Origin of the sequence: uncultured Veillonella sp. (assembly GCF_937981445.1) — a bacterium.
GTDB lineage: Bacteria > Bacillota > Negativicutes > Veillonellales > Veillonellaceae > Veillonella_A.
This window is the reverse complement of record NZ_CALJON010000047.1, coordinates 1-41,972: the sequence shown is the minus strand read 5'-3', so window position 1 is coordinate 41,972 and position 41,972 is coordinate 1. Positions and strand designations below refer to the sequence as shown.

34 protein-coding genes are annotated in these 41,972 nt (G+C 38.9%); 7 read left to right on the top strand and 27 right to left on the bottom strand.

The annotated features are described in order from the left end of the window. The 7 genes from Q0376_RS07690 to Q0376_RS07660 form a co-directional block, all read right to left on the bottom strand. The coding region (locus Q0376_RS07690; RefSeq protein ID WP_298706163.1) for a hypothetical protein at positions 1-221 on the bottom strand (221 nt) is incomplete at its 3' end. Positions 222-326: 105 nt separating this feature from the next. Then, a complete protein-coding gene (locus Q0376_RS07685) occupies positions 327-1,499 on the bottom strand; it encodes an O-antigen ligase (protein WP_298706160.1) in 1,173 nt (390 codons plus the stop codon). Between the two features lie 201 nt (positions 1,500-1,700). After that, the gene (locus Q0376_RS07680; protein WP_298706157.1) at positions 1,701-2,831 is read right to left on the bottom strand and encodes a glycosyltransferase family 1 protein; all 1,131 of its coding nucleotides are present in this window, start codon (positions 2,829-2,831) and stop codon (positions 1,701-1,703) included. A gap of 196 nt (positions 2,832-3,027) precedes the next feature. Next, the gene (locus Q0376_RS07675) at positions 3,028-3,786 is read right to left on the bottom strand and encodes a glycosyltransferase family 2 protein (protein ID WP_298706154.1); all 759 of its coding nucleotides are present in this window, start codon (positions 3,784-3,786) and stop codon (positions 3,028-3,030) included. A gap of 519 nt (positions 3,787-4,305) precedes the next feature. Further along, the gene (locus Q0376_RS07670) at positions 4,306-4,926 is read right to left on the bottom strand and encodes a cyclodeaminase/cyclohydrolase family protein (protein ID WP_298706150.1); all 621 of its coding nucleotides are present in this window, start codon (positions 4,924-4,926) and stop codon (positions 4,306-4,308) included. A 222-nt stretch (positions 4,927-5,148) separates the two neighbouring features. Continuing rightward, positions 5,149-6,819, bottom strand: coding sequence for a formate--tetrahydrofolate ligase (locus Q0376_RS07665; protein ID WP_298706147.1), 1,671 nt, complete (start codon positions 6,817-6,819; stop codon positions 5,149-5,151). Positions 6,820-7,228: 409 nt separating this feature from the next. Then, positions 7,229-8,494 (bottom strand): dicarboxylate/amino acid:cation symporter, encoded by a 1,266-nt coding sequence (locus tag Q0376_RS07660; protein WP_298706144.1) that lies wholly within the window; start codon positions 8,492-8,494, stop codon positions 7,229-7,231. Positions 8,495-9,080: 586 nt separating this feature from the next. Here Q0376_RS07660 and Q0376_RS07655 point away from each other — a divergent pair. Next, complete coding sequence (locus Q0376_RS07655) at positions 9,081-9,818, top strand: formate dehydrogenase accessory sulfurtransferase FdhD (RefSeq protein ID WP_298706141.1); 738 nt, start codon at positions 9,081-9,083, stop codon at positions 9,816-9,818. Between the two features lie 236 nt (positions 9,819-10,054). Here Q0376_RS07655 and Q0376_RS07650 read toward each other — a convergent pair whose 3' ends face one another. The 6 genes from Q0376_RS07650 to thiT all read right to left on the bottom strand — a co-directional run bounded on the left by Q0376_RS07650 (position 10,055) and on the right by thiT (position 16,849). Next, positions 10,055-11,293, bottom strand: a complete 1,239-nt coding sequence (locus Q0376_RS07650) for a molybdopterin molybdotransferase MoeA (RefSeq protein ID WP_298706136.1) — start codon at positions 11,291-11,293, stop codon at positions 10,055-10,057. Between the two features lie 216 nt (positions 11,294-11,509). Next, positions 11,510-12,001, bottom strand: a complete 492-nt coding sequence (locus tag Q0376_RS07645) for a 4Fe-4S dicluster domain-containing protein (RefSeq protein ID WP_298706133.1) — start codon at positions 11,999-12,001, stop codon at positions 11,510-11,512. Next, positions 11,998-12,528 carry a 4Fe-4S dicluster domain-containing protein gene (locus Q0376_RS07640; protein WP_298706130.1) on the bottom strand — a complete coding sequence of 177 codons (531 nt, stop codon included), beginning with the start codon at positions 12,526-12,528 and terminating at the stop codon, positions 11,998-12,000. The genes Q0376_RS07645 and Q0376_RS07640 overlap by 4 nt, the downstream gene beginning before the upstream one ends. Further along, entirely contained in the window at positions 12,525-14,717 is a 2,193-nt protein-coding gene (fdhF, locus tag Q0376_RS07635) for a formate dehydrogenase subunit alpha (RefSeq protein ID WP_298706127.1), read from the bottom strand. The genes Q0376_RS07640 and fdhF overlap by 4 nt, the downstream gene beginning before the upstream one ends. A 102-nt stretch (positions 14,718-14,819) precedes the next feature. Next, complete coding sequence (locus Q0376_RS07630) at positions 14,820-16,115, bottom strand: molybdopterin-guanine dinucleotide biosynthesis protein MobB (protein ID WP_298706125.1); 1,296 nt, start codon at positions 16,113-16,115, stop codon at positions 14,820-14,822. Between the two features lie 197 nt (positions 16,116-16,312). Beyond that, entirely contained in the window at positions 16,313-16,849 is a 537-nt protein-coding gene (gene thiT, locus Q0376_RS07625; RefSeq protein ID WP_298706122.1) for an energy-coupled thiamine transporter ThiT, read from the bottom strand. Positions 16,850-17,164: 315 nt separating this feature from the next. On the opposite strand from thiT, the gene guaC reads away from it, so the two are divergent. After that, positions 17,165-18,151, top strand: a complete 987-nt coding sequence (guaC, locus tag Q0376_RS07620) for a GMP reductase (RefSeq protein WP_298706119.1) — start codon at positions 17,165-17,167, stop codon at positions 18,149-18,151. A 90-nt stretch (positions 18,152-18,241) separates the two neighbouring features. Here guaC and Q0376_RS07615 read toward each other — a convergent pair whose 3' ends face one another. From Q0376_RS07615 to Q0376_RS07605, 3 genes are all read right to left on the bottom strand, one after another. Beyond that, on the bottom strand, positions 18,242-19,126 hold the full coding sequence (locus tag Q0376_RS07615; protein ID WP_298706116.1) for an aldo/keto reductase: 885 nt from the start codon (positions 19,124-19,126) through the stop codon (positions 18,242-18,244). 367 nt (positions 19,127-19,493) lie between these two features. After that, complete coding sequence (locus Q0376_RS07610) at positions 19,494-20,285, bottom strand: enoyl-CoA hydratase (RefSeq protein WP_298706113.1); 792 nt, start codon at positions 20,283-20,285, stop codon at positions 19,494-19,496. Between the two features lie 286 nt (positions 20,286-20,571). After that, positions 20,572-21,459, bottom strand: coding sequence for a formate/nitrite transporter family protein (locus Q0376_RS07605; protein ID WP_298706110.1), 888 nt, complete (start codon positions 21,457-21,459; stop codon positions 20,572-20,574). A 621-nt stretch (positions 21,460-22,080) separates the two neighbouring features. Between Q0376_RS07605 and Q0376_RS07600 the strand changes: the two genes are divergently transcribed. The 4 genes from Q0376_RS07600 to Q0376_RS07585 are packed head-to-tail and all read left to right on the top strand — an operon-like array spanning position 22,081 to position 26,363. Beyond that, complete coding sequence (locus tag Q0376_RS07600; RefSeq protein ID WP_298706107.1) at positions 22,081-23,952, top strand: alkaline phosphatase; 1,872 nt, start codon at positions 22,081-22,083, stop codon at positions 23,950-23,952. Continuing rightward, positions 23,949-24,395 (top strand): hypothetical protein, encoded by a 447-nt coding sequence (locus Q0376_RS07595; RefSeq protein ID WP_298706104.1) that lies wholly within the window; start codon positions 23,949-23,951, stop codon positions 24,393-24,395. Before Q0376_RS07600 ends, Q0376_RS07595 begins: the two co-directional genes overlap by 4 nt. A gap of 43 nt (positions 24,396-24,438) precedes the next feature. Beyond that, positions 24,439-25,164 (top strand): ABC transporter ATP-binding protein, encoded by a 726-nt coding sequence (locus Q0376_RS07590; RefSeq protein ID WP_298706101.1) that lies wholly within the window; start codon positions 24,439-24,441, stop codon positions 25,162-25,164. Next, positions 25,161-26,363 carry an ABC transporter permease gene (locus tag Q0376_RS07585; RefSeq protein ID WP_298706099.1) on the top strand — a complete coding sequence of 401 codons (1,203 nt, stop codon included), beginning with the start codon at positions 25,161-25,163 and terminating at the stop codon, positions 26,361-26,363. The genes Q0376_RS07590 and Q0376_RS07585 overlap by 4 nt, the downstream gene beginning before the upstream one ends. Positions 26,364-26,709: 346 nt before the next feature. On the opposite strand, the gene Q0376_RS07580 is transcribed toward Q0376_RS07585, so the two are convergent. The 10 genes from Q0376_RS07580 to mfd all read right to left on the bottom strand — a co-directional run bounded on the left by Q0376_RS07580 (position 26,710) and on the right by mfd (position 38,868). Then, positions 26,710-27,219, bottom strand: coding sequence for a DnaA ATPase domain-containing protein (locus tag Q0376_RS07580; RefSeq protein ID WP_298706096.1), 510 nt, complete (start codon positions 27,217-27,219; stop codon positions 26,710-26,712). Between the two features lie 173 nt (positions 27,220-27,392). Beyond that, complete coding sequence (locus Q0376_RS07575) at positions 27,393-27,575, bottom strand: hypothetical protein (RefSeq protein WP_298706093.1); 183 nt, start codon at positions 27,573-27,575, stop codon at positions 27,393-27,395. Positions 27,576-27,986: 411 nt separating this feature from the next. Next, entirely contained in the window at positions 27,987-30,005 is a 2,019-nt protein-coding gene (locus Q0376_RS07570; RefSeq protein WP_298706090.1) for an ABC-F family ATP-binding cassette domain-containing protein, read from the bottom strand. 3 nt (positions 30,006-30,008) lie between these two features. Continuing rightward, the gene (locus Q0376_RS07565) at positions 30,009-30,584 is read right to left on the bottom strand and encodes a DsbA family protein (protein WP_298706087.1); all 576 of its coding nucleotides are present in this window, start codon (positions 30,582-30,584) and stop codon (positions 30,009-30,011) included. A gap of 196 nt (positions 30,585-30,780) precedes the next feature. Then, positions 30,781-31,110, bottom strand: coding sequence for a hypothetical protein (locus tag Q0376_RS07560; RefSeq protein WP_298706084.1), 330 nt, complete (start codon positions 31,108-31,110; stop codon positions 30,781-30,783). Positions 31,111-31,210: 100 nt separating this feature from the next. Next, complete coding sequence (locus Q0376_RS07555) at positions 31,211-32,344, bottom strand: MGDG synthase family glycosyltransferase (RefSeq protein ID WP_298706081.1); 1,134 nt, start codon at positions 32,342-32,344, stop codon at positions 31,211-31,213. A gap of 269 nt (positions 32,345-32,613) precedes the next feature. Next, positions 32,614-32,925: an HU family DNA-binding protein gene (locus tag Q0376_RS07550; protein WP_298706078.1), complete on the bottom strand. Its 312-nt coding sequence runs from the start codon at positions 32,923-32,925 to the stop codon at positions 32,614-32,616. A gap of 62 nt (positions 32,926-32,987) precedes the next feature. Next, entirely contained in the window at positions 32,988-33,848 is an 861-nt protein-coding gene (gene mazG, locus Q0376_RS07545; RefSeq protein ID WP_298706075.1) for a nucleoside triphosphate pyrophosphohydrolase, read from the bottom strand. A gap of 12 nt (positions 33,849-33,860) precedes the next feature. Further along, positions 33,861-35,450 (bottom strand): polysaccharide biosynthesis protein, encoded by a 1,590-nt coding sequence (locus tag Q0376_RS07540; protein ID WP_298706072.1) that lies wholly within the window; start codon positions 35,448-35,450, stop codon positions 33,861-33,863. Positions 35,451-35,460: 10 nt separating this feature from the next. Beyond that, positions 35,461-38,868 carry a transcription-repair coupling factor gene (gene mfd / locus Q0376_RS07535; protein WP_298706069.1) on the bottom strand — a complete coding sequence of 1,136 codons (3,408 nt, stop codon included), beginning with the start codon at positions 38,866-38,868 and terminating at the stop codon, positions 35,461-35,463. A 296-nt stretch (positions 38,869-39,164) separates the two neighbouring features. Between mfd and Q0376_RS07530 the strand changes: the two genes are divergently transcribed. Further along, a complete protein-coding gene (locus tag Q0376_RS07530) occupies positions 39,165-39,407 on the top strand; it encodes a hypothetical protein (RefSeq protein ID WP_298706064.1) in 243 nt (80 codons plus the stop codon). Between the two features lie 396 nt (positions 39,408-39,803). Here the strand turns inward: Q0376_RS07530 and Q0376_RS07525 are convergent. After that, the coding region (locus tag Q0376_RS07525; RefSeq protein WP_298706061.1) for an S-layer homology domain-containing protein at positions 39,804-41,972 on the bottom strand (2,169 nt) is incomplete at its 5' end.

Here is a 41,972-nt window from a genome sequence, read left to right as displayed (position 1 = left end):
GCGCCATCAATATGGTTGTGTATAAATCTCCAGGCACAGCCAATTTCTGGTTTACCTAGAATTATATTCTGATTCACTATAGTTCGTAATTCTGATTCAGAAAGTGAATCCCCCATAATAGCATCATAAAAAACGGGAGTTACACCAATTCGCTCACATTCAATTGATACATTTTTTCTACGCTCTATATTGTTTTTATTAGATATAAAGTAATAGTACATGTTTTTCCCTGTTTTAATATTAATCCACTATAAGGCACTTTACACTTTCTCAATTAGTATTTCTTTACCTATTGTATAACGATTCACATATAATTACCACTCTTATTATTCTATATTTTCTTCATACACCATGGCCAAGGTTCCCCCTAAAAGCAAGAAGAATAAGCGACTAACGGGTTTTAATGTAAGCCCTGCATCTACTAAACCTTGTCCATATAATACAAAGAACGCAGCAAACATAGCAATAATATATAAATTCTTTGGTTGTTGCCACACAGTTTTACATAAAAAACTGATTAGTCCTATAGTAAAAGCTAAAAACCCTACAGCCCCTACAGTTCCAGTAGTTGATAAAAACCACATAAACATACTATGCGCATGAGGTACGTTTTGCTCATGAGCAACCGGCAAAATATATTGGCTATAATATAAAGAAGACCAATTCTTAAGACCAATGCCAAACCAAGGTGAGTCTTGCCACATATGTAAGCTAGAGATCCAAAAGTATACGCGCTCCATATCATAATTCCGTGACATATCATCTACATAGGCCGGTGCCTCATAGGCCACGAAACCTAATACAGCCAAAATTATGATTAAAGGAATGATCTTATGTTGTTTCACGGCCAAGCGTAACGATAAAATAAGCGCAGTCATAACAAGGCCTAGGGCAACGCCTAACATAGCGCCACGTGATGCGGTCAGATAAAGAGATATAGATGCCAGACCTATTGTAGCAAGTGTTAGTAGCGCTCCTATATATAAATGTTTTTTACAATATATTACAAAGAAGCTCACTAAAAAAGGAAGTACTAATGCAAACATAGTGCCTAAAGTATTGGGGGAGCCATAAAATCCTTCTATGCGTCCTACTTCCCCCATTTTATAATACTCTAATAAAGAATTAACACCTAAAAAAATGGTCGAAGTAATAAGTCCAAACTCTATGGCCTTACCGCTTTTTATTTTTCTCCCCATATATAAAACCACTGCGCCTGGAAGCACCCATGACAGATAATTCAACGCCGAGTTAAGACTACTATAATCTTGTATCCCTAGGGACGCAACAATAATAAGGCCATAAAATAATCCCATACTAACATATACTAAAGGTGATATCTTAAATAGGGAAAAATCTCGATCTTTAAACAAGCAAAATGCTGTAAACAAACATCCTAGTGCCACTGCATTGCTAATAGCAGCATTATATGCTGAATTCCCTACAGCCCATACAACTAAAAATAAAATAAGACTACCAATTATATACCGATTAATCATTATAAACTCCAACACATAATTTTATTAAAACTACAACTATTACAAGCTATAGTCAACTATATTAATTATCGTAACCAATATTAGCTACAGTAACTAATATGTATCGTAGCAACCAATATGAATTGTAACAAACACTATTAATTACTTAACCATTTACTAATTAAAAGTATTTCTTTATTGAAATATCACTTACAAAAAACACTAGCTTCCTACAATATGCTGAATTAACTGTTTTTGACTATATACAGCATTCGCATCACATAATCCTTTTTCATATAAAGGTAATCGTTCTTTAAAACTATTTACAAATAACTCTAGCTGCTTAGCAAATATCTCTTCACTAGTAAGATCCACTACTTCACCAATGGCATAAGTAGAAATTACTTCAGGATTAATTTCTGGCGATTGTAATATAGGTTTAAAATAACCAATAGCATTAAATAGCATGGCACTCCAATGATATCGGTACCGTTCAGCCCCATAAGGTGCCAAGATGGCATCTACACTTAAAAGTGCCTGTTCCCATTCAGGGCCAATGAGATTTTTATGCCAAAACTCTATGTTCGGCGTATTTTCATACTCTTTTATAATCGCCTCAAATTCATTAGCATCTTCCTGCATTGCGGTAGCACCTTGAACAATTAACTTTACTGGGACTGTAAAATTAGCTTTTTTAAAGGCATTTAAGAAAAATCGTACATTCTTTTCTCGTCTATATTGACCAAAAAAACCTAAAGTAATAGGCTCTTTATACGTAAGTGACGTACTAGCCTCACCATAAACAGGCTTAAACACAGGTGGCTCTATTAAATCTATATTACGTAACTGCTCCTCTTCAAAATCATTGCGCAATGTAATAATTTTTATATGAATATTCTTATATGCTTCACAACGTTTAGCCTGCTTTACAAAGCGTGCTTTTTCACGGGGATTGATACCATGTACAATAAAATACACTGGCACAGGGGAATCCTTTAATTTTGTTTGTAATAAAGCCTTCAAATATCTAAAGGTAGAGGTAGGAATAATTACACAATCACATTCACCTTTTTGAATTTTCTCAAAAGCTGAATTAAACCAACGTCTTCGCCGTACTTCACGTTTAATAGACAAGAATAATTTTTGAAAACGACTAGCTCCTGCATAAGTCACAACTTCTCCACCATCCAAATATTCAACAGGAGCTTGGTAATCAACCTTAAAGGGAAATTTTTCAGGCACCCAAAATACAGGCTCATGACCTTGGTTCTTCAATTCATTTACTAAAATGCGATCAAATTCTACCTCATGCCCTGCGGGCATGATAATACTTTCTAAAATAGCAACTTTCATCCTATACTCCTAGCAAATTGATAAGTTAATCTCGTAATTAGCTAAACTATTTATAAGTATATTTTTATATACAGCTATAGGTCCAGATATCTGAATACGTCAAAATCAATATTAGTTCATAAATACACTTATTAATTTACAATACTCTATTAGACTATTAGACTTTTCCGCTACAAAGCCCCATCAGATGTTTCTGTTACAGTTCCCCATCAGACTTATTTAGATAATATAATTTAACGTATTTGTTCATAGTATAAAAATAATGATTCGTCGCTAAAATCCAGCCCATTTTCCCATCTAAAAATCCCTTGTTTAAAATATATACTTTGATAAAAGCCCATAGAGGTCTAAATAAAATATCTTTAAAAAAGCTACAAGACTTCCCCTTAGCATTATATTGTCTAGCGGCCAAAGTTGTATACTTGTTAAATTTATTAAAATATTGTTCCCAATTTTGATATGTATAATGATATAAGGCACCGCTAAGCTGCTCAACAGGGTAAGGGGTTATTACCTTTTCATGAACTAAGCCCTCCACATAGGTTCCGGCTTTAGGCATAAGTCGGCACACATAATCAGGCCGCAATACACCATGTGTAGCCTTATTATATTTGAACTGATTATGTCGTTGAATCTCATAGGCCACTTGCTTATTGACGACTACGGCTTTTTCAATATGCAAACTTAATTCTGCACTGCAATGCTCATCCGCATCAATTAAAAAAATCCAATCATAACTAGCTTGCTCTATGGCAAAGGTCTTTTGAGCCCCCCAGTCCCCATTCATGGAGCGGCTAATGACCCTAGCCCCTAAGGATTCAGCTAGCGTTTTAGTATTGTCCGTACTACCATCATCAACAACTATGACTTCCTTGGCAAAAGAACAACTTTTGATACAAGTTTCAATATTCTTTTCTTCGTTTCTCGTTAAAATTACAACACTAACATCTACCATAATTCTATCCTTTGCTAAGTTCACAGCTGATTTACATAATATATTTACATATTATATTTACATATTATATTTAAATATTATATTTACATTTAGTATTTACACTTAATATGTATCTGCATATTATTCTCTACACATTATAGCATAAAAGCATCTTCTATGGGCTTCCAATCCCTAAGTATAGAAAATAAAAGAGCAGCCAATTTTTAATTTAGAGTTATAAATTAAAATTCCTCATGATACATGAAAAAAGTGGTCCCTTAAGGGGCCACTTTTCTCACTACTTCTATTTATTTTGACCTATAAATGCTGTATTTAAACATTCATATATAACACTAAATATAACACTATATATAAATCTGAACTAATACGTACAGCTGCATTTACACCCTACGCTCCATCAATAGGGAGGTCAGATTTGCCTTGATTGTATCCAAGGCCTGTATTGATAGCTCTTTTCTTATAGCTTTCTTATAGCTTTATTATAGCTTTGTTATAGTTTTCTTATAACTTTATTAGATTTTATAAACTAATCTTACCCATCAATTCTTTTTCACGAGTATCAGCTAATTCTTCCATTTCTGCCATTCGCTTTTGTAAACCAGATACAAAATCCCCGTCTTTAATGGCACCTAAATTAATTTTTACATTAAGAAATGCTGATTTTACTGCAGCACGCGTATTAAGCACCGCAACAGCACCATCCGTTACGAGCATCGGATTACCTCGCTCAATAACTGCTGCTGCCAAATCAAATAAGCTCATAGCCACTTCACCAATTTTAAATGGTGCTAATGCGGCATTCTTACTTGCTTCTTGAATGGCAAGGCTACGGGCTGCTTTTTCTTCGTCTGATGTTTTTGGTAGCTTATACGCCGCCATAATTTCATTAAAGGCAGCGCAATCTTCATCAATCATGGTCAAAAATCGTTGTTTTAACTCTCCAGTAGTGGCCTGCACTTGCTTCATTTCCACTTCTACGGCTTGAAACTTTTCCTTGCCAATGGTTAAATTCGCCACCATCTCAATCAAGGCTGCCGCACTAGACGCCGTAAGTGCAGCCACACTGCCACCACCAGGCGTTGGTGCACTTGAGCCTATATCTTCTATAAACTGTCGTACTGTAACATCCTGTATTGCCATTCCCATATCCTTTCAAATCACCCATCAATAAAGATTTACTATAAATCAAAGTTCCGCTAAAAGCGGAACTCTGACTATCTTTACTCAAAACTATTATTATAGGCTTTTTTCTAACACCTTATGTCCTTTAGGCTAATATATTATATGCTTTGCTCTATCGTATTATATACTTTGCTCTATCGTATTATAGGTTTTACTCCAAAGTAATATAATCTTTGCGCACTAGAATAAACCTGTGATTTTGCCATCTGGATCAATATCCATCTTAAGAGCTGCCGGTGCTTTAGGAAGGCCTGGCATAACCATAATATTACTTGTGCGGCATACAATAAAGCCTGCCCCATTGGCAACGCGTACATCTTGTACATTAATTGTGAAATTAGATGGTGCCCCTAATAAATCAGGATTATCACTTAAAGAATATTGCGTCTTAGCAATACATACAGGCAATTTATCAAGGCCCCAAGCTTCTAGTTGAGCAATTTGTTTTTTTGCATTAGCCGTAAACTCTACGCCGTCACCACCGTAAATTTTTTGTACAATATGAGTGATTTTTTCTGGAATCGTTTCATTTACATCGTACATCATTTTAGCAGGTACTTCAGATTGTTCCACAATGGCTGCCACTTGTTTAGCCATATCAATACCGCCATCGCCGCCTTTTTCCCAACATTCGTTAAGGCTTACATCAACGCCGTATTCTTTACATTTCTTAAGAAGTAATTCCACTTCCGCATCAGTATCAGAGGAGAATTTATTAATTGCCACAAGCACAGGCAAACCATAACCACGAATATTTTCTACTTGTTTAGCAAGATTAACAAAGCCAGCATCTACAGCTGCCACATTTTCTGTATTCAAATCTTGTTTCTTTACGCCACCATGCATTTTAAGCGCACGAATCGTAGCGACTACTACAACAGCATTAGGGAAAATATCGCCATAATGACATTTAATATCGAGGAATTTTTCAGCCCCAAGGTCAGCACCGAAACCAGCTTCAGTAACTACAATATCGCCAAGTTTTAAAGCCATTTTAGTTGCTAAAATGGAGTTACAACCATGGGCAATATTAGCAAATGGACCACCATGTACAAGGGCTGGCGTATGTTCTAACGTCTGTACAAGATTTGGCTTAATCGCATCCTTCATAAGAAGTGCCATGGCACCTTCACAACCAAGTTGATGCACATACACCGGATTGCCACTTAAATCAGAGCCAATAACAATGCGTCCAAAGCGTTCTTTTAAATCTTCAAGGCTTGTAGCTAGGCAAAGAGCGGCCATAATTTCGGACGCAACCGTAATCATAAAGCCGTCTTCACGTGGGAAGCCGCACACCTTACCGCCAAGACCTACTACGACTTGACGAAGAGCGCGATCATTCATATCCATAACACGGCGCCAAGAAATTTGACGAATATCAATATTCAATTCATTACCCTGATGTACATGATTATCAATCATCGCAGACAATAAATTGTTAGCTGCTGTGATAGCATGCATATCACCAGTAAAATGTAAGTTAATATCATCCATTGGTACAACTTGCGCATAACCACCACCAGCAGCGCCGCCTTTAATACCAAATACAGGTCCTAAGGATGGTTCGCGGAGTGCTACTACTGTATTCTTGCCAATTTTGTTAAGCGCTTGTGCAAGACCAATAGACGTTGTTGATTTACCTTCTCCTGCTGGTGTAGGCGTAATAGCCGTTACTAAAACAAGCTTACCATTAGGCTTGTCCTTTAAGCGTTTTAAAATATCAAGTGATACTTTAGCTTTGTAATGACCATATTGTTCTAATTCTTCTGGTAAAACACCACATTTATCAGCAATCTTCGTAATTGGTTCCATCTGATTGGCTTGTGCAATTTCAATATCACTGTACATGAATATACCTCCTATAGGACCTTCAATAATACAACTGTATAGTAACTAATGTACACCACTTAAGAGTAAATATCAATGACAATTTTAACTTTTTCTTATTAAATATGCATTATAAATTACCCATACTTATTATGTAGTAGTTTACGGTAATTACTCTCTATATGCACAAAAGTCTATATATTTATCATACTACATTATTCTATATTCCTCTACTACACATTTGTTTTTATTCACTTTAAAACTATACTAAACACATTAATGCGCATCAAACATTATGACTTACAACAAAAAAGACTGTAGGCCTAGCAACGCTAACTAAGTGCTTAGTATTAAATTAGTATTAAATATATTATCTAATACTAAACGCCACTCAAAACCTACAGTCTTTATTTACTTACATACTATTAAATTATAAGGAACTTAATTCAGCATTTTCTTCTCGAATATGCTCTTTCAAGTCTTCAGGTGTCACATCATTCTCCCAACGAGCTACCACTACAGCAGCGATGCAATTACCTGTTACATTACACATAGTTCGTGCCATATCGAGCACGCGGTCTACACCAAGTAAAATGGCAATCCCTTCTACAGGAAGGCCAAAAGCTGCGGCAGTACCAGCAATGACAATCAAAGCTGCACCAGGCACACCAGCAATCCCTTTAGTAGATACCATCAAAGTCAATAGCATAACAATTTGTAATTCAATAGGAAAATGTATGCCATACACTTGAGATAAAAATACTACGGCAATGGCACTATACAAAGTGGAACCATCTAGATTAAAAGTATAGCCTAAAGGCAATACAAAGCTAACTACATGACTTGGAATACGGGCTTTTTCAAGTCGTTCCATGGCAATTGGCAAAGCTGCTTCACTGGCTGCTGTTGAAAAGGCCAACACCATAGGCTCTTTTAAGGTCTTTAAAAGCGGGAATAAATTGGTCTTTGTTACTGCTGATGCAAGCGCAACAGTAAGAACTAAGAACACCGCCACCGCTATATATAAACATACAACCAACTTAATAAGGGGCATTAACATTTCAAGACCATATTCACCAATCGTATACGCAATGGCCCCAAAAATCCCAATAGGTGACACATACATTACATAATGCGTCACTTTAAACATAATGTGGGCAACACTCTTTGATAAGTCAATAATATGATGCCCTTCCTTCCCCGTAGCAGCCGCCGCAATGGCAAATAAACAGCTAAAGAAAATAATTTGTAACATATCACCACGTGCCATAGCATCAATGATATTAGTAGGCACGATGTTAACTAACATTTGTACATGATCTAGACCATGGCTTGATGCTGCTTTAGTAACGGCTTCATTAGAGCCCACATGAGTCATAGTTACACCAACACCTGGCTCCATTAGATTAACTGCTACCAGGCCTACAATCAAGGCCAAGGTGGTCGCTACTTCAAACCAAATAATTGATTTGCCACCTAAACGGCCTAATTTTTTAAAATCACCTGTGCCAGCAATACCCATGACTAAGGAGCTAAAAATCAATGGCACTACGATCATTTTAATCATGCGAATAAAAACGTCCCCTAATGGCTTAAGTTGAACCGCTATATCCGGCGCCACTGCCCCCACAATTACACCTAAGACCAATCCAATACCGATCCAGGCGGCTAAACTAACTTTTTTTAAGATTGCCAACTTACTCACTTCCTTCTCATACTACACCTTGGCCAATACTTCTTTTCCAAAAGGAAGTAACTATTGTTTTAAGAATGTATATGTATTTAAATTGTATTTAATAAGCATATATATAGTATTTAACTTATAGTATAATATTTAACTTATAACACAGTATTTAATAAGATTATATATTTTATTTATAAATAATATGATACCTTCTATTCTAAAAACGACTTTACAATCCCTTGTAAAAGCAAGCATTACTCAAACTATAAAAATTTTTACGCTTTATTTTATCAAAAAATTAATTCCCTGGCAAATAATCTATAGAAAATTACAACGCAATTAAAAATTAAATCCACCTTTTTTCACAATCTATTAATATAGCAAAAGAAGTACTTAAATCATAGCTACAAGCTGCATTATTAAGCATGACTAATTAACAATTGTCTCTATGGACGAAACATGCTATGATGAATATACATTATATATCCTATGTTTTTAGTAGATTTATGCGATTTGTTAAACATGAGTATCCTACCATTGTCTCTAGGCTAGTTTTGACACCCCCCATGTTCCTATCAAAACCTAAGGAGGTTTTCCTATGTACGCTTTATCAGATATTAACCACTATACTTGTACATCCTATTCCAAACAAGATGGTCCTAAACAAGAGGAATTACACATTTCTCAAGAAGTGGCTTACAAGCTATATATAGAAGGCAAATCAATTACAACCCTCATTGCCTCCCCTCATGACTTCAAAGATTTAATCATTGGCTATTGTATTGTGGAAGGTCATGTAGAAGGTCCTGAGGATATTGCTCATATCTCCATGGATTCAGAAACACATCGCATCGACGTAAGCTTAACCCATGATGTAAGTTATTACCAAGATGCAGCACCCAAACCTAGGGCTCCAAAGAATATGGATTTTAGAGTCAGTGCTGACGAAATTTGTAGTTACGGCGGACTCTTAGACTCCATCACCAAAGCGCATCACACCTCCCATGGCGTCCACGAGGGAGCTATTGTAAAAGACGGTAAAGTCATTGCCTACGCAGAAGATGTAGGCCGTCATAATGTACTTGATCGATTACTTGGTATCATTGTGACACAAAAAATAGACACTTCAGATAAAATTCTAATCTTTAGTGGTCGTGTTCCTCAATCAGTTATTTATAAAGTAAATCGCATTGGGGTCCCTATTATGTGCTCCCGTGCCATGCCTACGGCTTTAGGCATCAGTTTAGCGGAGAAATACAATATTACCTTAGTCAACGTACTTCGTCCTGATTCCTTTAAATGTATGACCCATAAAGAGCGTATTACAGGCTTATAATAAAAAAACGAGGCATAGAACCTAAAGTCCTATGCCTCTACCAGCAATCAGTTCTCGGTTTTCTAAATTACTTAACTCATATCTAACTAATTTAATACCACTTTAATACAAAAAAGCGAAGACTTATGTCATCTCCCCCAAAGAGATTCTTTTATCATAAGACCTTCGCTTTTTATATGTTAATATACGGTTTCTAAGAGATATACAGTTTTTAAGAGCACTATTCCTCAAGAGCTTTACTTTTTTAACATCATTACAGGCACCATAGTGCCTGCTTCATAGCTATGTACGCCCTGCTCTAGTTTGGCTAATCCATTAGTATGACCTAAGCCTAATAACGCACTGGAGGTAAATACTCGATTAGGCACGAATACGGCCCCTGCATCATCGTATTGTATAACACCTTGCACATATCGATCAAAAGGATTTTTCTTATGAATTGCTGTGCCCAATCGCATAGGCACAGTGAGGGCTTTCGTAGCTGCATAACCTTGACACAATTTTAAAATAGGCAAGGCTACAAGATGAAAGGCATTGTAAGCAGCTGTAGGATTTCCAGATAGGCCAAAACAAAGGGTATAGCGTCTATTACTAGAATCACCAGAAGTAATGAGACCACCAAAAGACGCCGCCCCTGGACGCATCAAAAGACGCGTATACAATTCCTCACCCCCTAAGGCCTTATAAATAGCTGGCATGGAGTCGAATAAACCAACAGATACACCACCTGTACTAATAATAATATCCATGTCTTGACTCAGCAGTTTCACTCTTTCAATCTCTTCATGTAAACAATCTGGTGCATCGCTGACATGATAGGTTTTAACTAAATCAAAGCCATGAGTTTTTAGCAAATTAGTTAGCATAAACAAATTGGAATTATATATTTTACCTGCACCGAGGGGCTCATCTAAGGATACAATTTCTCGTCCCGAAGTAAGGACAAGCACGCGCAATGTTTTATACACCGGAATTTGACTATACCCCAAGCCCGCTGCCACAGCGATAGCACCGGCATCTAAATAAGTACCCGCACGCAAAATGATGTCATGGGCGGCACATTCTTCGCCTTTCGGGATAATATTATCGCCTTTCGTAATGGCCCCACGAACTGTAATATAGTCGTTTTCTACTAGGCAACGCTCCTGCATAATCATCGTATCGCAGCTTTCTGGGATGGGGGCCCCCGTCATAATGCGAACAGCTTCATCCTTTTGTACAACGCCATCAAAAGTCTCGCCAGCACCAATTAATCCCACTACTTTAAATCGACTTTGACCTTCACTATATGAAATAACATAACCATCATAAGGGGATTTGCGAAAAGGCGGCATATCTGTTTTTGCAGCTAAATCAGCCCCTAATACACGGCCTAATGCTTGTGATATGGGAATGTGTTCCACTGCTGGTATATGCCTTTCACTTATTTTATTCTGCCAAATCGCCTGGCATTCATCTACTGTTATGGCCTTCATATAATCTCCCATCCTTATAAATTGGTAAGGCGTAGCACTATCGCACTACGCCACCCAATACAATTGATGTACAATTTACCAAGTATATTCTTTGTCCAATATACTATACTTTTTTCTTTGCATCTGTTGCCATTGTAACGGATACATTTTAAATTACAATCAAACGCAATCGACCTAATTACAATCAAAAGCAGCCGACCTTTAGAGTCACGCTCTTTAAGCAAAGGTTTCACGCTTATGCCGAATTAATTCTTTAATCGTTTCGCTGGTTACCAAAGTTAGCGCTTTTTTAGGGCAACCCTTTACACAGGCAGGTGTGCCAGCTTCAGTATCTATGCACAAATCACATTTTGTTGCCACTACGCGACCTTCTTCAACAGGTGCCATACGCACAGCCCCAAATGGACAAGCAAGCACACATTCGCGACAGCCAATGCAAGTATCTTCATCTACATAAATCATATTGTCATTGCGCTTAGAAATTGCCTTCACTGGACAAGCCTTCATACAAGGAGCATTTTCACAGTGACGACAATGTACAGCTACCTTCATTTCCGGTAAACGATAAGACTTACAGCGAGCCCGTTGTAGCGGATTATCTAACTGCACTTCAGTCATTTTCAAGCCATGATGAGCCATAATACACTGCCGTTCGCACATGCCACAGCCAATGCATAGGTCTACGTCACAAAAAACAAATTGGTTCATACTTGTCCCTCCTTTGCAGCCCAAGCTTTACGAGCCGTTTGAAGGTTCTTTTGACTTACAATCGTTTGAATCGCATCATCTACATAGTAAGTCAATGCTTCTGTTGGACAATGAGATACGCAAGCTGGTGTACCCTCTTCGGTATGTGCACAAAGATCACATTTATTAGCAATGGTACGCACCCCTTGTTCATCATCAAGGGTCTTCATTTGAATCGCCCCAAATGGACAGGCCATAGTACATTGCTGACAACCAATACAACGTTCTTCATGAAGTAAAATGCTATCAACACCCTTTTCTAAGGCCCCTACAGGACAAACAGTAACGCAAGGTGCATTTTCACAATGATGACATTGTACCGTCATCGTTTTTGTCTTCGTCTTAATGACATGAATACGAGGATAAAAATCTTCACTATCTGGGTCAGTCGTAAAAATACCATTGCCTCTATGAGCAACTACACATGCTACCATACATGTACGGCAACCTATACAAAGTAAGGGATTTCCTTTTACAAATCGATTCATGCACCGGCACCTGCCTTTACTATACCATTTTTAGCTCTAATTAAAGCATATTGTGACTTCACATATTCTTCTGCTTCTGCTTGATCATCTAATTTTTCAACACGACATGCACAGTATTTATACTCAGGGGTCTTACTCTTTGGATCAAGTTCTCCTAAGGTAAGCTCATTACATGCACCAATCCACCATTGATACGTCATGTATGTAGCCCCTTCTTTAGCCCGTTCTGTTGGAAGACAACGGGTAATCAAGCTACCTCGACGAGAACGTACGCGAACAAGGTCGCCTTGTTCCACACCTAAGGCTTCACAATCTTTAGGATTCATCGCAATCCAGCCTGGTTCATCTTCTAATTGACGAAGCATACGACAATTGCCAGTCATAGTACGCGCTGAATAGTGACCTACTTCACGAACTGTACAGAAAGATAATGGATATTCTTCATCTACTTCCTCTTTTACTGGTTGATAATCAGTAAATACTAAATTACCGCGTCCGTCTTTAGTTGCAAAATGACCACCTTCATGAAGGAACATAGTCCCTTTATCATCCATACTTTCATCGTAACAAGGCCATTGAACACCACCTAGGGCTTCAATTTTTGCATAAGTGGCACCGGTGAATTTAGGCGCTAATTTACGCATTTCATCCCAAATTTCTTCCGTATTATTGTAATGCATTGGATAGCCCATGGCCGTAGCAATTTCACAGAGAATCGCCCAATCAGTTTTAACACCTTCTGGAGGCTCAATTACCTTGCGCACTCGTTGGAAGCCACGGTCGCAGCTAGTATAGATAGCATCATGTTCGCCCCAAGCAGTGGCAGGCAATAATACATCGGCATACTCAGCCGTACGATTCATAAAGATATCCTGGACAATAACGAAATCAATCTTTCGTAAGGACTCTCTCAGTTCTTCTAGATTTGGGTCTGATTGTGCTGGATCTTCCCCAATAATATAGTAGGCATGAATTTGTTTTTTAGGGTCTTTTTCTTCTAATACATATTCAGGCACTTGTGTTAATTTAATACCCACATTAGGCGACAATTTAACGCCCCAAGCGTCTTCAAATTTTTCACGTACCGCCGCATCAGTAACCGATTGATACCCTGGATATACATCAGGTAAAATCCCTATGTCACAAGTCCCTTGTACATTATTTTGTCCACGTACAGGACCTACGCCAGTCGCATAATGACCATAGTTCCCAGTTAACATGGCTAAATTAGAACAAGCAGCTACACTATCTACACCTTGGGAGAATTGGGTAATCCCCATGCCCCAAAGAATTACGGAATGTTTAGAGGATGCATACATACGTGCTGCGTCACGAATTTGCTGTGCTGAAACACCAATTAAATGAGCTACCGCTTCAGGTGCATAACCTGTTAGTTTTGGTACAAAATCTTCAAAACCATTTACATGGTCTTTAATAAATTGCTCATCATATAATTTTTCTTCAATAATTGTATACGCAAGAGCATTGAGTAATAGTAAATTTGTTCCGCCTTTTTGTTGTAAATGAATATCGGCAATACGAGCTGTTTCAGAAATCTGCGGATCTGCGCAAATAATCTTCGCCCCTTTTGCCTTAGCTTTTACTATACGGCGTGCCACGATAGGATGCGAAGTAGCCCCATTATAGCCTATATTAAAGATAACTTCTGCATCTTCAATTTCAGGCACACTCACTGACATAGCGCCTTCACCAATAGTTTGCTTTAAGCCAGCAACGGAAGCAGCATGACAAATACGCGCACAATGGTCCACATTATTTGTACCTATGACAGCACGCATAAATTTTTGAGTAATATAGCCCGCTTCATTCCCTGGTCCACGGGCTGAACCAGCGCCCATAACCGCATCAGGACCATATTCTTTAATAATCGCCTTTAAGCGATCCGCTGTGTATTGTATGGCTTCCTCCCAACTTACAGCTTCTAACTCACTGCCCTTACCGCCCTTGCGAATCATAGGCTGTGTAATACGACGCGTTAAAATTTTAGGATCATTTAAGTAATCCCAACCATAAAAACCTTTTAAGCATAAGCGGCCTTCATTTGTTCGTCCAGGAGCCCCTTTCGCCTCAATGATACGATTGGCTTTTTTGTCTACAGTAAACTCAATTTGACAACCTGAACCACAATACGAACAAACAGACACAATTTTTTCATAGTTAGTTTGCATATGGCATCCTCTCATTCACTTGAATCGCTTCTACTTTATACCTAATCCTATTATTGTTGTTTCTAATCTGGGTTACTCATATGATGTTTTCTATAACGCAACTTATATAGCTTCTTCACAAAGCCAATCCGCCAAGGCCTCTATTTGGGACTTTGTAAAATAACACCTTGTACATAAGCCGTCTTGCTGTGGTATCGCTTCTTCTGTCATGGACACAATGGCTACTACATCTGTGTCTTTTATAGGCACATCCGTAGAGTCTACACTTGTAACTACATCAGTAAAACTAGGAACAACCTGAATAATAGGTAATACACCTCGACTGCGTGTTTCTAATACAACAAGGTCTACTGATAAATTCTCCGCCAAACTTGCAATATCCTTCTTTTTATTATGCGAAACAATCATAGCATAGCTCGTAGGCCCACTAATGGCCACTGCTGTGGCACCGGCCTCGGTTGCTTGCCAAGTATCACTCCCCTCCTGGTCCATGGTAAAGCCATGGCCATCACTTTTTACAAAACCTACGTCAAATCCTTTTTTTGTTAAGGCCTTAATCAGCGCCGTAGCAATCGTTGTTTTGCCAGTTTTAGACTGGGCGGCACAAACGGAAATAAGCGGTACCTTACGTTTAGTATTCTCTGCCTTAGCTCTAGCTAATTTAAACTCTAATGGCGTATTTACATTTTTATACTCCAATGCCTTATCATCGACAACAATATACTCCGTTTTTACAAGGTCAAACAAAGCCCGTACATGGTACTCCTCTTGTTGTAACAACTGCTTTATAGCCTCAATACAGCGTTTACTATACAAAGCTCCCATAGGTTCTATGCGACTATGCAATGTAGGCACAACGCAATCAATAGGTGCTTCACCCAAGCGATCTAACATATGGCAAGTAGTACCAAAATCAAAATTTTCAAAAAACGGCATATCGATGGACACAGTCATATATACTTCGCTTCGTCCCTCTTGCAAGCCACTTAGTATACCACTTAAGGGGCCATGACTCCCGCCTACATCAGCAACTACATATATAGTTATAGGTGTAGATTCGCCTACCTTCCATTGAAGGCAATGCGTTTCATGAGGATCAATAGCCCTCAACTCTTCGTTACAAAGCTTTTTATGTCCCTTGCAATCACTTAAAGGATGTGATTCATACAAATCGCCGGAAAGCAAACGCAAATCAATGGGGGTATTAGTGGAAATCACAATATCATTAGGATCGCTCAATCTAGCCCTGTCCAACATATGCGTCAGCAAAGTGCCCCCTTGCCAAGGCAAATCAGCCTTACTCTGCCCCATACGAGAGCTCTTTCCACCACTTAAAATAAGCACGCCTCTTTTATATGCATGATGACCGTCTGTTCGTTCGAGAACAAGTCGTTTCACCCTATCACCTTCTTCAATTCCATTTCATTCCTTTTAATACTCAACATACTGTACTAAAACAATTACAGTTCCAGCTCAGCTATTCCCCCTAACAGGTAAGCAGAATGTGCCCAGGCGCTAAGAAATAAACCAACTCCACCTAGAGCTACCAGAAAGCAAATGCCTCCTAGGCACCACCAGAACGCAAACGCCTCCTATTAACGAGTGCTCATTGTAATACCCCGCATAATGCGATTATAAAATAGTAAAATTACGAGGGCATTAATAATAAATTCAGGAATCATATAAGTGGCATTATATGCCATGGAATAAATCCATGGATTTTGCCCCACCGGTGCATATGCAGCAAATACGACAGCCCCCGATACTACGGAAGCAAACCACCGAAGTAAAGAGCTAATCCCAAAGCCCATGAGCACACCTAAATGACTCGTTCTAAAAAATCCTGTAATCCCCATAACACCATAAGCTACTAAATAATCTAGTAAAATGCTCAAATAATGCAAGGAGAATTTAGCCCCCAATAAAAAGGCAATCACACCATACATAGTGCAAGCCAAGATACCCTGTTTTCCACCCCAACGCATGGAGAAAATAACCAGTGGCACCAAATTGGCCGCATTTACTGAGCCGCCTTGGGGCATTTGAAATAACACAATAAAATGAAGTACATAAGCAATAGCGATACATAAACCCGCTTCAACAATCATGCGAGTTCGCTGTCTTTGAACCATAATGAAAGCCTCCTCAAAAATGCTAACCCATTATTACATCCTTATGCACTATTTACCCAATACCATCTATAGTAATACATACTATTAATAATAACTTTATTATAGCACATTCACAGTACAATCGTTGAGTATAAGTAGACAAAAAGAGTAGAAATAAGTAAATCTTGTCTCTTGTCATATACTATAGAGCAAATACACCTTACAATATATTGTAGTTGTAATATTTATTTCATCTACATCTTGCTTATTTTTAAATTTTTCTATATAATATCTAATGGATTATTATGTGATAACCATGAGAATAGGAGGATTTCCATGATTAATACAACAAATATTTTTGACTATGAAGATATCCAATTAATTCCTAATAAATGTATTGTAAACAGCCGTAGTGAATGTGACACAACTGTAACATTAGGTTCCCATACATTCCGCTTACCAGTGGTTCCTGCTAATATGCAAACAATTATCGATGAAGAATTAGCTGAAAAATTAGCCCGTGAAAATTATTTCTACATTATGCACCGCTTTGCACCACATACTCGTTTAGACTTCATTAAACGCATGAAAGAACAAGGTCTTTACGCATCCATTAGTATTGGTGTTAAAGACGAAGAATTTGCTTTTGTAGATGAAATCAAAGCCGCTGGTCTTTCCCCTGAATTTATTACCATTGACATTGCTCATGGCCATTCTAATTCTGTAATTCAAATGATTCAACATATTAAGAAACAATTACCAGACAGCTTCGTTATTGCTGGTAATGTGGGTACTCCTGAAGCAGTACGTGAGCTTGAAAATGCTGGCGCCGATGCCACTAAAGTAGGCATTGGACCTGGTAAAGTATGCATTACTAAATTAAAAACTGGTTTTGGTACTGGTGGTTGGCAGTTATCTGCTGTTCGTTGGTGCAGCAAGGCTGCTACTAAACCTGTAATTGCTGATGGTGGCATTCGTGACCATGGCGATATTGCTAAATCCATTCGCTTTGGTGCTACTATGGTTATGATCGGTTCCTTATTTGCAGGTCATGTAGAATCCCCAGGCAAAACTGTAGAAATCGAAGGCAAACCATATAAAGAATACTTCGGCAGTGCCTCTGAATCCCAAAAAGGGGAAAAGAAAAATGTAGAAGGTAAAAAAATGTACATTCCTTCCAAAGGTAGCTTGTTTGACACATTAACTGAAATGGAACAAGACCTTCAATCTTCCATCTCCTATGCAGGTGGCAACAATCTAAATGCCATTCGAAAAGTTGACTATGTAATCGTTAAAAACTCCATTTTTAACGGTGATCGTTAATTCTAAATAAACAATTCACACTATAATATAAAGAACACAGGTAGCATTTCCTTTTATTAGGAAACACTACCTGTGTTTTTTTCTTTCTTCTTATAAATCTAAATCTTCACGGTCCTTTACCAAGCCAATGAAGAAATCCACTGTTTTTGGATCTTGATGACTAAAGAATAAACTTTCTTTACGGTCTAACGATTGAATGCGATTCATCTCTTCTTTGCTTAATTCAAAGTCAAATACATCAAAATTCTCGGCCATTCGTTCAGGTCGTACAGTCTTAGTCAAACAAACAATGCCCCTTTGTACTTGCCAACGAATCATTACTTGTGCTGCTGTTTTACCATGAGCCTTACCAATTTCATTTAAAATAGGATTATTAAAAATATCGCCGCGCCCTTCAGCAAATGTAGCCCAAGACTCAATTTGAACATTATTTTTTTCCATGTTTTCCTGAGCCTCAATTTGTTGATTAAAAGGATGCGTTTCCACTTGATTCACTTGTGGCACCATACGGTTAAAGGCGGCTACATCACTTAAACGATCTGGATAAAAATTGCTTCCCCCAATAGCTCTCGTTTTACCTTCATCATAAGCTTCTTCTAGGGCGCGATAGGCACCATAATAATCACTGAATGGTTGGTGTAAAAGGAATAAATCTACATAGTCCAACCCCATGCGTTGTAATGAACGATCTATAGATGATTTTGCTGCTTCATAACCAAAATTGCTAATCCAAATTTTTGTCGTAATAAAGAGCTCTTCTCTCGGAATCCCCGACTCTTTAATGGCCTCGCCCACTTCTTTTTCATTGCCATAAGCTTGCGCCGTATCAATATGACGATAGCCTGCTTTTAAAGCCTCTAGCACAGCTTGCTTCGTTTCTTCAGGTGGTACTTGATAAACACCAAAGCCCAAAATTGGCATTGTAACACCATTATTTAACTCTACTGTATCTTTATTATAATTATACATACTCATGAAACTTTCTCCTTCATTATAAATTCAAGACAATATTTACCTTTCCCATACATTACATACAAGGGCAGGTAATAATCACTTCACAAGTATTAGTATAAAGAGCATTAAATAAAGTGTACAATACCACTTATCCATAGCAGTATAACCTTCTCACATACTGAGCTGTATAAACTTCTCATACCGATGACGGTCTCATTCTTTGTAAGTACATTATCTATTTCTACAAATCTGTTTCTACCAAAAAAGATGTCACATATACGAAGCGAACATTTAGTTTGACTAACCTGAGAGCGCGTATATATGACATCTTTTATATTTTTCCTAAAAATGATATTTATTTTTCAAAGACGAGACCTAGTCTATTTAACTACTTCCCTTGGAACTTAGGTCTTCTTCGTTCTGCATAGGCCCGAACGCCTTCTTTGAAGTCTTCAGAGAAACCTAAGTATGTTTGTAACTCCACTTCTAATTTAGCATATTCATCCCAATTGCTAAAGAAGGCGGCCCACATTTGTTCTTTCATCGCTTTGAAGGAAAGTTCAGGACCTTTTGCTAAGCGTGTACAAAGACGATCTGTTGTTTTTACTAATAATTCTGGCTCACATACTTTATATACAAAGCCGTATTCTTTTGCCTTTTCAGCTATAACAGCTTCCCCTGTCATAGCTAAATGCATAGCTCGATTCATGCCAATGGCACGAGTCAACAAGAACATACCGCCAGCATCAGGTGCAAGACCTACATTTACGAAAGCCTGAATAAAACGGCTATTTGTCGATGCCACACAAAGATCCGCTGCCAATACCATGTTAAAAGCTGCGCCTGCTACAGCACCATCAGTACTCATAACAACAGGTTTACTCATCTTCTTCATAGCAAATGAAATTTGCATAACCAATTCAGCAATAGCCACTAAGGCTTGTTGATCATCTTCTTCAACAGCACGCTTCATTTCTGCCAAGTCGCCCCCTACCGAGAAGACCTTACCATTGGCTTTGAATAATAATACGCGCGCTTCTGGATCAGCCTCTGTGCGCTCAATAGCATCTAATATTTCCTTACACATAGGCACATTAAAACCATTTTGTACTTCTGGACGATTAAAGGTAATCGTAGCTACATGATTCTCTACTGAATATAAAATACCGGTATATTCCATCTGTTACTCCATTTCTACTGCTATGAGCTATAAAAAATAAGCTCACCAGGTCAAATATTTTGTAATCTTCATTTACTACTTTTCAATTATTAGTATAGCGAATTTTTTCGATATTGAAAAGGGTCAATGCTAAGGCCCCATAATTAAGTATAAAATCTAGCTCCATATAAAATCTAATTCCATATAAAAAATCTAGCTAAGTATAAAAAACTAAGTATAAAGAAAATCTAGCCCTATAGTATAAGGTCAACTACAGGGCCAGATCCGTAATGAGAGTCCTCATTATTTATTTAAAAATTCCTTTTTCTACAGATTCAAGCATTTCTTTGCTAGGTTTACCATGTCCATAGAAATACGCCATGGCAATGAATAAAATGCCTCCAATCATATTACCCAAAGTAACTGGAATTAAATTCTTAAGAATAAAATTACTCCATGTAAGCGAAGCAATCCCTTCAGGACTTACCCCTATAGCCAAGGCCTTAGCCGCAATGGCAGGGTCTTGAGCTGCCATAATACCTGCTGGAATATAGTACATATTAGCTACACTATGTTCAAAGCCCGACAATACGAACATGAAAATCGGTAAGAAAATCCCCATAATCTTGGCTGGCATAGACATGGTAGAAAAACTGAGCCACACAGCCAGACAAACGAGCCAATTACAAAGAATCCCTAAAATTAGGGCCGAACCGAAGGATAAACTAATTTTTCCTAAAGCAATCTTCAAGGTCATAGCGCCTAAAAGATGTCCACTACTCCCCCACAAGCCGGACTGGCAAAGACTCCAAGCGATAAAGAGAGAACCTAAAAAATTACCTAAATATACCCAAAACCAATTACGAAGCATTCGAGCGGCTGTCACTTCATTGGCGGCCATACTCGCTGTAATAAGCACATTTCCAGTAAATAATTCACACCCTGTAAGAACTACAAACACGAGCCCACTGCCAAAAATGAGACCTGCCACAGTACGACCTAAACCAAAAGTTTCTGGCATGGCGAGCAAATTATAAGCCCCCATGTTAGACGCTTGTGCTGCAAACGCTATGTAAGCACCCGCTAAAAAGCTAAGAATCAGCATTCGCCCAATAGGTAAATTTGACTTTCGCTGCCCGATTAAAACCGCTGCCGCTGTTGTTTCAATGGGTTTCAATAACATTGGTACTTGCATATACATATCCCCCTTTAAGCGCCTTACTTAACATTTACAATTCATCTTACTTAAGATAATCACACATAGTGTACCTAGCTATAACAACGGCATCGTTTAGGTCTTATTTGGTCGATATGGAGTCGGCTACGTATATTCGAATTAATTACCCCTCTGTACCTTGTTGTTACAACAACATAAACTAATACGGACCCTAGAAGTCCATTTACATAAAAACTATGTATAAAATCCGCCAAAACGTAAATTCTATAGTATAGTTTATAATTTCATTATAGCAGATAAAAAGGCACTTACAAGCTTGTATTACAATTTTGTATATTGATTATTAATTTTGAGCATAAGTCATAATAGATTTATTTTTTTCGATGTAATCCTATCATCGTTTTCAATGCGCTGTCTTAGCATGATTCTATTCCCCATAGTAATTTCTTATTAATACATATAAGCCTCCTTATACTGACTATACATAAACCATCCATGACAACGGCCTTATTACGCAATATATTACCTATAATTACAAAATCGTTACAAATACTTTACAGTATTTTTTCTGTATCTTTTCAAGGTTCTTTGTTAGGATTAGGGCAAGAAGAGTATCTTTATTTATAGGAGGATTTCATTATGAATCAGAAACAGCGTCTTCGTCTAACCATTATGTTAAGTTTAGCCAGCACCTTGGCATTTTCTCCCATCATTGGCCAAGCTGCTAGCAATGCAGACGCACAAGCCGCACCAGCTAAAGTCGTAGCGGCTCAAGAACTCAGTGCTAATCAATTACCACAAATTAGCAATGATATTAAAATTTTACCTATTAATCGGGCCAAACTTTGGCGCGGTCAACAATTTGACTTTGAAGTAGAACTACCATCAAGCACCAAGGAAGTGGCGGTAACAATCAATGGTACAGATGCAGCAAAAGTGTTACAAGAAAAGCCTGAAATTATCAATCAAGGCACGCATCTTTCCTACCGCATCAACGATGTGCACTTCTCAAACACTGGCTCCCAAGTTGTAAAAGTAGTGGCATCTAATGGTAACTCGAGTATTACGCGTACAGCCAACTACGAAGTCGTAAATGAACAAGCTCAGAAAAAAGCGAAAAATGTAATCCTCTTCGTCGGCGATGGCATGAGCCTTCAAGCAAAAGAAATGGCCCGTATTTTATCTAAAGGCTTATCCGAAGGCAAGTACAATGACGTGCTCAACATGGAAAAAATGCCAAACCTCGCTTTAATCACCACATCAGGCTATGACTCCATCGTAACAGACTCGGCTAATAGCGCTTCTGCTTACAATACAGGTAACAAGTCAGTAGTTAATGCTATGGGCGTATATGAAAATAGTACGCCAGATTCACTTGATGCTCCTAAAGTGGAAACCATTGCTGAAATCGTCTCACGGTCTAAAGGCATGTCCTATGGCATGGTAACAACCGCTGCTGTAACAGATGCTACACCAGCAGCTGTTACAGCTCATACAAGACGACGTGGGGAACAAAACTTCATTGCCAATGATTTTATTAATCGCCAAAATCCTCCAGCCGTAGTTCTTGGTGGTGGTTCTCAGTTCTTCCTACCACTATCCACACCAGGCTCCAAACGTAAAGATAATATCAATGTTATTCAAGAATTTAAGGATAAGGGCTATCAGTTCGCCGGTACTAAAACAGAGCTTAATAAGCTCACTGGGGATCAACCAATCCTTGGTCTATTCACCTTAAATACAATGAATGTATACATGGACCGCGCCTTCTTAACACCAAATGAAAAAGTATTAAAAGGCTTCACGGACCAACCAGGTCTTGTAGATATGACTAAAAAAGCAATTGAAGTATTAGAAAAGAATCCAAATGGCTTCTTCCTCATGTCCGAAGCTGGCTCCATCGATAAACAACTTCACACTATGGATTGGCAACGTGCCACCTATGACACCATCGAATTTGACCAAGCCATTAAATACGCACAAGACTATTCCAAAGCACATGGCGATAATACCCTTATCATCGTAGTGGCCGACCATGCTCATGGCGTAAGTATTACTGGTACTTATAGTGAAGCAGACGGCAAAGTAGGTCGTGAAGGGGTACGTGTATATGCTGATGCTAAATGGCCAACCTTCATCGATGCTAATCGCGATGGCTTCCCAGACAATCCTGATGCCGATGTGACGCTTGCTGTACAATACGCCAACTCCCCAGATCATTATGAAAACTATCGTTTCCAACCTACTCCAAATGACCCAGCTAGAGCTGGCAAAGACGGTCTAGTTATTGCCAACCCAAATCGTGCGCCACAGGGAGCACGTCTAGTGCAAGGTACATTGCCAACAACTACAGGTGAAACAAGCGAAGTACATTCCGCCGATGATGTAGTGCTTATGGCTCAAGGTCCAGGCTCTGAATACTTCCATGGCGTTATGGATAACACAGAAGTCTTCTTTGGTATCATGCGTGCATTAGGCGTTGATGCAACCAAGGATGTGGCTAAAAAATGAGAGTTCTTAAGTTAGTTTGTCGTTACCTTCTTCTTTTAGTCGTATTGCAAGGAGCAGCACTAGCTGCTCCTTCAGTACAAGCACAATGGCTATCCTTTGATGAAATGTATGCCGGTGCCACCTCACAGGGGCTTATATTATCTGACACACTTCAATCGTTAAATGGGAGCACCGTTACTATGCAAGGCTATATGGCACCACCATTGAAACCAAGCATTAACTTCTTCGTACTTACCCAAGTTCCCATGTCAATTTGCCCTTTCTGTTCGACTGATGCTGATTGGCCAAGCAATATTGTAGTCGTCTACTTAGATGATTCAGTAACGGCTTTGCCATATGACCAGGACATTACTGTAACAGGACAATTAGAACTAGGCAGCTATATTGATTCAGAAACGGGCTTTGTAAGCCTCGTTCGAATCAGAAATGCCACCGTTGAATAATCCTGCTCTGCAGCAAATCTCCTACTCAAAATGGAGTGATTTTATGATTGAAATTAAGAATTTAATTCATCGGTACAAAGATGGGGAGCAGTATATTGATGCTCTCCATGTACCACATTTTAAAGCTGACACAGCTAGCCAATGGTGTCTCACTGGTGTTAGCGGAAGCGGTAAATCTACACTGTTACATTGTTTAGCCGGTTTACTGCGCCCTACCGAAGGAGAGATTATCATTGATGATATGAACTTGACGGCTAGTAGCCCTAAAGACATTACAAATTGGCGACGGGAGCATGTGGGATATATCTTCCAAGATTTTAATCTCCTTCCCTTCCTCTCCGCTAAGGAGAACATCACTACAGGTGCCTACTTTAGTCATCTGTCTGATAAACTGTTATACGAAAATGATTTAGAGCAATTAATGGTATCTATGGATATTGTAGGCTTTGCTCACAAAAAGCCCGCCCAGCTTAGCAAAGGGGAACAACAACGAGTGGCTATTGCACGAGCATTAATAAAAAATCCTACCCTTTTATTAGCTGATGAACCTACAGCTAACTTAGATGCCCACAATAGTGAAATTGTACTGAATCTGCTCACCTCCTATTGCCAAAATCAAGGTGCTACCTTAATAATCGCCACTCATGATACAACAATTATGGAGGCTTTTACTAACCAATTGCATTTAGAAAAACAAGCTTTACACTCTGTTGTAACAAGCACGCCTCCTACCAATGGGGCCGATGTAAGAAAGTCAGGTGCTCTATGATTTATCGCATAGCATGGAAACAATTGTGGTCTAAGCCCTTGACTACCTTCTTACTACTCTTAGTTATGGCCACCTCCATAGGACTAAGCGTCCTCGTAGGTGCTTTAGGCTTAGGCTTTCAACAAGGGTTAACAACGGCAACTGAACCCTTTACCCTATTAGTCGGTGCTAATGGGAGCAGTCAACAAATGGTTATGAATACGGTATTCTTGCAAGATCGACCATTAAGTAATATTCCTTACGCTGAAGTTGAAGCCCTCCGCAATCAACCTAAATTAGTGCTCTCTGCGGTGCCAATCGCCATGGGTGATAGTGTGCAAGGTTTTAAACTCATTGGCACGGAAGCTGAAATTTTCAATATCCGGCCAAAACCTAAAGCGCCTGAATGGTTGCGCATTGACAAAGGGAATGTGTTTAAAAAGCCTTTCGAAGCTGTTATAGGTTCTGCTGTAGCAGAAAAAACAGGCCTTAAAGTTGGCGATACCTTCTACTCCACCCATGGTCAACTAGCTAAGGGGAAAGCCCATGAAGAGCATCAATTTACTGTGGTAGGTATTTTAGATACCACCAAGGGGCCTTATGATCAAGCAGTCTTAACTGATATCCAAAGTATTTGGGACTTACATTCTGCCCTTAGTACTGCTAATACTAAGGCCAAAGGTGCTGTTACAACTATTTTAATCGAACCAATGGGATATAGTCAGGCCTACCAATTAGCTAGTACGTATACCAATCGCAAGGATGTACAAATCGTATTCCCAGCACAAACTATTGTACAACTATTTAACCTTATGGGCCGGGGTGAACAAATTTGGCAACCAATCGGTTATTTAATCATTGCCCTCTCTGTATTGGTTATGATTGTAACCATTTACTTATCCACCATGAGTCGTTTACGAGATTACGCGATTTTAAAAACTTTAGGTGCCTCATCTAAACAACTCTATGCTATTCTTTGTTGTCAATCTACAACCATCTTATTGCTAGGCGTTATTCTCGGCTCTATAGGGGGCTTTAGTGTATATGCTACCATCGCCAATTATGTAACGAGCACCTCTGCTATTCATGTACCTAATAGTATTACTTTACTCCCTTATCCTCTATTAGGACTCATCATTATCATAGGGCTCTTAGCTAGTTTAATCCCTCTTTATGTATTACAGCGCCGCATCAACGGCTTGTTAAACAATATGTATTAAAAACGTATTAATGAATGTATCATTTTATTGCATACTATTCTCCTTTAGTGTTATCCCTACACTAGACCTATTGTACACTTTAAACCTATACGCAATACTACACAAAAGAGCAACGCCACGGTTTAAGACCGTGGCGTTGCTCTTTATACTAACTCTTTATACTAACTCTTTATACTAACTCTTTGTAAGATTACATTTATAAGCCCAAAATATGTTACTAACTAATTTCATAACTATATATTGTATTTCTAATCAATTTGATAGCTATGTATTCCATTACTAACTAATTTGATGTCTACTACTCTCATGTATAGCTTATTTGATGTCTACCACTCTCATGTATAGCTTATTTAATGCCTACTTCAGTGGCATTATTAAGCAAATCAATCATATCTTGAATCGCATTCGCTTCATAGGCCAATACATCATCTTCAATAGTAAGAATAATTTGGCGCATATTTTGACGTAAGGCCGTAATAATACGTACAATAGCGCGTTGCTCTAACTCATCTGCCTGTTCTAAGACATAATCAAAATTCGTCACAATTAAGCGATCTATTTTGACAAAGCGTTCCATGAAATCTGCCACATGACCATAAGTTACACTGTCTGTATACTCTTTTGCCAAGATGTCTCCGGTAATCTCCATAATATTCCAATTAGCGATTGTATCTGCTTCATAAACTTTTAATTGCTCTAAGAATTGCCCTGTTCGATCCGCTTTACCGTGTAAAATCATAGGATTATAATCTAGTTCTCTTAAACGGCTTGATACATCAGCTACTGCATCCTTCATATTATCTTCTAGGGCCACCTTCGATACCATAGTAGATTCTGTATTTTTATTTGTATTCATTATAGTCTCTCCTCAAATCACAAATCACATTCTTACTAAAAATACGCCCCACACTAGTAATAATTACTAACATGAAACCTGTAAGAATACTATATAACGGCAAAAAGTCGATAGCCAAAAGGCTATCGACTTCATTGTACCACAAGTTAATCTTTTTTACGAAAAATTAACAATTACTTACCTTTTTCCTTGGCTGCTAACGCAGTAGCTTCGGTTCTCTTACGAATTGCATCGATAAGAGGCTTTACTTCTAAGAATTCTGCATCAGTCAAACGAAAGGTCCGGACTTTTCTATCAAATAATGATTTTTTGCGGCCAGCTCCGACACGTTTTCCTCCCCATTTGTTATTCTTCATAACATCCCTCCATCTTGGGAAAATGAGTACCTCTGTCTTGCTAAAACAAAATCACTTACTTAGGTCTAACTACAGTATATACTATATAAATAGGAAAATTCAACTTTTTATTTCTAGAAACACCAATAAAATTATAACTTTTTTGTATAATTACTTTATTTTTCAAATTTTTGCGTTATTTATCTTGTTATTAAACATAATTTATCAAGTTAAAGAGCAAAAAATCATTACTGAAATTGCAACAAAAAATTAGCAGTAGTTAAAAAGTCAAATGACCAAGTAACTACTGCTATGAAAATTTACTAATTTCATCATAATTTGCCATTTACTAATTAAATCCCCATAATATAGCAATTTATACATGAAAAAATAAACCCTATCTATGTTAAAATAAAATACTGTATATAGAACTTATAAACGATCTGACAACTCCATCCAACGCTCTGTTTTAGCTTCCCATTTTGCTTCTACTTGCGCCCGTTCCTTCATAGTAGTTTGCAACGCTTCAAAATCCCCTGAATTTTGATTTATCATAGCGTCATATGCCTTTAATAGGCCTTCTAATTCGGCAATATCATCTTCTAAGGCACAAAGTTTTTCCTGTTCCGCTAAATTTAAAGGCTTTACCGCTGCTGGCTCAACTACTTTAGAAGGAATTTGAGCATTAGCACTACCAAGAGAAGCCGCCTCAATGCTAGAACTAAACACAGTTTCAGGTTCGGAAGTATTCATAGATTCAGCCTTAGAAATGACCGCCGCCTCAGATTCAGACGTCATAGCCATTCCATTTTCAGAACGCCCCTCCCGTTTAGAATGCTTTGTCTCACTAGCGCCACCATAAAGCTCTATTCTCCCAGCTTCTAGAGCATCTTTATACTCGGAATAAGCGCCATGAATAATCTCAATTTGGCCCTCACCAGTAAAGACAAATAATTTATCCACTACGCGGTCTAAGAAATAGCGGTCATGGCATACGGTAATTACAACGCCACTAAAAGTATCTAAAAAGTCTTCTAAAACCTCTAACGTGGGAATGTCTAAATCATTAGTCGGTTCATCTAGGAGCAACACATTCGGTGCACTCATAAGCAATTTAAGGAGGCATAAGCGACGTTTTTCGCCCCCTGACAATTTACGGATAGGCACACCATGAAGTTCTGGGGTAAACAAAAAGCGCTCCAGCGCCTGACCGGCACTTAAAGTACTGCCATCAGCCAATACAATATAGCGATAGTCTTCCCGAATATAATCAAGGACACGCTGATCTTCATCAAAAGCTGGCAATTCTTGCTTAAAATGAGCGATGCGCACAGTTTCACCACGCCCTACAGTACCATGTAAAGGCTCGTAGGTACCATCTAATAGGCGCATAAAGGAGGATTTACCAATCCCATTAGGTCCCACTATACCAATGCGATCATGACGTCCCATATGGTACGTAAAATCATCAACTATAGGACGGTCATCAAATGCAAAGTGTAAATTCTCTATATCAAATACAGTTTTACCTAAACGGCTTTTTAAGGCAATCGGGTCCATCGTATCAGCGCGACGTACCACCTCTTGTTTCTTGAGATTTTCATAACGCTGTAACCGAGCTTTTTGCTTAGTTGACCGCGCTTGCGCTCCACGGCGTACCCAGGCGAGCTCGCGCTTTAAAAATTGGCGACGCTTTTCAGCACTCGCCGCTTCGCGCTCTTCTCGATCCGCTTTTAAGGCTAAAAATTTCTCATAGTTACCCTCATAGGTATAAAAATGATGATTAGACAATTCTAAAATTTCATCGCTCAAAGCATCTAAGAAGTAACGGTCATGAGTACTAATCAATAAGCCACCTTTACGGGCCAATAAATATTTTTCGAGCCAGTCAATACTTGCCTCATCCAAGTGATTGGTAGGTTCATCTAAAAGAAGTAGATCTGAAGGATATAGTAAGGCTTGCCCTAATGCCAAACGGCGGCGTTGCCCACCAGACAAAATTTTTACCGGACGACTTAAATCAGCAAAACCTAATTTAGATAAAATCGTACGGCCCTGTTGTTCCACATCCCAGCCCCCATCAGTATCCATGCGCTGCAATAAACGCAAATGCTCTGGACTACCTGGTGCTTCTTGGGCAACTTTTTCATACTGCCGCACCAAACCTAATACAGGATGATGAGCTAAGAAAATGTTCTCCAAAATCGATGACTCTTCCTCAAACTCTGGGGCCTGTGGCAAATAATAAATTGACGCCTTGCCATTTCGTAAAATACTACCTTTTTCAGGCTCTTGTAATCCTGCTAATAATTTTAAAAAACTAGACTTCCCCGTCCCATTAACCCCAATTAAACCAATTCGTTTGTTATCTGTAAAGGTCATATTGGCCCCTTCAAAAAGGCGCCGCGTCCCATAGGAATGTCCTACATTTTGTAATGTTAAAATATTCATAGATTACTTTAAAAATTCCTTTTTCATATCATCAAAGGTAAGCGCGCCAGATAAAATAATCTTACCATCTTCTTCAATGGTTGGCACATATTCAAGGCCTATTTTCATGCAATGATCATCATGAGCTAAAATCGTATCTAAATAACGCCCATCGGCCAATACCTTTTGAGCCTCTTTTACACCTGCTTTTTCGGCAAGTTTTAAAATAACCGCATCATCAGCAATATTTACTTGTTCCACAAAATACGCTTGGAATACAAGATCTACATACTCTTCTTGTACGCCCTGTTTAATCGCTTCTTCAAGAATTTGAAGAGCTTTTTTCGTATTGTAAATCTTAAACATATCCCCTGGTGTAGCCCCTACCGGCTTACCTAGTTCATTGAGCTTCTTTTGATGCTCATAGGGATCGCTTAAATTGAAATCGATACCTTCTAATGCAGTATCAGGATGAATTTCCCAGCTAAAATATTCTACTTCAATAGGTTCTTTAGTTTCTTTCTTGATGACCTTTAAAAATTCATGCTCATTGTAGCAATAAGGGCAGCAAAAATCAAAATATACGCGAATATGTCTCATTGTGTGTCATCCTTTCTATGAAATAAAATTAATAAACTATACTAAAGGCTCACCTTCGATAATAGCCTACCGTCAGTCATCGCCTACTTCCAATAATACTATTCTACCTTCAATAAGGTATATCCTGCCTTCAATATACAACAAAAAGTCCGCCTTAGAAAAGGTGGACTTTTTTCTTAACCTGTGTTCGAGCCCCTTACATTTCTTCGTCGTAACGAGCAATATTTTCTTGTCGAATGCCTTGTAAATGGGATAATAATTCCTCTGTATCTTCTACACGAGTAAATAATTCGCCAAAATAATGTGAGTCTTCAATAGTTACACTCCACTGAAATGAATCATTTTCATCATAAAGGGTAAAAATAATTGGTTCATCTAAACCCGCTGGTACATTTCCATTATCATCGGTAATAGTAGCATACTCGCCGCTATCACTGATTTGATAAAACAAAGTATCTCGATCATCAATTTCAACTAACTCAAACCCTAAATTTTCATAAAATGACTCTAACGTGTCACTGTCCATATGAATCCTCCTCTAAAACTACAGCTAACTATATAAATTACATTTATTTTACAAAATATTTTGCCCTATTGCAAATACTTACTTTATTAGCAAACAGGTATTACTTTATCTCCTTAGGAGCTTCGCTTTTTAATAATTGTTTCGCAGCCACTACAATATTGCTGGCCCCATCAATTTTCCATTGCCCTTCCAGTTCGGCCATTTTATGAAGACGTTCTGGATTATTTAATAAGGCGGTTACCACATCTTCAAGATTGTGAATGTCCCGGGCCCAACGAGCATAGCCCTGTTTCTCTAAGAAAGAAGCATTGCTCTCTTCCTGTCCTGGAATGGCGCTAAAAAACACCATAGGAAGCCCTACAGTGATGGCCTCCATACAGGTTAAGCCTCCAGGCTTAGTAACTAGCAATGTAGCGTCCTGCATCAATTTAGCGATATCTAAGGTATAACCATATATGGTCGTTGGCTTATGCATATGCTTTTGCATAGCTACAAGACCTTCATATAGGTCCGAATTGCGTCCTGTTACTACGATGAGCTGATCAATCCCTTTTACCTCATCGAGACGTCGTAATGCCGTTTCTAAACAGCCTAGGCCTAAACCACCACCCATGATAAGAACTGTAACTTGTCCACTCGTATCATAAGGTGTTTCACGGGGTGCAAAAAAACTCCGCCGCACCGGTATGCCTGTAACTGTGATTTTATGAGCAGAAATGCCAGCTTCGCAGAGCTCTTGAACCATCCGTTCATTACCTACAAAGTACGCATCTACTTGTTTATATACCCAAAACTGATGCACTTCAAAATCAGTAATAACAGCTACTAGTGGTACATCAATTAAGTTTTGTCGTTTTAATATACAGGCTGCGCCACAAGGGAATGGATGCGTAAAGATTACTACATCTGGTTGTTCCCGTTTTATGAGCTTTAGCATACGACGTTTCAACATCCATGCCAATGCAGTTTGAACAGCACTGCCCTTCCGATCTCCTTGCGACAGACGATAAATTACATCATATAGCATAGGAAATACGTCAATCATCTTTATGTAAGTTTCTTTTAATAAATTATCAAAAGAAAATGTATCTGTATCTAAAAAATCAACATGAGTAATATGAGCTGCTGGATTCTTTTCAGCCCAATACTCTTCGATAGCGCGCGCTGCTTGCGTATGGCCTGTGCCAATTGAAGCCGATACAATCAGTATGCGTTCTTGCTTTTGATCGTCCATTCACAGTCTCCTTCCCTATGAAGTATTATAACATACTTTTTCTTTCATAAAGAAGAAAGTATGCCCCTTATAATTGCAAGTATGGCTTGATAAAAACGCACGCTTCAAAAGGGCAACTAGGTAAGTTCAATACTAAGTCGTCTAGCTTCAATAGGAAATCATCTACTACGTTCTCTTCAAGGCAATAAAAAAGAGACCCCTGGTGTAGACCTGATAAAGTCAAGTCTACATTGTACCAAAAGGGTCTCTTCTTCAATGCCACATCGTAATTATTTTTTACGAGGCTTAACTTTTGCTTCTTTTTTTGCTGCGTTAACTAATTCTTTTAATTGTTTACCAGCTTTGAAAGCAGGGGATTTGGAAGCTGCAATCTTAATTGGTGCATTTGTTAAAGGATTGCGGCCTTCACGTGCAGCACGGTCACGAACTTCGAAAGTACCAAAGCCGATAACTTGTACTTTTTCACCTTTTGCTAATTCATCAGCAACGGTTTCAAATACAGCTTTTACTGCTTTTTCAGCATCTTTCTTACTAAGTTCAGTTTTTTGTGCAACAACTGTGATTAATTCTGTTTTGTTCATGACAGAACCTCCTTAAAAAATAGAATGTATTTCATTCAGATACAATGTGACACAATGCCCCATTACAACGAATGCTTGTTTTCTAACACCTTCGCCGCGTCCCAAAACGCATCGAGTTCATCTAGTGAAAATTCCTCCCAAGACTTTCCACTTTCTTTTACACATTTTTCAACGTATAAAAAGCGACGTCTAAACTTGTTATTAGTGCGGTTTAGTGCATTTTCACCGCCTATTTTATACCATCTGAAAAGATTAATCAAGGAAAAAAGTACATCTCCTGCCTCTAATTCCATATTTTCTTCGTCTTTTTCTCCTATAGCTTCCTTAAATTCGGCCATTTCTTCTTCGAATTTGGCCCACACAGGCGGCTCTGTATCCCAGTCAAATCCAACCTTTGCAGCTTTCTCTTGAAGCTTCTGAGCCCCTAGCAACGCCGGTAAACCAACTGATACAGAATCGAGCACACTGCTCTGTTGATGCCCTTTTTCCTGGCTTTTTAATTCATCCCATGACAAATTAGTAGCCGTCGCTCCATCGCCAAACACATGAGGGTGGCGACGAATCATTTTTTCAGACACATCATTAATCACATCTTGTATTGTAAATAATCCATTTTCTTCAGCAAGTTGCGCATGAAAAATAATTTGCAATAACACATCGCCTAATTCTTCTCGTAAATTATTAGTATCGCGATTATCAATGGCATCTAATACTTCATACACTTCTTCAAGTAAATAACGCCGCAAACTACTATGAGTTTGCTTTAAATCCCAAGGACAGCCCCCCTCAGGATCTCGTAAAGCGGCTACCACTTTGCGAAGAGGAGCCAGTGAAGCCCCATCAAGGCCTTTTAAATCCCTAGTATCAGCATCTGTACTAGCATTAGGATTAACATTCGTCTCATCTATTTCATTTTTATTCATACAATCACCTTCTTATTGTAATTCTTTTTTAGCCCTAAAAGCCGCTATTCGTTTTCCTATAAAAGGCATAGCAGCCCACTCATCGGCTTTAATAGCTTTGGTAATAAGCAAGCCCGCACTATAAACGATAAGAGCTACTATAATAGCACCTAATACCCCCACTACATTGCCTGTTAAAGAGCTTAAGAAGTAATATACTACTACTGTAGCACCACCCATAGCTAAGGCGGAGAAAAATATTTTTATTGTTTCTACCCAAGGAATGGAGTATTTAATATAGCGCTTTACAAAAATCATATTTAACAAGGCCGCCAAGCCAAAATCTATATTAGTAGACCAAGCAGCACCATTGATGCCCCATTCAGGTAGCCCTGTTAAATACCAACTAAGTGGAATTTTAATAATCGTACTCACCAATAAATTGAGCATCGGAATTGATGTATGTCCTAAGCCCTGTAAAATTCCCGTAGTCACTTGTTGCATGCCTAAGAGGAAAATACTTAAACTCATAACCGCAATGGGGCCCCCTGCATTAGGCGTAGCATACAGCATGTCTGAAATAGGCGTTGCCAATACGCAAAGTCCTACAAACGCCGGTACTGTAATAAGACTTGTAATTTTTAAGGCCACATGGCTGCGATTTTGAATCTCCTTCATGTCCTGTTTGGCATAGGCCTCAGAAATAGCTGGTACTAGACTCGCTGCTAAAGAGGTAGTCAAAATGACAGGCAAGTTCACTAAAGACGTGGCCATGCCCGTTAAATAGCCAAATAAGGTGGTGGCCTCTCGCATCGTATACCCCACTTCAAGAAGCCGCCCTGGCACAACTTTGAGATCAATACCTGACACAATAGGCATCATAATATTAGCCATGGAAACAGGAATAGCCAATACAAATAAACGCTTCATAATTTGCCAAGCCGATTCGCTAGCTTGTGCTTCATCTTGAACCGCAATTAAAGAGGCTCTCAGATGCCGTTGGCGATAATAAAAATACAATAACACCAACAGCCCCCCTGCTACCCCTGGAAAGGTCGCTAATGTGGCGCCTGCAGCAGCCATAGGAAGGCCATGAGGTAGTAAGAATAAAGCAAATCCTACCATACAAGTAACGCGCAAGGTTTGTTCTACTACTTGTGATACACCGGTTGGTAACATATCTTGAAAGCCTTGAAAATACCCTCTAAATGCCCCCAGTAAGGTAACCACAATAATTGCTGGCGTTAAGGTCATAAGAGCATAACTACTTCGTGGGTCAGCCAGCCATCCTGCTTCAATGAGCCAGGGCGTGCTCAGAAAGAGTGCTAAGCTAAAAAATGAACCGAGTAAAAATAAAACAACACCAGATACTTTGAAAATTTTATGAGCACCGCGCATATCTTTATGGGCTAATTTATCTGCCACCATAATTGATATGGCAACGGGTAATCCAGCTGTTGCTAAGCTCACTATGATTTGATACAGCAAGTAGGCCATTTGATAGAGGCCAATGCCCTCACCACCTAAAATACGGGCGATAAGAACTTTACTAAAGGCGCCAATAATTTTAACGATAATGCCAGCTAAGGTTAAAATCATAGCCCCTTTTAAAAATCGATTCATCGGTCCCTCCTTAATGACGTACTGGGCGATTCGCCCCTCTGTTAGACTCCGCCGCCTGTCCTGTAGCCGCCTTCATATGAGCATCTTTACTTAATTCAACACCACTGGCTTCCACCGTGGATTCACGCTTACTTAATTCATTTAATACATTGTCACAGACCACCTGAATGGGTGCTGTTAACCCCGCTAGCTGATAGGTAAGGCTAGCCGGTTTTGTATCAAGTACCTTCATGCGATCCCATTCTTTAGCAGGCACAGCACCCATATCCCATTCGCTCATCTTTGAATCATCAGCCCAGACAAATGTGAGTAATTGATTGCGTTTAACAATACTTTTTATGCCAATAACCCGGGCCTTTTCCTTAAGCATAGCTAATTGCAACAAGCGGTTTACTGGATCTGTAGGGGTGCCAAAACGATCGATTAATTCATCAGTAAAATCTCGTAATTCACTAAGACTATGAATTTGTAATAGTCGTTGATAAATTTGAATTTTTCGCGCACTATCTTTAATGTACGCATCATCTATAAAAGCATCTACTTCCAGATTAATACTTGGCGCTGCCAATTCTTTTGGTTTTACCTCTCTATGTTGTGCTTTAGCAATGGCTTCTTCGAGCATAGAACAATATAAGGCAAAGCCTACGGAAGCAATATTGCCATGTTGCTGAGAGCCCAATAAATTACCGGCCCCACGAATTTCTAAGTCTCGCATAGCTAGCTTAAAGCCAGCCCCTAACTCAGTAAACTCTTCAATCGCTTTTAAGCGCTTTTCCGCCGTTTCACTGAGCATTTTATCAGGTCTATACATAAAATAAGCATAAGCTCGACGACGAGAACGCCCCACACGACCGCGCATTTGATACAGTTGCGACAAACCTAAATGATCTGCATCATATACAATAATGGTGTTCGCATTCGGTATATCAAGCCCTGTTTCAATAATGCTAGTACAGAGCAATAAGTCATACTGCCCTTCATAAAAGTCCACCATAATACTTTCCATCTGAGCCCCTGTCATCTGACCATGGGCAATGGCAAAGCGCAAATCTGGCATAGCCTGTTCTAGTAATTCCGCCATATGTCCAATAGAAGCGACCCGATTGTACACAAAATAAACCTGTCCACCGCGCTGTATTTCTCTTCGAATGGCATCAACAATAAGCTTCATATCGTATTCAACAACATAGGTTTGTACTGGCAATCGTTCTTCTGGAGGTGTATTGATAACGCTCATTTCTCGAACCCCCACTAAACTCATATGCAAGGTGCGCGGAATCGGTGTAGCACTTAAAGTCAATACATCAATAGACTGTGCCCAACTCTTCCATTTTTCTTTCTGAGCCACGCCAAATCGCTGCTCCTCATCAACTACCAGTAAACCTAGATTTCTAAATGTTACTTTTTTATTTAATAAGGCATGCGTCCCAATAAGTACATCTAATTCGCCTTCACTGGCCCTTTTAATAATATCTTTTTTCTCTTTTGCACTACGGAAACGGTTGAGTACATCAACACGTACACCAAAAGCACCTATGCGATCTAAAAAGGTCTGATAATGTTGCTGCGCCAATACTGTAGTAGGGACTAACACAGCTACTTGTTTGCCACTCATAACAGCCTTAAAAATAGCTCTCATGGCCACTTCTGTTTTACCAAAGCCTACATCGCCACATAAGAGGCGGTCCATAGGAGTTGGTTTTTCCATGGATGCTTTAATTTCACGGGTGGCTTGCAATTGGTCTTCCGTCTCTTCATAAGGAAAGGCTTCTTCAAACTCTTGCTGCCACGGTTGATCTGGTAAAAACGCATAGCCCTCTACCACTTCACGCTCCGCATAGAGCTGGACCAACTTCTCGGCTAAATCATCAATGGATTTCTGTGCTTTTTGACGCACTTTGCCCCATTCACGGCCGCCCATTTTATGAATTTTAGGCACATCACCTTCATTGCCAATGTATTTTTGTAATTGGTCTAGATTATCTGCAGGCAAATACAGTCGATCAGTACCTGCATAGGCAATTTCAATGTAATCCTTATGAATCCCCTCAGTTTCAATTGTTTTTAGCCCCACATATTTACCAATACCATGTACGGTATGCACTACATAATCGCCAAGGGTCAAATCACTGAAATAGGTAATTTCCTGCCCTTTGGCCGCTTTCTTCCGAAGTTTCTTCTTTTGCTGACCAAAAATATTGCCTTCTGTTACGACCACTAAATCACAGTGAGGCAATTCAAAGCCATCCGTTAATAAACCTTCCACAATCAGTACCTTGTGGTTCGTAGCAGCTAGCTCGTCGCCTCTTTCATATTCTATTTGAGCCTCTGTTAAAGCTCGCTCAATACCGTCTAGACGTTGACGATTATTCATTACTAAAATAATTTGACGGCCTCGCTCCTGCCATGCCTTAATTTCATCAGTTAAGAGCGGAATTTGGCGTTCAAACGAAATCATCGACTTACCTTGTAGCCCCACAGTGTGACTAGTACCAAAAGAGCTAATGCGTTGCTGTAAGAAGTTGAATCCCACTTCACTATAAGCCTGGGCCGTATTTAACAGTTCCGACCAAGTCATATGATGTGCCCTGTGGGTAGCATCTTCCTTTAAAAAACCCTTTAATGTATCTTGTAAACGATTTGGTTCATCATAAATCACAAGCCCTTCACTACCATAGGAAAGTAACGAATCCGTCTCCTCTATAGCATCAGCACTTACTTGATTATCTCCATGCACATTAAAAGGCATAATAGTACAGTCTTCCACGACTTCAATAGATCGCTGGGTATCACGGGAGAAAATGCGAATCGTATCTATTTCATCATCAAAAAATTCAATTCGGTACGGATTATCACTGTTAACTGGATATATATCTAAAATATCTCCGCGCACACTAAAATGACCACGTTGTTCCACCTGGTCTGTTCGCTCGTAACCGCTAGCCACTAATTTTTCTAATAATGTTTCACGATTTACTTCCTCATGTAAATCAAGGTTAATAATATATTCTTTTAATTCCTTAGGGCTCAATATATATTGCGTAGCCTCTTCAATAGTGGCTACCACAACAACGGGCTTCTTAGTTAATAATTTTCCTAAAGCTCTCATTTGAAGAGCTTGATTCTCTAGGCTTCGCGCAGCCGTTATGAAGGCAACCTTTTCAGTAATCGGAAACGGCACTACCTCAATTTGAGGCAATAGGAAGGCTAAGTCCCGCTCCCATCGCTCTTTATGCTCTTTATCATGCACAATAATGATGGTAGGCTTCATCCCCATGCGGCGAATGGCCTGACTGTAAATAAAGGATTTTTGAGAACCTCCAAGGCCATATATAATATGCTTGCCCTTAGTCTCAAAAGCCTGCTCTGCCTCTTTATAGGCAGGATATTTATATAATAATTCTTGTAATGATTCCATGAATAACTCCATTTGATTTGATGCAACGACAAAACGGGCTTTAGCAATGCCAAAGCCCCTGTCTTACGTATGTATTTAGTTTATCACAGCTCGTATGTACATGCAATGAAGAGTCTTCTCTTAAGAAAACTGCATCTAATTTATTCGATATATTTTCTATTTTATGATATAATATAACTATTATATATGCTTTTAATAGCTATTATTCTACGTAATATTGTAATATTCTCGTATTTAAGTATTATTTAAGTATTATTTAAGTATTATTTTATCTATTGTACCTTTAGGAGGCTCTTATGATTAAAGAAAAATTAGTAGAAATGGCCAGTTCTTATTTTAAAGTCGATCAAGAAAAATTTATGAATGTAGTAAACAACATTGAAAACCTCGATGTAAAAAGTGTTGATGACATAAAAAATCTTGACCAAGCTCAACTTACAACATTAGTTGAAAGCTTAACTAGCGCCTTCGGTGACACTGAAGCTGGTCAAGGTCTTGTAGGCGGCTTAACCGACCTAGCAGGCAAATTCTTCAAATAAGCTGCATCTAACCAATCTATAAACGATTTATAATAAATATATTAAATCGTACATAAAAAGAAGCCCTGAGAGTTAATACCTCTCAGGGCTTCTTTTTTTATGCTTACGCGCCTTACTAAACGGTTTCGTCTTTCTGCGCCTATGCGTTTCTGCACGTATACGTGCGTTTTTTGTACTTACACGGCTTTCTGAACGTGTACGCCTTATTAAGTATACACCTTATTGAGTATACACCTTATCGAGCATACACCGCTTTCAGCGCCCATGTGTTTCTGCACTTACACGTCTTTCTAAGCGTATTCATATTTCTATGCATATGCTACCTTCGTGTACTTACTGTGCTTACTGCTTCTACTGTTCTTACTGCCTTTACTCTTCCTATGGAGCTAAGTAAATTTACTGATCCTTTTGGATTTTACCACCATAAACATCGCGGAATACTTTATTAACTGTGTCATCTTCATTGTTAATGCGTACACGCTCAACTTTATTACGATCGTCATCTTCACCAGACACGCGATCCACACGGCTATGATCAAGATTGCTTAACAAAGTAATTTCCGAATTAAATTCTTGAATCCCTTTTAGCATATCTCGGTCCATCGGTGCGCCATTTTGAAGGGCACGATATAAAGCCGCCGCAAATTCATAACGAGTCAAGTTACGATCACCTTTAAATTCCCCATCAGGATACCCCTTTAATAAACCTCTATCTGCTAACGATTTAACATAACCGTAGGCCCAATGATTTTGAGGTAAATCAGAGAAGTTTACATTAGCCATTTCATTTGGCATTGTGCCAATAGGAACAGAGCCGCGTTTTAATTGCTCAATTTCAGCGCTTTGTGCCTGTAATTGTTCGCTTTGAGCTTTAACAATCTCTTTTAAAGCTTGTACATCTTTAGCTAAGGCTACTTTAGAATTGTTTACACCACTGCTTTGTCCTAATTTGAAGCTTACACCTGCATTGACCATATTTTCGCCACCGCCGAAGCTACCACCAAGACTAAACATAGTATCTTCATTAGGACGATAGTATGCACCTACAGCAGCTGCATTAGCACCACGGTAGTTACCATAACCAGCTGCAAAATCCCATTTATCATCAGGATTGAAATCTAATGGATGTAACGCCGCCAAGGCAGCAGATGCAGCACCTACTCGATTAATGCGATTGCCTAATTTTGAAACAGCACCGCCAATAGCATTGACTGCTTGATTTGTTTCAAATAATTGGCCCCCATTAATTGCATCAGTGGAACCTTCTTCTACAGCCCCTGGAGCAACTGAAGTAATTCGATTACCGCCGGCATCAATACCATCTCTAGTTATCGAAGGACCTTCAGTTAAAGACACACCATCACCATTAATTGTAGTATTACCTATAGCAATAGAGCCTTCACTGCCTAAATCGATATTTTGAGCTAATTTAATAGCTAATGTATTACCTTCAGCAACTACACCTAGATTGCCATCAGTCAATTTAGCTGTATCGGTCGCACCACCAGTGACATTTAAGCTTTCACCAAGGGCCACTGTAACGTTACCAGTATCACCCGCAAATACACGTCCCCCGTTAAGTTTGTCATCAATAACTTTCAATTGAGACTCTGTAGCTGCACGACCTGGAACTATACCAGCTTCACTTGGATTCCAAGTGGTGTTGCTTAAACCAGTCACATAATGACCTGTTTGTGGAGCACCTACAGCATTACCACTGTCATCAATAGCTTGTGTTGATTGATTACCCACTGTAATACCAGCTTGGCCACCTACTGTAATGGTTCCGGTATCTTTACCATCAATAGTAATTGCCCTATTTCCTTCACCTAATGTAATAGAATCATTAAGATTTACTGTATTAGTTGTAGGGTCCACGGTAATATTCTTACCACTTTGCGCTCGAACAGCATCTGCTGCTTTTGTTGCTTCACTACCAGCAATGTTTTTCACATCCCCAATATTAGCTGCATTTGTATTCGCTGCATCAGAGTAAACTTGATTGCCTTTTGAATCTGTTTTATACGTGCCATCAGCATTTTTATCGCCACCACTAGCTACATCAGTAATTTGTGTGTTACCAGCCTTAATGCCATCTTTAGTAATACTAATATCAGAACCTTTGATAGCAATTTCACCAGTAGTTACTTTGTTAGTATCTACACCCGCATTATTAATGATTGTCTCGCCAGCCTTAAGGGTATCTGCAGTAACGCCTGCATTATTGATAATAGTATTACCTGTTTTTACAGACCCAGCGCTACCTAAATCTATGTCTTTATTTAGGCTAATTTCTAAAGCACCATTATTTACTTTAGTTGTAATATTAGAACTGCCCGTAGTATTCTCACTCGTAACGGTTCCTTCAGTTACGCCACCTTTAACTTGGATTGCTTTGCCAAGATCTTGTTTGGCTTCTATCAATTTGCCATTAGCATCTTTATTTTCACCAGCCAAGGCAAAACCACCTGTTGCATTAGGTCCTGTACCATTAGTTACAGATTTTATAGCATCAGATACGGTTTTAAGTTGATCTTCCGTAGCACCACGACCAGATACAATGTC

What these genes read in the sequence shown, in the direction of transcription:
- Q0376_RS07685 (WP_298706160.1), bottom strand. Translation starts at nt 1,499, where the DNA reads ATGATTAATCGGTATATAATTGGTAGTCTTATTTTATTTTTAGTTGTA.
- Q0376_RS07680 (WP_298706157.1), bottom strand. Translation starts at nt 2,831, where the DNA reads ATGAAAGTTGCTATTTTAGAAAGTATTATCATGCCCGCAGGGCATGAG.
- Q0376_RS07675 (WP_298706154.1), bottom strand. Translation starts at nt 3,786, where the DNA reads ATGGTAGATGTTAGTGTTGTAATTTTAACGAGAAACGAAGAAAAGAAT.
- Q0376_RS07670 (WP_298706150.1), bottom strand. Translation starts at nt 4,926, where the DNA reads ATGGCAATACAGGATGTTACAGTACGACAGTTTATAGAAGATATAGGC.
- Q0376_RS07665 (WP_298706147.1), bottom strand. Translation starts at nt 6,819, where the DNA reads ATGTACAGTGATATTGAAATTGCACAAGCCAATCAGATGGAACCAATT.
- Q0376_RS07655 (WP_298706141.1), top strand. Translation starts at nt 9,081, where the DNA reads ATGTACGCTTTATCAGATATTAACCACTATACTTGTACATCCTATTCC.
- Q0376_RS07650 (WP_298706136.1), bottom strand. Translation starts at nt 11,293, where the DNA reads ATGAAGGCCATAACAGTAGATGAATGCCAGGCGATTTGGCAGAATAAA.
- Q0376_RS07645 (WP_298706133.1), bottom strand. Translation starts at nt 12,001, where the DNA reads ATGAACCAATTTGTTTTTTGTGACGTAGACCTATGCATTGGCTGTGGC.
- Q0376_RS07640 (WP_298706130.1), bottom strand. Translation starts at nt 12,528, where the DNA reads ATGAATCGATTTGTAAAAGGAAATCCCTTACTTTGTATAGGTTGCCGT.
- fdhF (WP_298706127.1), bottom strand. Translation starts at nt 14,717, where the DNA reads ATGCAAACTAACTATGAAAAAATTGTGTCTGTTTGTTCGTATTGTGGT.
- thiT (WP_298706122.1), bottom strand. Translation starts at nt 16,849, where the DNA reads ATGGTTCAAAGACAGCGAACTCGCATGATTGTTGAAGCGGGTTTATGT.
- guaC (WP_298706119.1), top strand. Translation starts at nt 17,165, where the DNA reads ATGATTAATACAACAAATATTTTTGACTATGAAGATATCCAATTAATT.
- Q0376_RS07615 (WP_298706116.1), bottom strand. Translation starts at nt 19,126, where the DNA reads ATGAGTATGTATAATTATAATAAAGATACAGTAGAGTTAAATAATGGT.
- Q0376_RS07610 (WP_298706113.1), bottom strand. Translation starts at nt 20,285, where the DNA reads ATGGAATATACCGGTATTTTATATTCAGTAGAGAATCATGTAGCTACG.
- Q0376_RS07605 (WP_298706110.1), bottom strand. Translation starts at nt 21,459, where the DNA reads ATGCAAGTACCAATGTTATTGAAACCCATTGAAACAACAGCGGCAGCG.
- Q0376_RS07600 (WP_298706107.1), top strand. Translation starts at nt 22,081, where the DNA reads ATGAATCAGAAACAGCGTCTTCGTCTAACCATTATGTTAAGTTTAGCC.
- Q0376_RS07595 (WP_298706104.1), top strand. Translation starts at nt 23,949, where the DNA reads ATGAGAGTTCTTAAGTTAGTTTGTCGTTACCTTCTTCTTTTAGTCGTA.
- Q0376_RS07590 (WP_298706101.1), top strand. Translation starts at nt 24,439, where the DNA reads ATGATTGAAATTAAGAATTTAATTCATCGGTACAAAGATGGGGAGCAG.
- Q0376_RS07585 (WP_298706099.1), top strand. Translation starts at nt 25,161, where the DNA reads ATGATTTATCGCATAGCATGGAAACAATTGTGGTCTAAGCCCTTGACT.
- Q0376_RS07580 (WP_298706096.1), bottom strand. Translation starts at nt 27,219, where the DNA reads ATGAATACAAATAAAAATACAGAATCTACTATGGTATCGAAGGTGGCC.
- Q0376_RS07575 (WP_298706093.1), bottom strand. Translation starts at nt 27,575, where the DNA reads ATGAAGAATAACAAATGGGGAGGAAAACGTGTCGGAGCTGGCCGCAAA.
- Q0376_RS07570 (WP_298706090.1), bottom strand. Translation starts at nt 30,005, where the DNA reads ATGAATATTTTAACATTACAAAATGTAGGACATTCCTATGGGACGCGG.
- Q0376_RS07565 (WP_298706087.1), bottom strand. Translation starts at nt 30,584, where the DNA reads ATGAGACATATTCGCGTATATTTTGATTTTTGCTGCCCTTATTGCTAC.
- Q0376_RS07560 (WP_298706084.1), bottom strand. Translation starts at nt 31,110, where the DNA reads ATGGACAGTGACACGTTAGAGTCATTTTATGAAAATTTAGGGTTTGAG.
- Q0376_RS07555 (WP_298706081.1), bottom strand. Translation starts at nt 32,344, where the DNA reads ATGGACGATCAAAAGCAAGAACGCATACTGATTGTATCGGCTTCAATT.
- Q0376_RS07550 (WP_298706078.1), bottom strand. Translation starts at nt 32,925, where the DNA reads ATGAACAAAACAGAATTAATCACAGTTGTTGCACAAAAAACTGAACTT.
- mazG (WP_298706075.1), bottom strand. Translation starts at nt 33,848, where the DNA reads ATGAATAAAAATGAAATAGATGAGACGAATGTTAATCCTAATGCTAGT.
- Q0376_RS07540 (WP_298706072.1), bottom strand. Translation starts at nt 35,450, where the DNA reads ATGAATCGATTTTTAAAAGGGGCTATGATTTTAACCTTAGCTGGCATT.
- mfd (WP_298706069.1), bottom strand. Translation starts at nt 38,868, where the DNA reads ATGGAATCATTACAAGAATTATTATATAAATATCCTGCCTATAAAGAG.
- Q0376_RS07530 (WP_298706064.1), top strand. Translation starts at nt 39,165, where the DNA reads ATGATTAAAGAAAAATTAGTAGAAATGGCCAGTTCTTATTTTAAAGTC.